The following is a 48,324-nucleotide window of genomic DNA, read 5'->3' as shown; positions in this document are numbered from 1 at the left end:
ATGCTGAACAGCTATTCCGGCTGGGCGGCAGCGGCCATCGGCTTCACGCTCGGCAACGATCTCCTGATCGTGACAGGTGCGCTGGTCGGCTCCTCGGGTGCGATCCTGTCCTACATCATGTGCAAGGCGATGAACCGCTCCTTCATCTCGGTCATCCTCGGCGGCTTCGGCGGCACGACGGGCCCAGTGATGGAAATCGATGGCGAACAGGTAGCAATCGACGCCGAAGGCGTTGCTTCGGCGCTGAACGATGCCGACAGCGTTATCATCGTGCCCGGTTACGGCATGGCGGTGGCACAGGCACAAAGCGCGGTGTCCGAACTGACCCGCAAGCTGCGTGCTGACGGCAAGACCGTGCGTTTCGCCATCCACCCGGTGGCAGGCCGCCTTCCCGGCCACATGAACGTGCTGCTGGCCGAAGCCAAGGTGCCTTACGACATCGTGCTGGAAATGGACGAGATCAACGACGACTTCCCCAATACCGACGTCGTCATCGTCATCGGCTCCAACGACATCGTCAACCCGGCGGCACAGGACGATCCGAACTCACCCATCGCCGGCATGCCGGTTCTGGAAGTGTGGAAATCCAAGCTGGTCATCGTCTCCAAGCGCGGTCAGGGAACGGGTTATTCCGGCATCGAGAACCCGCTGTTCTACAAGGACAATACCCGCATGTTCTACGGCGACGCAAAGCACTCGGTAAGCGGATTGCTACCCAAGTTTGGCGTGATGTGAGGACGCAATATGTCGAAGAACTGGCGTGACGAACTCAAAGACGTATTCCTCGATGGCTTGTCAGCCGTGACGGGAAAGTCTTCGGTCGCAAGAGCTTTGTCGGAGCATACCGAGTTTGCTCCCACCATGATTGTCGCCGTCGGAAAGGCAGCCTTGGATATGTACCAAGGTTGCCGTCCCCAACATCAGGATGTGCCAGCCTATATCGTCACCAAATATGGTCATGGCAGACTAGATGAACCAAACGTTACGGTCACTCAGTCCTCTCACCCTGTTCCCGACGCGGCGTCCCTGAAGGCAGGTGAGGGGCTCGTAGCATGGCTTGACGGTGCGACGCACGACGACAAATTGCTCATGCTGGTATCCGGCGGCGCGTCATCACTTGTTGAAAAGTTAAATGAGGGGAAAAGCCTCAACGACTTGAGGCGGATGACGGCTGCTGCTTTGTCTGATGGCAGCACGATCGAAGAGATCAATGCAAGGCGCATTGAGCTATCGGAGGTGAAGGGCGGAAAATTGCTGAGCCGCTTCAAGGGATCCGAGATTCTGGTACTAGCGATTTCGGACGTATCGTCGGACGACGTTGAGATTATCGGTTCAGGAATTGGAGCTCGTGGCTCGTTTCGAGGACACTACGTATCTGAAATCGTCGCCTCTAACCGTGTCTTTCGTAGCGTTCTCGAAGAACGTTTCCGGACCCGCGGTGTCGATGTCGTAGCAAATGCAGAGACCTTAAACGCGCCAGTCGAAAAGGTCGTTTTAGCAAGCCTCAAATCTGTTCGATCGTCGGGCCCTGGCGTGTACATTTATGGTGGAGAACCGACGATTAACTTGCCCGATGATCCGGGGATCGGTGGGCGAGCGCAGGGCTTGGCATTGCTCTTTGCCAAGGCAATTGTTGGGCGAGGTGACTTGCACATTCTGGTTTCCGGATCGGACGGTAGCGATGGTGTTTCTGACGCTACCGGGGCGATCGTCGATGGTGACACCTTTGCTCGCATTCCTGATGCCGAAGGCTATCTCGAACGGGCGGACTCTGGAACCTTCTTTAAAAAAAGCGGTGAGGCGATTGTTACCGGCCCTACCGGTACCAACGTGGCGGATGTTGTCGTGTTGATGCGCGAGTAGAACGGTCACTGGCTGGAGTTTGGGCTGCTTTTTTCGCCCATCACATAAGGTTGATATCCCGGAGGTCATTGACTTTTGAATGAAAAGTTCTCATTAATTCCCTATTTGGTGAATTAATGAGGCGATTGCCCGGATAGGCTGGTGAAAGAGTCCGTCAGATATTTGCCGAACCGGAGGACATGTTTGGCAAAACGACATCAAAAACCCGAAGCTGGCTGCACTTTAAACCAGCCGTAGAATTCTCAGAGGAGGAAATCTCGTATGCCCGTCGCCAAAAAAAAATGCTTATGGAGATATGCCTGATGTTATCTCTCAACTCTCCAATAATACGCCCGATCCTGCTGGTGGTATTCCTGGTCGTTCTGTGGGATCTTTCTATTCGCCTGTTCGCTATTCCGGCCTATCTGATTCCAACGCCGCTGGACGTAGCTGTGCAAACCTATGCACAATGGCCCATGCTCCTCGCCGAAAGCGTTCCGACGTTGCAGGCTACAGTTGGAGGATTTATTCTTTCTGTCGTCGTTGGCGTACCACTCGCAATGATGATCGCATATTCCAAGATGATCGAGAGCTACGTCTATCCGCTTCTGGTCTTTTCGCAGAGCATCCCAAAAGTGGCAATCGCGCCACTTTTTGTAGTCTGGTTCGGGTTCGGTCTGATGCCGAAGGTGATCGTCGCCTTCCTGCTGGGCTTCTTTCCGATCGTGGTTTCGACGGTGCTCGGCTTCAAATCGCTCGAAGCGGACATGATCGACCTGGCGAAGTCGATGGGCAGCACCCGGCTGAAGATGTTCTTCAAGATCAGTCTTCCAAATGCACTACCCGCTATTTTTGCAAGCATGAAGGTGTCGATCACCTTGGCGGTTGTCGGCGCTGTGGTTGGAGAGTTTGTGGGTTCCAATTCGGGCATCGGTTACGTGCTTCAACGGGCGAATGGCAATTTCGATTTGCCGCTCATGTTCTCGGCCCTGATCGTCCTATCGCTCATGGGAGTGGTGTTGTTCATGGTTATCGACATCGCCGAAAAACTCATGCTGCCCTGGCATATTTCAAACCGGATCGCGACTGCTGGCGCCCACTGAACGGCGCATAATAAGAGGAGGAAAAACACATGAAATTTTCTAGTTTGTTTGTCGGCGCAGTTTTCGCTGCCACGAGCGTGTTGTCGGTACCTGCTGCCGCGTTTGCACAGAATGCCGAAAAAGTCTCGCTCATGCTGAACTGGTACGTTACCGGTCTGCACTCGCCCATCATCCTTGGGAAACAGAAGGGCTTCTTCACAGACGAAGGCGTTGATCTCGAAATTCAGGAGGGGCGTGGTTCTGGCCCAACAGTGCAGGCTGTCGCTGCGGGTAACGTGACAGTTGGATTCGCTGACTTGACAACGATGATGGCACTTGCTGTCAAGGGAGCACCCGTCATCTCTATTGGGTCAGCGCTTCAACGCAGCCCCTTTGCCGTCATTAGCCTGAAAGAAAAAGGCATCGACACGCCAGAGAAAGTGAAAGGCCTTACAATCGCGATGACAGCTGGAGATTCGCCGTCGCAGTCTTGGCCCTTGTTTTTGGAGAAGAACAACCTGAAAGGCTCTGACTTCAAGACCGTAAACGGCGACGCAAAGACGAAGGTGAACGCGGTAATCACAGGCCAGGCCGACGCACTTCTGGGCTTTGCAACGGACCAGGGAACTCAGATCGAAGCAGCCACTGGGAAGCCGGTCACCAACATGCTGTTTGCTGACTTTGGCGTGAACAGCATCGGATCCTCATTCATTGTCAACACCAAGACCGTCAAAGGAAATCCAGAGCTTCTCAAAAAATTCCTGCGCGCCGCAACGCGGTCGTTCGAGTACGCTACGGAACATCCGCAGGAAGCAGTTGATGCAGTTCGGTCCGCATACCCGAATTCCGGCAACGCCGAGAGCCTGAAACGCGGTCTCGAAACTGCGATTCCGCTTTTCAAGACACAGGAAACGAATGGCCTTCGTCCTTTGCGCGTCACGGCGGGGCAGGTGGAAGAAACCATTGCGACCATGATTGCGGTTGGAACACTCAAGTCGTCGGATACCGATGTGGCGAAGTTCTACACCGACGCACTTCTTCCGTGAGGTTACGCTGATGACTGTTGTACGCATCTCCGAGACAAGTATGAAAGAGAATGTTCCGATGACTGGCAGGCCGACCCTCATTGAATTGAAGGGGGTCACGAAAAAATTCGGCAGTTTCGAAGCTCTCAGGCCAATAGACCTCCAGATCAAAGAGGGCGAATTCGTATCCGTCGTCGGTCCTTCAGGCTGTGGCAAAAGTACTCTTCTGAAACTGGTGGCGGGATTGGCACCGATTTCGGACGGCGAGCTTCTCCTTGCAGGAAAGAAAATCTCTGGGCCCCAGACTGACGTTGGTATCGTCTTCCAGAGTGCAGTGCTGCTCGCTTGGAGAACGATTATCGACAACATCCTTCTTCAAGCGGAGATGCGCAACATGAACAAGGTGGAGGCGCGGAAGCGCGCCGAAGCCCTGATCACGATGGCGGGACTTCAGGGATTCGAAAAGAAGTATCCGTGGCAGCTATCTGGGGGCATGCAGCAGCGGGCATCGATTTGCCGTGCACTCTTGCATGATCCGCAAGTGCTCCTGATGGATGAACCTTTCGGAGCTCTCGACGCAATGACGCGCGAGAAGATGAACGTTGAGTTGCAGAGGATATGGCTCGAGTCGCGGAAGACCGTACTTCTCATCACACACAGTATCCCGGAAGCGGTGTTCCTCTCCGATAGGGTCGTCGTTATGAGCGAAAGACCGGGATCGATAGCGGCGATCTACGACATCGATCTGCCCCGGCCGCGAGATCTCAGCGTAATGGCATCACCAAAATTCGCTGAGTACACCAAGACGATCCGTCAGCACTTCTTCGCGCAAGGGTCTTTGGACGATCATTAAACCAAAATGGGAGGCGACACGCATGTCTTTGAGTCGCCTCCGGCCGGAACGTCGGGTCAGGAAGGATAGGATCCAAATGATTGGCGTTGAAATACCATGAACAAGAGAATTGTCACCATAAAGAACACCTATTCCGAGGCACTACAGCAGGCGAAGTCCGCGTTCCTGATATCGGGCACATCTTTATCTTCGACGAACATGAACACGAATTTATCTTTGATGACATTCGCACTGAAGAGAGAGTCGTCTCGGATTTGAATGTCCGTTGCATTCCTTATGAACTCAAGCGGAAACCTAATACCATTATACCGCTAATCGGTCTATTCGGGCTGTTCGCTATTCTGATTGTACTCTTGGAAAGCACTTAAGAACTTCAGGTGCACAAAAGAGAGGAAATGGGGCTCCGCGGGCATTCGTACAATAATACCCGCTAAGGGAAATCGAAGTTGTTTGGAGTGAAGCGGTTAGCGCGTACTAGCCTGTATCGTTCGAGGGGGCGGTCAATTTCATTCCAGAGATAGTCGCCGGTGAGGCAATATGAGCCCACGGAAGCGGTGCGGCCTGGGCGAGCAGGTTATCGGGGATGACGCGATGACTCGGCTGCGGAAATAATCTACGGCCTGGCTGAGATAGACGGTGTTCCACAGGGCGATGGCATTGACGATGAGGTTGAGGTCGGACGCGCTCTTGATCCGTCTTTAGCCGCCAAACTCGCCGGGCATGCGCCACTTAATCGCAACGGGACGCCGGACGATGTGGCCGGACAGTGGCGTGGCTACTATCTGATGACGCGAAATTCGTCACGGGTCAGGATATTCCAATTGATGGCGGCTTCACGATTGGCGGACTACGGTTCTAGCGGCTGGGTCTATAAACGCCGCAGTTTCTATGGGGCGATGCCGGTAGTCTGCTCTGCACGTATGCGCTTCGCGATCTCGGCAACAGTGTTCTTGCTGATGCCGAGATCCCGTGCGATCCAGCGATAGCTGCGGCCTTCAGCAATCAGCGCCATGACTTTCGGTGCTAGTCGATCTGATTTTAGGCCGTTCTCCTGTTTGGCGACCTAACCTTTTGCCGCGCGCCTTCGCAGCGGCAAGACCGGATTTCACCCGCTCACTGATGAGGTCACGTTCGAATTCGGCAATGCTGGACAGGAATGTCGCGAGCATGCGGCCATGTGGCGAAGACAAGTCGAATGCCATCCCGTTCATGGCGATGATGGAAACCTTCCAGCTTTCCAGTTCACGAAGGGTGTGGAGAAGGTCCACCGTGAGCGTCTCCACCGGTGGGTTATGCCATGCGAGCGTCCTAGCATGCACATCCATTCAATGGCCGCCGGTCGCAGGGAGCCGTTCCTCGATGTGTGCCCGATCGATGGCGTTCTCGATCTCGACATTATGCGTCATTTCATCGAGGTGTTCTGCGAGGAGGCTTCGTTACGGAGAGTACGCCAGTGGCTTAAGTCTACACACCGATCGGCATCCAGCGGCAAGGCGATCTGGTTGAGCGGGCCATCAGGCCCAGTGAGGGCGGTGGCCGGGAAAGGGGTGTTCGTGGCGGGTTGAGATTGCTGGAGTATCAATAATTCTGTGGCTTCCCACGTTACCGGCTCGAATTCCGGAGATCCGGATGGTAGATTTTGAAGCATAGGAAGCGAGTAAACTAACTTCCATGTGTGAGGTTATTGACTTCCGATTATTGCCCAGCCATACTTCGGCTTGGAGAATCATATGAACAGCGATTTCATAACATTTGCGGCTATCAGGGGCGTGCAGGCTGGATCAGCTTATTACGTCGTGATGGTGCCCATTAAATCACTGCCACTGCTTTTCAAGTTCGATGACGAGGCTGTGCCTGCAGGCTTGCGCGCTCAACGTGTGTTGAACAAGGGACGCGTTCCGCAGATCGCTGAATACATAATCACGAACCCGGAAGAGTATATTCTCTCCTCGCTGTGCGGCTCAGTTGACGGCGAGATGACGTTCGAGTCTGCCTCTTCCGAGGGATCGATGCGTTCCGTCGGACAGCTGCGCATCTCGTTGGACGCCACTATCCTGATCAACGACGGACAGCACCGTCGTGCGGCATTGGTTCAGGCTCTCAGGGAGCGTCCCACTCTCGCCTCGGAGACGATCTCCGTGGTGCTGTTTGCAGACCGAGGACTTCGGCGGGCCCAGCAGATGTTTGCCGATCTCAACATCCATGCCGTCAGGCCGAACAGCTCTATCAAGCTGCTTTACGACCATCGCGATGACCTCGCGGGACTGACGCGCGAGGTGGTCCAGAAGATTCCGTTGTTTCGCGATTTCACCTGTTTCGACAGCGCGAGCATCTCAAACCGGTCGATAAAATTCTTCACGTTCAGTTCACTTCACCAGGCGAACGCAGCCCTCCTTGGAAAAGGACGCAATGCCCAGGTCTCCGAAGCGGACCTGTCACTGGCTGTGAGGTTCTGGGAAGGGGTCATCAGGGAAATGCCCGACTGGCAGCGCGTCGGTACGCGCGCTGTGGCCGCAGCGGAGTTGCGCCAGGACTACATCCACGCGCACGGTGTTGGCATACAGGCAATCGCTATCGCGGGCGCTCAGCTGGTGGCTGAGCATCCCGAGCAATGGGAGATGAAGCTTTCCGGTCTGCGCACCATCGACTGGTCGCGCTCAAACCACCTGCTCTGGGATGGACGAGCGATCGTCACCGGAAAGGTAAACCGATCCAAGAACAGTATCGTCTTGGTCAGCAACGTTGTCGTGCGGGGGCTTGGCATGGATCTCGGCGGGGCAGCTCAGAAGATCGAGGAGCTCTACGCGCCCGAAAATGCTGTGAAATATAAGGCGGCTGGATGATGACAGACAGTGTATTTGCCAATGCCGGGCTCGCCGCCCGGCTCGCCGAAATCCAGCAGGTTTACCTCTCCGACAACCGCCCATGGGTCGTGGGATATTCCGGCGGGAAAGACTCCACTTGCACGCTGCAGCTGGTCTGGGCTGCATTGTCAGCCCTGCCCTCCGAACAGCGTCAAAAACCCGTGTTCGTCATTAGTTCGGACACTCTAGTAGAGACGCCGGTCATCGTCCGGTATATCGACGTGACGCTTGAGAGAATCGAGCAGGCCGCGAAGGCGCAGGGCCTGCTGATCCAAACTCAGAAGGTGATGCCGAAGGTCGATCGAAGCTTCTGGGTGAACATGATCGGGCGCGGCTATCCCGCGCCGTCGAGAAGGTTTCGGTGGTGCACCGAGCGACTGAAGATCGAGCCCGCTGACGAGTTCATCCGCGAGCGCGTGGCCGAATACGGAGAAGTTGTGATGGTTCTCGGCGTCCGGACCTCTGAAAGCGCTACGCGGGCGCAGTCGATGTCTTTTCATAGGATCAAGGGCTCTGCACTTTCCCGGCACTCGTCTCTTCTGAACGCCTTCGTGTACGCTCCGATCGAAGCGTTTTCAACTGACGACGTGTGGACCTATCTCCTGCAGAATGAATCACCGTGGGGGAACGACAATCGTGACCTCGTCGCCATGTATCGCAACGCCTCGTCTGGCGAATGCCCGCTGGTCGTCGATACGACGACGCCTAGTTGCGGAAACTCCCGGTTCGGCTGCTGGGTCTGCACCGTCGTCACGAAAGACAAATCGATGGAGGCGATGATCGACTCTGGAGAAGACTGGCTCGAACCACTCCTAGACTACCGGGACATGCTTGCCGAGACCCAAGCCCCCGAAAAGAAGAGACTCTATCGAGACTTCCGACGCAGAAGCGGCCAGGTTTCGTTCATAGGCGATAGCGATACGCCGGTGCCCGGACCTTACACGCTCGACTTCTGCCGCGAACTCCTCACGAAGCTCCTCAAGACGCAGGTCGAAGTCCATCGCAATGCGCCTCCCGGCGAGAATAGTCCGCTGATCCACGAGGCCGAGCTGCACGAGATCAGGCGTATCTGGCGCTCCGAACGGGGTGATTGGGCCGATAGCGTACCCGCGATCGTTCGGGATGTGCTTGGACGGAACCTGGATTGGGTGATCGAGGACAATGTCAGCTTTACACGGGAGGATGCGGACTTGCTCGGCGAACTCTGCGCGGAACACGGCGTCCCGACCGAGCTCGTTACACGGTTGCTCGACGTGGAGCGGGCCGCTCACGGGCTGAAGCGGAGACACGCCGTCCACACGCGGATCGAAGACCTGTTCAAGCAGGAATGGAGAGGCGTGGATGAGATAGTGGCCGAGCGCCGCCAGAAGCTCGTTGCAGAAGGTCATGTCCCTGCGATGGGCGGTGGCGAGCAGGAGCGGGCAGAGTTCGAGCTCGATGATGAGGTCGTGGAATGATCCTGCGTTCGCTGAAGCTTGAGAACTTCGGCCTCTATCAAGGGGTGACCGCGTTCGACCTAGTGCCTCGAAAGAACGCCGGAGGCGATACCCCGATCATTCTCATCGGGGGCAGGAACGGAGCGGGGAAGACGACGTTTCTCGAAGCGCTGCGGCTAGCGCTGTATGGCAAGCGAGCGCTTGGAACGCGCGTAGGGCAGTCCGAATACGAACAGCACCTGCGCTCGCGTCTTCACCGCGGCTCGGGAATTTCCACGGCCGCAGTCTCGCTGGAATTCGACTACGCCGAAAGCGGCGTCGTGCATCGATATGTCGTGCGACGGGAGTGGTCGGTCCGCGGGGAGGTCGTCGCGGAAGCCATCGAGCTCGAAAAGGACGGGAAGACGATCACCTCGGTGCCGCGGGAAGAATGGCATCATTTTCTCCAGGAACTAATCCCGCCGGGTCTTTCGCAGCTGTTTTTCTTTGACGGCGAAAAGATCCAGGAAATCGCCGACGGCAGTGGAGAGGAAGAGTACCTGGCCGACGCCGTCAGGGGACTCCTGGGAATCGAGCTTGTAAACCGCCTGAGGACCGATCTAGCCCTGTATCTCGCTCGTCACAGGACGGCCGACCAGACGGCGGAAAGCCTCGGCAACAGGATTGAGGCCAATATAAGGGACATCGTGGTCGCGCAACGGCGTGCCGACGAGCTTTTCGAGGAGACGGCGGAACTCGCGTCGAGAAGGGATTCGCTTGCAAGGACTGCGGAGCAAGCCCGTCGGAGGTTCGTCGCAGAAGGCGGAGACATCGCCTTGGGCAGAGCCCGGCTTGAGGCGGATATCGAAGAGAACACGAGGGTACTGCATAAAGCCGAGGGAGAGTTCCGTGAGCTTTCGAACAAGCTCTTGCCATTCGTCTACGCTCCCAAACTGCTCGCCAAATTTACCTCTGCGCTCAACACCTCGACCGCGAACGATGTTGACCTCGGGGCCCTTGGACAGATGCTTGCAGGTCTTGAGGATTGGTCGGGAGCTTCTGCGAAATGGACGCTCGAACATCGGCGGGACATAATCGATTTCATCGAAGTAAAGCAAAATGACAGCAGCTCGTCGTTTGTGGATTTGCCCGACCGCCGGGGAGCGCTCGCAACGCTTGCTGTCGCGACCCGAGAGACCGTTTCACAAGCAGCGGCACTGCATGAGGAGCTGAGGCGTCTCGTTGCTAGGGTTGACGATCTCGCAAGAAGCCTCGCCAGGGCCGACAGCGCGGCTTCCGGCGTGATGCTCGACGATTTGAGAGAAGCAGACAAGAAGGTTGGCTCGACCGAGGCTTCCCTGCTCACGAAGCAGGAGGAGCTCAAGGCCGCCCGCTACCAGATCGCGATGCTCGAGCGGGAACAGGGTCGGTTGCTCGAAGAACAGTCGAAGGAAAGAAGCACGGCGCGCCAGCATGATCTTGGCTCACGGACCGCCAAGGTTCTCCTGGAATACGAGTATAAGCTGCTGACGCTCAAGTTGAGGCAGCTGCAGACGGAGTTTCTCCGCTGCTTTGCTCATCTCGCCAGAAAGCCGGACCTAGTTGGAGACGTGAAGATCGATCCGTCGACTTTCGCCGTCACGCTTTTTGATGCCCACGGCAGCGTACTTCCGAAATCGCGATTGTCCGCTGGCGAGAAGCAAATCTATGCGACCGCAATGCTGTGGGCGCTCGCGCGGACCAGCGGACGTCATCTGCCCATGATTATCGACACGCCGCTCGCACGTCTCGATACAGAACATCGCGCGCGCCTTGTGGAGCGGTATTTTCCGGCGGCCTCGCACCAGGTGATTCTCCTGTCGACCGATACCGAAATTGATGGCTACACGATGGAGCTTTTGAGCCCTTACGTGTCGCATAGCTTCCACCTGGAGTATGATCCCACGGAGCGACGTTCGATTGCTTCCCCCGGTTATTTCCAAAGCAGTGATGAGGAGGTTGGTCGTGCACTACAGCAAGCTTAGGATTTCCGCCGACGCTACGAGCAAATTGCGTTTCCTCCGGCAACGCACCGGCCTGACCCCGAACCTTCTCTGCCGCATCGCATTGATGATATCGCTGGAGGATGGTCCGATAGGTAACGTACCGCCTCCTGACGAAGAGGGCTCCGAATTCAACTCGTACACCCTGACCGGCGAACACGGCGCTCTCTACATCGCGCTGACGAGATGGGTCGAGGAGCGAGAAGGCACGGAACCTCACCTATCCGACGACGAACTGCTGGCTCGCCTCAAGGGACATATCCATAGAGGGGTCGGCACTCTTTCCGTACGAGCCAAGTCAGCTGTCGACGTGCTGGCTCTCGCAAGGGTGGCCGCATGACGCGTCCCGTCTATCTCGACCACAACGCTACAACGCCGATCGATCCTCTTGTGATCGAGGCAATGGAACCCTACCTCCGGGAAGTGTTCGGAAACCCGTCGAGCGTCGAGCACCAGCATGGTCATGATGCGGGGCGTGCGGTCGAGGACGCCAGGATTTCGGTAGCTAAGGCTATCGGGGCGAGGGAGAACGAGATCGTTTTTACTGCCAGCGCGACCGAAGCGAACAACATAGCGATTTTCGGGGCAGCCAGAGCAAGTTCCGGTAAACGACATCTCGTCACGAGCGTAATCGAGCACCCAGCAGTTCTCGAACCGATACGCGCGCTGGAACGCGAAGGCTTCACCATAACGTATCTCGGTGTCGACGAGAGCGGAAGGATCAGTCTGGATGAGCTAGAGCGTTCTATTACTCCGGAAACCGCGCTCGTTAGCATTATGGCTGCCAACAACGAGGTAGGCGTCATTCAGCCGTATCGCCGGATCGGAGAGATCTGCACCCGCAAGGACACTCTTTTCCATTCTGACCTCGCACAGCTGATCGCTTACCACCCTGTAGACGTGGAGGCGGACAACATTCATCTGGCGAGCTTGTCGGGGCACAAAGCCTACGGCCCTAAGGGAATCGGGGCACTATACGTACGGTCTCGCAGGCCGCGTGTGAAACTGGTGCCGATGATGTTCGGAGGCGGCCAGGAAAAGGGGCTTCGTCCTGGAACTCTGAATACGGCTTCGATCGTCGGAATGGGGCGGGCGTTTTCAATTTGCACGAACAGGGCCGCATCGGACGCGAAGCATGTCGCGCAACTCTGCGCGCAGTTCTGGGAAATTCTGACCGCAGTTGTACCGGACGCGAGACTGAACGGACCCACCGATAGCAGGCTGGCAAACAACCTTTCGATATCGGTCGACGGGATCGAACCTCTTGCCCTCATGCGGCGCCTCCGAACGCAAATAAGCTTCTCGTCTTCCAGCGCTTGCGCCACTGACAAAATGCAGACCTCGCACGTGCTTCTTGCGATGTTCGGCAATACCGCGCGCGCGCGGCAAGCGTTCCGCATTGCACCGGGTCGTTTTTCGACGGCGGAAGAGGTGAGGGAGATGGCCGGGATTTTGGCCGACGATATCGTGAAGCTGAGAGAGAGCACTCAGGTAGCGTAATGGTCGGCAGACTATCAGGTCTGCGTTGCCATGGCTTCAACATCATTTCTGAAAATCCGCAAGCCTTCGTCCTTTCGCTTCTGCGACCTTTTCTCGTTTGTTCCCATCAAAGCCGGCGCGCCTGAGTGGAGAACGGGCTTCCAATCACGGCCCTAGCCGTTCAGATTGTGAATGTCCTCACTGCCATCGCGACAAGAGCTTCCGTTCGGGATTCGACAATTTCGGGGGTCCACAAGACGTTCTCGCTAATCTGCCGATTCAAAAGGGATGAGGAATTCGCGAAATACGGCCGCTTCTCGCTGAACGGTTTAGCCCCGGCGGCAATGTTTTCCGGGCTGCTGAGGTAGGTTAGGTTTCCAAGCGTATCCATCAAAGGCAGAAGGGAGCTATCGGCAGGCTCCGTATTTTCAGCATAGACGTGCTCGATGGTTCCTGTCTCGAAATCAAGTATCCGAGTCTCGTCACGGCACGTCGGAGAACCCTGCCCCCCGTCCGCATGCCATCTGGCGTAGTCTTCCAGTGTCATCAAAAGATATTTGAGCGGCTTGTTCGTGGCCTCGGTGCGGGAGTAGCGCATATTAGCCAGCGCCTGCCTGAAGGTCTCTTCGGAGACATATGTCTCGCTCAGCGCAGCAAGATCATGGCGGAGATCTGCGATGCGGAATTCACCTGCCTCTCGCCTGATTGCCACCGCGTGGCGGTTCAATACCTCGATCGCACGTCCCCGGTTTCCGTCACCCAAGACTGCGTAACGGAATGCGAACCGCTCCACCAAACGGACGACGTCTGCGAAAACGGTATCCCTCAGCTGACACGCGGAGACAAGCAACGGGATCGCATCAGTGTATCGAAGATGGAGGATAAGAAGCCTCAGGCGGTTGCGCTTCCACTGATTTACCCTCTGCGATGGGGCGAAAGGCCAGTCGCCGGCGCTTATGGACTTCACGCGGTCGAAATCGTCCTTGAGGTTTCGGACCTGCTGAAGCAGTTCCGCCGCTGTCCGCCGATCCAGCGTTATGCCAACCGTGGCGGGGAAAAAGGCGATCATATAGTCGTCCAGGAGCGTTGACTTGCTAGGCCATTGACCGACCTGGGAGGCGTACAGTCCGCCGAGCGCATTTCTGACGATGAGCGTGTCCCCGCTGAGCATCTCGTTCCAACATTCTTCCGCCTCGTTCAGTTCGGGAAGACCGACAACCGGTTCGAGCAGTTCGAGCGTCGCAGAACGCAGCAGCTCGCCCTCGGTGAGGCTCAACCCCCGGTCATTCAGGACCTGAAACAGCATGTAGGCGTCGGCTTTGTCCCCGGCTGCCATGTGGATTATAGTCCAGTCGGATTTCAAGACCTCATGGACATCGTGCAGCCGCTCGGCGGCGGCCGCCAGGTTCCCGTCGGTTTCCTCCACGAGCTCGTCGAGATATTGGCCTATCTGGTGATAGGCGGCGCTCAGGAGCTCATGAGATTTCCGATCCGCCTTAGGGTTAGAACCTGCAAGAAGCGCAGCAAAGAATGTCTGATCAGGCTCCGAAAGTTGGATCCTTGGCACGTCGACGTTCTGTAGCCTGATCTCGTCCGCGAAAATCTCATACTGATCCTGCAACAGCTGTGCCCTCTTGCTGAGGGTTTGTTGAAGAGGGTCTTCACCAGGCAGTTTCCCGGCTAGCTGAAGAAGGATGCGTTTCAGCTGGCCTACAAGCATGGCGAACGTGGCGAGACGCTGCTGACCGTCAACGACCTGGAGATTCGTCCGGCTTGATCCGGCAACCTTTGCCTCGACTGTTACCAGTCCGCCGAAGAAATGATGTCGAGAGCTTTCTTTCGCGATCCGGAGCCGGACACAGCGATTGAGGTCGTGAAGAAAGGCCGTTATCTCCGTCCATCCCCACGCGTAGTTTCGCTGGTAGCGAGGGGCCTGAAAGGTGTGCTGGCTCCCAAGGAGCTTCGCCACGCTCTGGTGTACCGGCTCGATGGTGCGGTTCACTTTGTTCTCAGCCATTGAGGTTCCACACGCTATGATACGCGACCATGAAGTCTTCGACGTTGTCAGGCGGCGAAATGCGCTCCTCGAGCTTTTCGAATCCTGCGGCAGCATAGAGGTTCAGATATTTGTCTCCTTCGTCGCTGAGGCGAGTGACAGAGCGCAGATCAAGCAGCCGAACCATTTCCTGCTCGATGCTCTGCCTGTCGTCTTCACGGATATCTTGACGAGCCAATTCCGCGTCCACGAGCAGCCCTGCGATAAGCTCCGCTTGTGAACGGTAGTCTTCCGGGTAGCCCTTTATAAACTCGTTCGCTTCGAGCTGCTCTCCTTTGCCATGCCTGCGCATGTCCAGCCCGACGAGCAGACAGCAGTAAAAGGCATCGAACATTAGGAAGCGGGTCGCATCCTTGCTAGGTGTCGTGGTGCGCGCGAAAGCCCTGGCGTCTTGTATGCCGAACCAGCTGCGCGCCCGGTTGTGGAGGAAAAAGCTCATTGGACTGCGTCCCTCCCTTGGAACGACTGGAAAGCCGTGATGCCCTCTTCGATCCGAACCTGGCCTTCCAACCGTGAGATCGTCAGATAGCGGACGTCGTTACCGCGCCGGTAGAAGCTCTCCGCGAACCCATCCCGCTCGCTCGAGATCACGAACATGATCATCTGGTCGAAAAGACCGGGGATCAGATCGCCGACCTCCCGTCGATTGCTGTTGTCGAGCGAAACCACGGGGCTATCGACCACGAAGGGCAGGCTGTAAGGCGCGTCCGACAGGAGCGATGTCAAGAACGCATATGCTACCGAAAGACTTTGACCTTCGCTGAGCTCCTTCTTTTCATGCAAACCTGGCGACGCCATCGCCAATCCGCCTGCGATCCGGGTTACTTCGAGCAGTTCCGTACGGGCGATCTGCAGTAGCTTCTCGTTCGTCAGACGGCGCACCCGTTCCCGCAGACGGGTAAGGGAGCGGGTTTCGAAATCCGTGATAAGGGCCTTCATCACGTCCGCCTTCTGATTGAACCGGCGCGTGTTGAGAGCGGTGTTGTACTTGTTGTCGCGGTCTTTCAGTTCCGCCTTGCAGAGCGAAAGGTTTGTTTCCCACGTAAGACGCAATTCACGCTGACGGCCGGAATCCTTCGTCGTTAGGCGTTCGTATTGGTGGTCCAGGCGGGAAAGACGCTCGATGACGTCGTCTCGTTGTTTGTGGAGATCGGCCAATATGGCGTCTCCGTTTTCGATACTTTCCATCTCCAGCCTGTCACGGTTCGCTTTCAGCCGCTGCCGGGAAAGTAACTTGGTACGCAGTTCCTCGATAGTCGACGCGAACCTGTTGGTGTCCGCGTCGGTTTCGCGAAGGGCGAGCTTCATCTGATTGATGATCGAAATCTGGTCCTGGGCCAGATATCTGGAGGACTCCGTGCGGATGTGTTCCTTCTCGTCGTGGCCGAGGGGCCTGCCGCAAACGCACCGCTCTTGCTTCGCGAGGTCCTGGAAAAATTCCGAGCTGATCGTTTCGGGCAGTTTCAGCTCGAACAACCGCCCGCCCAGATTGGTGAGACGAGCTAGAAGGCGAGGGTGCACATGCGGAGGGCGGCGCAACAGCGCGAGGGCCTGGCCGCTTAAGAAATGCGTGTCCTGCGTCAGCGCCTCCTGCTGTGCGGTCAGGGCGGTGAGGCGGTCGCGGTAGTCATCATTTTCCGCGAGATGTTCTTTGATGGCCGCCTCGAGCTCCTCTGCCCGCTTGCGAGCAGCGCTGCGCTGTGTCGCCAGCGTCCGCTCCTCGCTCGTCAGCCTGGTATTCGCGCGCAAGGCTTCATCGCGGGAGTTCTTCAGCCGATTAACGCCGCGATCTTCTTTGGCGGTCGTCATTGCGGCAGCGCGCAGTTGTTCGACTTCTACGATCTGTGTGACCGAAGCCTTCAAACTTGCGATCTGTCCCAGACGGTAGAGCGACTTGATGGCGTTGTCCGCGGTTTGCCCGTTCATGTCGCGAATTTGTTTCGCAAGCTCGCCGTTGAATATGAACATCTCTGCGAGCTGCGTCGTGAGAAGGTCGCTGAGTTCCGTCGGCAAAGCTCGGCCAGGCACTCTTCCACCGTCCCTGCTTTCTGCCCGCACGGTATAGCGCGACGTATTTCCCGTTCGGAAGTCGAAATCTATGCCCAGCCTGAAGGGCCGGTCGTCGACAATCAGCTGTAACTCGAAGCTACCCTCTTCCACCTGGTCGTCTGCCCGCAGGTCGAGGACCTCGGCGGGGCCGATCGCATCGTTGGACAGCAGTTTTCGAAGCAGGGACATAGTCGTGGTCTTGCCCATTCCGTTCGGCATCTGGATCAGCGACCAGCGGTTGGGCGCTTCGCCGAGATCGATATCGAGGTGGCGCAGTCCCCCGCGCAAGTTTCGGGTCTTCCAGCCACGGATAAGGACCTTCATTCGTCGTCTCCTTCGTCCACCTGGACGAGTTCGAGGACGCGCCGCACTTCGCTATCAGCGTGGTTCGATACCAGCGCGTTTTCAACGAGTTTCCGGAATCGTCTTTTGAATTCCTCGGTCTGCTCCTCCGCTGTTGCGGCGAAGGCTTCCTCGAGCGCGGCTTCTAAATCCGGATCCATGCTCACTCCTCTCCGCCATTCTCGGGCGATTTCCTAACCGCCGCGAGTTTGCGAAACCAATTTCGTCTTTCGACGTCGGCGGTGCTTTCCTCGTCTGTCTCGTCTTCGTCGAGGTCGTCGACTCGGATGAAGTCGATCACCAGGGCGCGCTTGTCCGGATTTGAGGGATCGGTACGAAGGCAGCGTCCGAGGCGTTGAACGGTTTCAAGACGAGCCCTCGAAGACGCAAACAGAACGATCGTGTTCACGGAACGGATATCGATCCCCTCGGAAATGCGCTTACAGGTCACGAGGCAGTCGAGCTGGCCAGACGCGAAGCGTTTGAGGTTGGCCCTATCATCGTCACCGTAGTAGGTGTGATAGTCCACCCCCTGCCGCATCAGGATTTCCTGAACAAGAACCCCGTATTCGGCCGTTTCGACGAATATCAGGCATCGTCCCAACACTGCAGGGTTTGCTTTTACATAGTCCGCAAACGGTGGAAGTTTTTCGGTCGACAGCTTCCTGATCCGCGCGAGCTCCTGGTACAGCTGTTCGACGGGAGACGGTTCGGGGGAACGTGCCTTGGCGTGATGGCGCTTGATGGCCTGCCTGACGGCCGCCTTGTCCTCGTCAGAGAAGCGGTACTCAAGACCAACGTAGTCGAACTCGCAGAGAATGCCGCGCTTTATGGCGGCCTCCAGCGTGAAGCGGAAGAGCACCGGGCCGATTTCTTTGTCGATGAACTCGTTTCCCTCCCGGTCATAGGCGCGTTCCGGTGTCGCGCTCAAGCCGAGGCGGAATTCGAAATCCTCAAGCCGCCCTGTCAATGCTGATACGATCGATGCCGATCCCATCCCATGGACCTCGTCGCATATCAGCAGAGTCTTTCTTTTTGTAAGCGCCGGGATCAGGGGAACAGCCTTGGCAAGGTTTTGCCGCGACATCAGAAGCACAGCGTCTTTGGGTGCGTTCATGAAAGACAGACTTTCGCGCAAGCCGCCGTAGTCGCGATAGACTGGGAGGTCTGTCCTCCTGAGGAGTTCGTTGTACCACTGATCAAGAAGATCAGTACCGTGAGCGCTGACGATGGCGGACTCCGCCAGTCCGCGTTCGCACAATTCCTCCAGAATTCTGATCGCTGTCCTGGTTTTACCTGTGCCGGTGGCCATTTCGAGGACACCGCGTCGAGCGGCGAGAAAGGCGCTGATGGCGTCTTTCTGGTGCTTCCATCGCGAGTTCTCAGAAGAGACCTGGCCCTGCTGAATGTAGGGTCGCGGAAAGTTTTTTGTGAACTCGATAAGGTTCTTCCGAATTGCCCTCGGCAGATCGTAGAGCCGGAGATTCGGGTCTTTGTTTTCCCAGAGGTTGTCGAACCTCTCCTGCTCGTTCTGCACGCGTTCGGCTTCACGCTCGTCGAGCCACGAATAATACACGCTGATGGATTCGTAGTTCCTGAACGCCTGCGCGCTGTCGTTGGGCGAGCCCCTGAAGGCGACCGCATCCTTGCCGTCGCCAAACGTACCGAACTTGTCGTGGAAGTCGCCGTCCAGGTCAGAGACGGGTACTGCCAGCTGGAAATCAAGAAGTCCGTCGGCGATCATCCAGGAGAGCGCCGCTAACGTATTTTTTTCAAGTTCCCCGGCGAGTTCGTCCAGGGTGACCTGAAGAGTCGCCCGCAGAGCCTCGTCAACTTTCGCCTTGCTACCCTCAGCCAACGCGGCGCAGTCTTCGGGCGAGAGCTTGGGACTCGCTATGATGCGGGCTCTCCCGCCATTCCTCGCCAGCTCCGCGAGGCCGGACGCGGCCAGCTTTAGCCAACGAGACGTGAAGAACCCCACGCCTCTATCGTACGTCGACGCCTGGGACAGGGCGGGCACGATAAATTCGGCCAATAGCCTGTCGGTCGATGTATTAAAGCTGGTTCTGGTACTTAGATCCCGTAATGGCATCTGTCACCCGTTCGTATAGAGAGGATTCGGTTGCTTCGAATCTTTGGTAGCCTCGTTTCTCTGAAAAAAACAGGTCACTAAGAAGCACCTCGCGTTTTTACGAACTTGGCGGGGAAGTTTCATATCTACAGGGTGCCTGATGAGCGACCGACCGGAGCCTGACCGGTTTTGAGACCGCTCATCGCTGAAGTTGACATGGCCCGCGTTCCAAGGCCGATTTTTGAAATAGGGGGGTGTCAGATCGCTTTCAGGTTTGCCTTCCCTGAAAAGTTTACGCATGACTTCAAACAGCGCCTGTCCTCCGACAGTCATCCCGCCGAGCCCGACCACGCCGACAATCAGGTTTATCCAGATTGCGGTGTGTGGAAGCGGAGGAGTAACTCTAATCTCTTCACCAGCGGCCTTGAAGCCGTTGTAAGACTGCTCGCGTTCGTTACCTGGACTCGTCACCGGTTCCCCTAACTCTTGTGGCCAGCATTTTGAACCAATATCACTGCTAAGTTGTAATTTCACTAGCGATTGCAAGTGCGAAATCATCGCGAATGAACCACTGAGAGATAGAAATTGCTATTGGCTCAAATGGTCTGTTGTGCCAAAGCAAGAAGCTTGTTGTAGTGCGTTACCCTTATGCAGCGAAGCACTGAACTGCGTTCGGTACCGAGAACAGCAAGAAGTTTCTGCATTCCAATTGCGGTACAAGCGCTGTTCCCGGCAGATGCCTGCAAAGTCAATCTACCAAAGCTGTCGCCGAATGCCGACTAAATCCATGACTTCTTCTCCTGTTGCTGCTGGCCTGATTAAGCAAGGCGGTAGCAACGGTAAAGGAAGACCGGGATGATTAATCCTTGGTCGCTTTGCGAATCTTTGCTTCCGTTGGCGGCAACAATAGCGGGGTCGTGGGTTCGTGTCCCAGCAAGGCGAACGATGGCAGGGGCCGGGCCTCAGCTATGCACGAATTCCAGCAGCGGCTTGATATCATGTTTGTCGGCGGCGCGCAGGGTTGCGACATAGCGAGTGCGCAGTTCACCGACATCGGTCAGAGTTCCGCCTCCCCAACTGAAACGCTCGCCGCCAAGACGTCCGATCAGAAGATCGGCCGCCAGGCGAGCGTGACGGCCATTTCCGTTTGGAAATGGGTGGATCGCGACCAGGCGATGGTGGAACCTGACCGTAATCTCATCCGGCGGAAATGTCTCATGCTCAACCCAATAGCGGGTGTCGCTTAACAGGCTCGCGAGCTCCATTCCGATGCGGTAGGCTTGGACGCCGATGTTGCGCTCCGTCGTTCGGAAGGTGCCTGCCCATTCCCAGACGTCGCCAAACATCCGCTTGTGCAATGTTCGCATGAAATCCTCGCTGAGCATTCGCTCAAGCGATACGCGCCGGCGACCCCGCGCCCAGGCCGCACCCTCGACGATGTTTTCCTGCTCCGCCTCGTTGAGATCACGGCGATGCGTGATCCATGTCTGAAGCAGACCCTCTCGCTCCTGCGGTTCAAGGGGCGTTGCGTCCTCAGGCTCCTGAAACAGGTCCGTCATGTCTCGCTCCAGAGGTCGCGCTCGGAGAGCTTGTCGCGAATGTATGCTTGGACGCGGGATTCAAAGTCCACCTCATCTGTGCCCTGAGCTTCGAGCCGCATTGTATGTGCGACGCGGTGGAGCTCGCGCGCTGCGATTTTTCTCGCGCGTGCCTCGATGACAGTCTCAAGTGAAGTGTTTGGAACGAGGGCGTAGACGAGTGTGCAATCCAGCGCCTCCGCTGCGCGACGTAAGGTGTTAAGTTGGATCGTACCTGCGGCTTCCGACTTCTCGATGGCTTCGACAGTTTGGGGTCGCACGCCAATGCGCGTGCCCAGCTGCATGCCCGTCATTCCGAGCGCGTCGCGTAGAGCACGCACCCATCCTTTCGGTGGCACCTTGAACCGTTCAATTGGTTGGAGCGCCCGAAGCCTTTCATCAAGGCGCAGGCGCCCCCTTTTTCGACTATCGCTTCTCATCCACTTATCTCAGGCTGTAAGCTGATCTCATGACAATATGTATCAGTATAAGGGCTGATAATCAATGTTAATAATTCAGACTTTAATATGATATATGGACTTATTATATCAGCTTACAGTCTGTGCATGCGATGGCCTCTGCCGAAAACCCAGCGGTGCATCATACCATCCAATGAGCATCCCGGCATGCACATCCATTTCAATGATCGCCGGTCGCGGGAGCTGTTCCTCGATGTGTGCCTGGTCGGCGGCGCTCTCTATCTCGACGTCATGCGTCATTCATCGACGTGTTCTGCGAGGATGGTTTCGTGACGGGCGCGCGCCCGTGGAGGAAATCACCGCACCGATCAGCATCATCCTGCGGCAACTGGCGAGCTGGCTCAAAGAGCCCTGATACGTCGCCCGCAGCGGAGTATATGCAGGCGGCAGGCGGGTGAGGGCGGCGGCCAGGAGAAAGGAGTAAGAGGGGGGAAGGGGCATTCTTGGCGGGTTGAGGTTGCTGGAGAGAAGCTCTGGCCGGCCCGCCAAGGAGCAACGACATGGCACAAGCCATTCAGAAAATCGCGCTCAACGCCGGACGCGATATCCCCTTCAACAAGCTCGTTCTCAGCCAGCAAAACGTACGCAAGACCAAGGCAGGCGTCTCGATCGAAGAGCTTGCCGACGACATTGCCCGGCGTGGCCTGCTGACCAGCCTCAATGTCCGCCCGGAATTCGACGCTGAGGGCAAGGAGACCGGTATCTATCGCATTCCGGCCGGCGGCCGCCGCTATCGCGCACTGAAACTGCTGGTCGACCGCAAGCAACTGACCAAGACCACGGGCATTCCCTGCATCGTCAGCGCGGGGGAGACCCTGGAAGCTGAAGACTCGCTTGCTGAAAACGTCAAGCGCGTCGACCTGCATCCGCTGGACGAGTTCCGTGCCATGATGGCCCTGCGTGAGCAGGGACTCGATGAGGAAGAAATCGCCGCCCGCTTCCATATCGCGGTTGCGACGGTGAAGCAGCGTTTGCGTCTGGCGTCGGTCTCGCCGCGCCTTCGCGATCTCTATGCAAACGACGAGATGAAACTCGGTCAGGTCATGGCGTTTTCAATCACCAATGACCATGCCCGGCAGGAGCAGGTCTGGGAGACTATCTCGCGGTCGCACAATCAAGATGCCTATTACATCCGCCGGATGCTGACCGAAACCTCGATCCGGGCGGCTGATCGCCGCGCGGTCTATGTCGGTATCGAGGCCTACGAGGCCGCCGGCGGTGTCGTCCTGCGCGACCTGTTCGAGCAAGACAACGGCGGATGGCTTCAGGATCCGGCGCTCATCGAGCAGCTCGTGTTCGAAAAGCTGGCGGACGACGCGGAAGTGCTGAAGACCGACGAGGGTTGGAAATGGGTCGACGCCGCGATCGACTTTCATTTCGGATATGCCTCTGGCCTTCGCCGCTTCTATGGGAAAAGGGCGGAATTCACGGAGGAAGAGCTTGTACGCCATGGCGAATTGACCGCGGAATTCGACAGGCTCAGCGATGAATATGCCGCCGCGGACGATTACTCGGAGGCAACCGAGGCTCGGCTCGAAGAGCTCGACAACGAACTGAAGACGCTGAACGATCGGCCATTTGTTTTTGATCCCGACGAAGTCGCCCGCAGCGGCGTGTTCGTTTCGCTGGCCGCCGATGGTCAGTTGAAGATTGAACGTGGTTACGTCCGGCCAGAAGACGAACCTCTTGTGGAGCCGGATACTGATGATGGTGATGGCTCCGGCGATGAAGTCGGCGGAGATAATGATGCTGCCGTGGCTACCGCGTCTGCCGGCGGTGTCAGCATCAACGGCAACCCCGTCGGTGTCGAGGAGCCGGAGGAGGAGGACGGCAAGATCAGGCCACTTTCCGATCGTCTCATCGAGGATCTGACTGCGGCCCGGACCATTGCGCTCCTGAACGCGCTGGCCAACGATCCGGTAACGGCGTTCATCGCAGCCTTGCACGCTCTCGTGCTGAAGACCTTCTACAGTTACGGTGCAGCTTCGTGCCTCGAAATCACCGTGCAGAACTCTGTATCCAACCAGGCGCACGGGCTCGGCGATACCGTCTGGGCAAAGGAGATAGAGCAGCGCCAGGAGAACTGGGGACACGATCTCCCCGGCGAGGCCGATGCGCTCTGGGGCTATCTGATCGCGCTTGATCAGGAAAGCCGCATGGCGTTGTTTGCCCATTGCACCTCGCTGACGCTCAACGCCACGATCCAGCAATGGAACAAGCGGGCGAAGGAAAACCACCACGCCCGGCAGCTTGCCCAGTCGATCGGGTTCGGCATGGTCGAGGCGGGCTGGACGCCGACGGTCGACAGTTATCTCGGCCGTGTCACCAAGGCGCACATCCTGCAGGCGGTTCGGGAAGCCAAAGGCGAGCAGTCGGCGCAGCTCATCGACCATCTCAAGAAGCCCGACATGGCGCGCGAGGCCGCCCGGCTCCTGGAAGGCAGCGGATGGCTCCCGGAAGTGCTGCGGTATCCGGCCGATGAGCTCCCGATCGAGGTCGCGGCCGCAACCGATGGTACCGACGCGCTCGTCGATGACGACGCCACCGGCACCTCCGACGCGATGACATCGATCTGCCGGCGTTCCTGACCGAGGACGCGGAGGTTGATGAAACACCGGCCAATCCTGCCGAGGATGAGGGCGGGCACCTCCAGGCAGCCGAATAGTCGGCCAACTCATCATCACTCACTCAAAGGCCCGGCCATCGTGCCGGGTCCTTTCTATTTTCTAGTCATTGGAGACAAGACGATGTCGATGTCCGTTACCGCGCCTCAACGCGCCACCATAGTCCCCGACGAACGCCGTCTGCTGTTCCTGCCTGCCTTGTTCGGCAGCTCACTCCTGATGGTCGCCGAAAACGCCGTTTATGGTTTCATGGAGCGCCTCAGCCCCCTCGATTACGGTGGCGGCTTCTGGGATTTTTACGAGTGCGAAGGCAAGCCGCTCTTTCTTGCACCGAGGTCCAAGTCCCGCTTCCGGATCACCGGCGATATCACCTGCTTCCAGGGTGAGGTTTCTGCCGAGGCGGCGGGGATCATCGCAACGATGTTCGCTCATTCGCACCTGTCGTTCCAGTTTCAGTCCGATCTGCTCTCCGAAGGATACGGGCGCCTCTACGCCTATTCGGCCGATCATCCCGAGGCTGCCGAGATCTACCAGGCGATCGACTAAGGCCCTCAGGGTGTCGCCGCCGCGCAAGAACTGTTCGGTGACGAGATCACCAACAGCGACGGGCACTGAGGTTGCGACCGAAACGCTTGGCCACCAGCATCTGACGGAGGATTGCAGGATACTGCCGACCGCCGGCGAGTGGGTGAAGGACTTCGATCCGCCCGCCTGGTTGCCGAACATGGTGCCGACGGTCGAGGAACTGGTCGAAGACGATGTTCTGCGTTTCGGCGGCGGGGCGGCGGCTTACCGCGATCTGCACCTTTGGTTCTATGACCCAAAACGTTGGGTCGATGGTCCGGCCTGGTTCCTGTTTCGCCATCATGCCTATGGTATGTTTGAAGCTGAAGAGCGTTTCGGCCCAGTTCTCGGACACGCCGCTGACCCATCCGTGCCGACCCGCGTCGTCGCCGAACGGCATGTTCAGCGGGTGCTTGGTCGCGTGCCGCCGGCGACGGACTTTCTGCGGCGGATCAGGGGCGAACGCTGGATGCTCCAGGCGACCTCGCCGCGCAAGCTCGGTCTCGATTGACGTCGATCCTGCTCCCCTTTGCCTTCAAGACGGCTCGGTCCGGATGGTCTTCCTTCCGGTCGAACCGTCGCGCCAATCGAAAAGGAGAAACCCCATGGCGCAGTTGGAAACCCTGACTGTTGTGACCATCTCGACCGGGCATGTGTCGGCTGAGACAGCGGCAATGCTCGATGCGAAACCATGCGTGGACTGGCCGTGCGCAGGAGGACCTTATGCCGGCTACGGCTGGTTCCTCTACGCCCATGACGAAAATTGTGGCGAAGGCGACCAGCTTATTCCCGACGATCTGTTTGCGGTCATGACATGGGCGCGCAACAAAGGTTTCAGCCATGTTCTGCTCGATCGTGATGCCGATCAGGTAGATGAGCTGACGTTCCACGACTGGTAACGCCGCTCGGCCGCCTTATCCCGATCCGGGGTTCAAAGACCGCGAGAGGGAGAGGAGGGCGGCTGCGGGGAGGAGTGCGGGCGTTCAAAGAGAGGGCTTTCCGCGTCTGCCCCCCATTCCGTGCCGGATCGTCGGTGCGGCCACTATCTATTTTTCCCCCACCAGCCCGGTTGGCGCGACAGCGCCAGCCGGGCTCCTTCGTTTCAGGAGCAGCCAACATGAACACCATGATTTCCCACCCATCTGCCATATCATCCGGCTTCAAGGTCGATATCTCGCGCGGCGAACGCATCGGCCGTGTGTCGTCCGAATGGTTCTCGCGCCCCGATGACGAGCGCTACCTCTCGCTTTCGGATCTCCATCGCGCAGTCAGTGAGCGGACCGAGCACGCCCGCGTTCGCACCGTTGAGAGCGCCGACATCCGCGTGGAAGCGACACGCGACAATGCTGAACGCCTTTCCCTCGTCGTTCCCGGCAGCCGCGTGCCGCTCGCGCCGACCCACTGGAGCTACGGGCAGCTTTGCAGTCTGGTGGGCGCACCAGCGAGCTACATGCGCCAGCTCCCCGCGCCGCTCGCCGCCATCAATCTTCAGCATGGGCTCCTCAATCACAGCGCCGAGATGGTCAAGACCCTGGAGATGGAGGACGGGCGTGTCGAATTGCGAGCCGTGACCGGTCCCGAATACGGGCGCATCTGGGACAAGGACCTCGTTGCAGCCGTGATGAGCATCGCGGGCAACGGCACCGGCGACACGATCTGGAAAGTGCCCGGTGTGCTCGACTGGTCGACCATGACCCATAATCCCTTCGTCGACATTACCAAGGACACGACGACGCTCTATGCGAGCGACAGGGACGTCTTCCTGTTTCTCGTCGACGACACGCACCCCATCGAGGCTGGCCGTCTTCCGAATGGTGAACCGGATCTCTACTTCCGTGGCTTCTATGCCTGGAACTCCGAGGTCGGCTCGAAAACTCTCGGCATTGCGAGCTTCTATCTGCGGGCGGTGTGTGCCAATCGCAATTTGTGGGGCACCGAAAATTTCGAGGAAATCACCATTCGGCACTCGAAATTCGCCGCGCAACGCTTCGCCCATGAGGCCGCTCCCGCCCTGACGAGCTTTGCCAATTCTTCGCCTGCGCCATTTATTGCCGGCATCCGCGCCGCCCGCGAGCGCGTCGTTGCCCGCAGCGAGGAGGATCGGTCCGATTTCCTGCGCAAACGGGGTTTCACCAAGGCCGAAACCGGCAAGATCATCGAGACGGTGCTTTCTGAAGAGGGGAGGCCGCCGGAGTCCATCTTTGACTTTGTCCAGGGCATTACAGCACTCGCGCGTGGCAAGGCCCATCAGGATACGCGGCTGGAACTGGAGGGCAAGGCGCGCAAGCTGCTCGAAAGCGCGGTCTGACCACGCCACGTCCTCGTTCATCAGAACTCTCCATCGCCCGGCCATCGCGCCGGGTTCTTCATATTCGCGAAAAGGCAATCGTCATGATCAATCTCGAAACCCGGATTTACACGGACCCGCCAATCCCTCTCTCTGACATCACGCCGCTCGAAAAGCTCGTATTGACCCACGTGCTCGAATGCAGCGAAACCGAAGCAGGACTTGTCTTGTTCACCGACTTTGGCTCGACAAATCCGATCAGCGTGAAGCGGAAGCCGCTGCTCGAAGCCTACCGAACTTCGGCACTGCAGGCGAACAGCGCGCTCAACGACTTCATTGCCAGCCGCGTCGTTGCGCTCTTGCCCGCACCTGCCGAGGTCGATGCGGAGGTGATGATCGATATCGACCTAAGCGAATTCCCGTGGCAGTTCGTCGTGCAGGACATCGTCGCGCGGTCGCCGAACATCTCGGAGGTGACGGTGATCCAGTGGATGAACCATCCCTCACAGCGTCCTGACACCTACGGCGCCAGCGTATCACTGATTACCGCCAGTGCCATCCATCATGCGACCAGCGAGGATCTATTGGCCCGTTTCCGGTTACAGGACCGGGCTTGTCGCGCTCAAGCACATCGCTTGCCCCGATAGATGGTGCTTCGGCTGGAGACGGGCATCGCGCGTTCACGGTCAGCGAGGTCGAGGCCGCTCTGTGCACCTGGGAAGCGATGCTGTATTTCCGGGGTCTGCACGAAGACGGGCGCGCGGTCCCGGATAGCATCGCCCGAATGTCGAAGCTGTGGGACGCGGGCGGCTGGCAGGCGATGCGATTGTGTGCCCTGGAGATCGTTCCTCTCGCGCAGGATGCCTATGCCGCCCTTTCCAATGCTCTGGAGAAGGACGGTTTCACCTTCGATTTCGACTTCATTCCAGCAGTTGTGGGAACGTTGCTTTGGTCGGAGGAAGGACCCTATCGCGACGGCGAACCCGAGGATTTTTTCGAAAGTGTGATGGCGGCGGTCAAACGCCAACGGCAGGATATTGCCGCTGCTGCGCTGTCCGGTTCCAAAGTTGGTCTATGACACGATCAGGCGCGGATCACGGCTGGCGGCGTGGCCGTCGTTTCCGATAGTGACACCCCCATGGGCGTCTCTGTGTCCCCGACCTTCTGTTCTGCTGCAATCGCGTCGCCGGCGGTCTTCAGATCGATGGGTCCCCAGATCGACGTCTCTTTCCGGGTGAGGCGACGCCGGTTCTTAAACTCGACGACGAACGGCTTTTGCTCAGGCTTCATGATGCTCCGGTTGGACGTGGTGGATGGATATCTCCACAGCAGGTGTCCTTATTCGCTGCGCCCTGTCAATCGCCGTCGGCCCGGTATCCCGGATCATGGGAGCCGGGGGAGTTCGCCATCCGCCACACGCCAGACCCATGGGGTGATCTCCGGCCGTGTCTCGATCATGTCGGCGAGGGCGTGTTCGTAATCATCTCCGGCGCTTGGCGGGACGATGAACATCGCGACAGGGGCCGGTTTCTGCTCAGGGAGTGTCACGGACACGATCGGCGCTTCGCGGGGCAGGTTGAAACGCAGTCCCTTGACACTCTTCCGCTTCAGGTGGCCGAGCTTCTCCAGCAGCCGCAATTCATGAATGTCCTCGAATGGCAGCCAGTGGTCGTTGACCACCATGAGTGCAACCTCTTCGACCGATGCGATGCCGGCGGCGGAGATGCCGAAGGTGGCAATGACGATCAGATGGAAGGCCTCGCTCGCGCGCCACAGTTCGAGTTCGGTCTCATAGCGGGCCGCAAGCCGCCGCCATGCGCCGTCCTCGATCATCAGCGGGAAGGGCGTGTGCCGCACGACGATCATCTGGCCTTCGCGCGCCGGGGAAAACTCCTTCACCTCGGCCACGATCATCATCAACTTGCGTGGTCCCGACCCGGTAGCCTGCACGCCCTTGAGTGCCGCCGTACGCCGGGCAGCAATGCCATCCTTGTCCTCTGGCTGGAAGACTTCCGGCACGAAAAGCACGTCGCTTAGAGGACCGCCCCGTGCTGACATCTGCGACGCGGCATTGATGAGACTGGCGCGGACCCGACCCCAGCCGCGCCGGCCTGCCCAGGTCGAGCGCCACTCTGTCAATTCGCCAGCTTCCCAGAGATAGTGGAGCATCGCCTTCAGCGACAGTTTTCGGGGCTCGCTGCGAATACCCGGCTCTGACGATTCCGTCGGCGCCGAGGATGCCGCCCGTGGTCCGCGTTTCGTCAGCGAGAAATCCAGCTTCAGTTCGGCATTGCCGCTGGCGTCGATCTGGATTGCGCTCCCGATCAACGGACCGAGGCCGGAAAGCTCGTAGGGTGGTTCGTAGGCCGGGCAGGCGGGATCATGCTCGCGCCCGGATAGTGGCATGCGCTTGACGAGATACTGATCGTCCAGCCGCGCGATGTACATCGGCACGCCCGCCTCTTTGCAAAGACACATTGGACGAAGCCGCTGCTCGTAGGCGTGCGGAAGAAGTGCCCGAAACTGCGGCGAGGATTCGTCAAGGGTTTGATCTCCGATCGTGAATTTCCGCACCCTCGTACTCCCCATTGCTTTGGTCGACGCTACATGATCGCCCACGTTTTTACTATCTAAAAATAATCAGTAAAGCGGCGAGGCAACCCCGATCGCGCCTCGTTTCTGGCCCGCGCCGACGCGCTTCGTACATTGTTCGTTGCGGGTAATCAGGCGGCGGCCGGGAGAGGATGGCCGTGGACCAGGCGGCCCTGCTGAAGTTAGAGAGCGCATTTCAGTTTGGGCTGCTTCATCCGCGCTCGGAGAAACCCCGATGAATGACATTGCCTATCAGCGTCTGTGCATCCGGGCGAATGTCGGCTGGCGTCACGTTGTCCGCGTTGCCGCCTGCCAACTCGATCGCAGGATTCGATCCGACCCCAAACATCGCTTTGCACGAAAGCGCTTCTACCTTTCGATGCTGACTGAGTACCGCGCCGACCAGCGCTATCTCGTCAACGCCTTCCGGCTTTGAAGTCGCGCTTGAAAACTTCCCCAACCCAACCGCCCGGCGCCAGCCGGGCTTTTCGTTTCCAGGAGGAGACCATGGCGATACCAGACTATGCCCGCACCAACTTTGAAACCCTGCTTCGTGCCGCCAGGGATGGCAATCTCGCGCTCATGGAGTGCCTCGACGCCAGGACCGAAGAACCTCGCTTCGTTCTTTGTGCAGTCGGCGGTGATGGCGGAGATCGCGTGTTCACACCATTCGGACACCTGGCGGCCGGTAACCCCTATGACGCCTATTTCCCGCCGGATCCCAACGATGCCAGCGGATTTTTGACCGGCGGCACTGCCGGTTCGAGCGAGCCCTTGTCGGCCACTGGGAGCAAGGGAGGCGACGATGAAAATCTGGCGTAAGCCGCGACCGGGCGATCCGCCACCGCATTTCGCCCATTCCCTCGCTTCGGTTGAACTTGGCTGGCACGATCCCGGCCGCTATCGGTTGACGCCGTCAGGTGCGCCCGATGTCCCGGCGCTGGTGCGTCCGGGCATGGCGGTGCGGACGTCCTACGGCACGAGCGGCATCGTCATTGCGGTTGAAGGTCCTGTCATCCATGTCGCGCCTGATGGCAGGGAGTTTCCGCATTTCACGATCGTCTATGTCCCGGCCGACCGCATCGGCCGGTATTCGAAGCTCGACCGCAACTGGATCAACGATTGTGTCGCCGTCGACGGCCGCATTCTGGAGCTGCTCGAAGCCAATAGCGACGAGGTCTTCATCGAGGCCACTTCCGCCGGCCCACCCTGACCATTCGCGGGCGAACGCCCGCCCTCCACCTCCATCTTTCCCAACTAGGCCCGGTGCTCTGAGGAGTGCCTGGGCCTTTCCGCGTTTCAGGAGAGCCTTATGACCCTGTCAGCCATTGCCCGTCCGCGCGCCGTCGCGCCGGTCTTCCTCAACTTCCGTTCCGAGATCGTCGAACCCGTCCGTTTTGCCATCGTCTATTGGGACGGCCCGGGAGACACCCTCTACGCCTTCGAGGATCGTGAGGCTTTCGACCGCCAGCGCGCCTGCGCCGAGCGCCATTTCGTCCATGTCCAGCAACTGTCCGCTGATGAAGCCGCAGCATGGATCGCGGGCGGCGGCAAGGCCGTCCTACACGTGGTTTCCGTCGCTGGCGTCGCGGCCTTTGGCAATCTCAAGCTCGCGCCCGGCTGAAGGCCGGGCGCTGGCCACCTCGATGGCAAAGAGGAAGAGAGGGGCCGGAAATGGGTGGCTTGGCGGGGTTTGGAGAGCGCCCGGTATGGCCAGCTCTTTCCCGCTCTCGATGAGGTCTTTCATGAACGCCATCTCCTCCCGTGCTGCCAACACGGTCGCCGTCTCGCGCGGCTCACCCAATGACCGTGGCCGTGGCAGCAAAATTCTCGCCGCCGGCGAGACGCTCCTGCCTTTCCTCGAACGTGGCCAATCTATCGGCGCAGCCGATTTGCGCACGATCCTCATCAACGCCTTCGAGGGCTCGGACGCCGAGGGCTTCTGGGCATGGAAGGATGCCTACGAGGCCTGCGAGATCGCGCAGGTGCTCTTCCTGCGCAAGTTCGGAGCAGCGATTTCCGCCCGCGCGAATGCGCCGCAGGCGGCGCTGGCGATGCTGACCAAGGTTGCGGCACTGCTTCCGACCCACACGCGTCGCTCGGAAGAAAGCCAGAAACTCCAGCAGTTTTCCACACCGATGCCGTTTGCCTACGTTGCGGCCCGCGCCGCCGGCATCCTGGCGGACGACGTTGTGCTCGAACCGTCTGCCGGCACGGGCCTCATGGCGATCTTCGCGGAACTTGCCCATGCGCGACGCCTCGCCCTCAACGAATATGCGCCGGTTCGCCGCTCCCTCCTCCAGCATCTCTTTTCCGGATCGACAGTGACGCAGCACGATGCGGCGCATATCGACGATCATCTCGATCGTTCGATCCGTCCGACGGTTGTGCTGATGAACCCGCCCTTCTCGGCGGGCGTCCATGTCGAGGGTCGCATGATTGAGGCCGCATGGCGTCATCTCGCCTCCGCCTTCGCGCGCCTTGCGCCCGGCGGCCGCCTGGTCGCGATCACCGGCTCCAGCCTTTCCCCCGACAATCCCAAATGGCGCAACGCCTTCATTCGCCTGCAGGAGCGTGGCACACTTCTGTTCAGCGCTGCGATCGACGGCTCGGTCTATGCCCGGCACGGCACGACGATGGAGACGCGGTTGACGGTGATCGACAAGATCGCTGCGAACAATCCCGCGAAGCTCGTCTCCTCCACGGGCACAGCTCCTGACCTCACGACATTGATGTCGTGGATCTCCGGCCTCGCACCGCGCTCGCCCTCGACCGCGCAAAACTCTATCGGTGCACTTTCCAACGGGATCCTGCGCGCCTGCGCCGCGAAAATGGCTGCACGCAAAGCGAGCGATACGATGCGTCCGGCGGCGGTTGGAATACCCGGTCCCGTGGCTTGCGCGCAGCGCCTGATGGTTTCACGATCTGAGGCCGCCCAGGACGAGATTGTCGAGCTGGCCTACGAGATACATGATACAGTGCCGGTCGCGCGCGCGGACGTCGCCGATGGCATCTACGAGCCCTATGAATTGCGGGCCATCCGGATTCCCGACGCCAAACCACACCCGGACAAGCTTGTCGAATCCGTCGCCATGGCGTCCGTCGCGCCGCCGAAGCCGCGTTATCGGCCGCATCTTCCCAAGCGCCTCGTCACCAACGGCGACCTCTCCGATGCCCAGCTCGAAAGCATCATCTATGCCGGCGAGGCCCATTCCGGCCATCTCGCCGGCCACTGGAAGGTCGATGCTTCCTTCGACAACCTCACGGCCGTCACGCCGGAAACCGAAGATGCCGTTCGATATCGTCGCGGCTGGTTCCTTGGCGATGGAACCGGTGCGGGCAAGGGGCGGCAAGCTGCCGGCATCATCCTGGACAACTGGTTGAAGGGCCGCCGCCGGCATGTGTGGATTTCCAAATCCGAGACCCTGATCGAAGACGCCCAGCGCGACTGGAGCGCGCTCGGTCAGGAGAAACTGCTGGTGACACCACTCTCGCGCTTCCGGCAGGGCAAGCCGATCAAGCTGGAGGAGGAGATCCTGTTTTGCACCTTCGCGACGCTGCGCACCGATGAGCGCGAAGGAAAGCGGTCGCGCGTCCAGCAGATCGTCGATTGGTTGGGTCAAGAGGCGGGGAGCGTCGAAGCCGCGACGGGGAAGGCAAAGAGTTTCGATGGCGTCATCATCTTTGATGAAGGCCACGCCATGGCGAACGCCGCCGGCGGCAAATCCGACCGCGGCGAAAAATCTGCCTCGCAGCAGGGCCGCGCTGGTCTTCGCCTGCAGCGCGCTTTGCCCAACGCCCGTGTTGTCTATGTCTCGGCAACCGGTGCATCCGAAGTCGAATCTCTTGGCTATGCCGAACGTCTGGGACTCTGGGGCAGCGCCGATTTTCCGTTCCCAACTCGATCCGAATTCATCGCGGCGATCGAGGACGGCGGCGTCGCGACGATGGAGGTGCTCGCCCGCGACCTTAAGGCAATGGGACTCTATGCCTCCCGCTCGCTGTCCTTCGAGGGTGTCGAATACGAGATCCTGGAACACGCCCTGACTGAGGAGCAGGTTCGCATCTACGATTCCTATGCCGAGGCCTATCAGGCCATCCATCATCGTCTCGACCAGGCGCTGGAAGCTTCCGGCATCACCTCCGCAGGCGGCACGCTCAATAAAAACGCGAAGGCCGCCGCCCGCTCCGCCTTCGAAAGCACTAAGCAGCGCTTCTTCAACCATCTCCTGACATCGATGAAGACACCGGCGTTGATCGGCGCGATCGGTAAAGATGTCGAGGATGGTCATGCCGCCATCGTCCAGCTCATCTCCACCGCGCAGGCGATGACGGAGCGGCGGCTGGCGGAAATCCCGACCGAGGAATGGAACGACATCCAGGTTGATGTGACGCCCCGTGAGATCGTCGCGGAGTATCTGATGAACTCGTTCCCGACGCAGCTCTTCGAGGAATTTACCGACGCGGAGGGTAATCTTCTGTCGCGGCCCGCCTACGACACCGATGGCAATCCGGTCTTGTGCCGCGAAGCGGTTACCCGCCGCGATGAACTGCTGGAGAAGCTCGGTAGCCTGCCGGCGATCCCGACAGCACTTGACCAGATCGTGCAACATTTCGGGACGGAGAAGGTCGCCGAGATCACCGGCCGATCCCGGCGCATCGTCCGCCGTGATGGCGGCGGCGCGTTTGCCCGCTTTGCCGTGGAAAGCCGGCCGGGCAGCGCCAATCTCGACGAGACACGCGCCTTCATGGATGACGAGAAACCGATCCTCGTCTTCAGCGAGGCTGGTGGCACGGGCCGCTCCTACCATGCAGACCTGGGCTGCAAGAACCAACGCCAGCGCCTGCACAATCTGCTCGAAGCCGGCTGGCGTGCGGACGTGGCGATCCAGGGCCTTGGTCGCAGTCACCGCACCAACCAGGCGCAGCCGCCGCGTTTCCGCATGATCGCCACCGACGTCAAGGCCGAGCGCCGCTTCCTGTCGACGATCGCCCGGCGCCTTGATAATATGGGCGCGCTCACGCGCGGTCAGCGCCAGACCGGCGGGCAGGGCATGTTTCGCTCGAATGACAATCTCGAATCACAATATGCCCGCGACGCCCTCCGGCAATTCTACAAGCTCATCCACCGCGGTGAGATCGCTGGCTGCTCGCTGGAAACATTCGTGGCGATCACCGGTCTTTCTCTCACGGACGAGGAAGGCGGCCTAAAGGACGAGTTGCCGCCGATCCATACCTTCCTCAATCGGATGCTGGCGCTGACCATCGCCATGCAGAACCTGCTGTTCGAATCTTTCGAACAGTTGCTGGCAGCCCGGATCGAAGGGGCAATCGCCGCCGGCGTCTATGACAAGGGACTGGAGACGCTGACCGCCGACCGTATGACGCTTAGGGATCGCAAGCTCGTCTATACCCACCCGGTCACCGGCGCGCAGTCGCACCTGCTCACCATCGAACGCATGGACCGCAACAAGCCGATGATGCTCGCGGAGGCCTTACAGATGGCGGCACGCGACCCACGCGCAATGCTGATGGTCAACGGCAAGTCCGGCCGCCCGGCGGTGATGATCCCGACGCGCTCGATCATGCTCGACGATGGCACTGTCCAGCCGCGCGTCGCGCTGATCCGGCCGATGGACGAACTGCGTTTCGAGGTGCGTCAGATCGAAGAGACGAACTGGGAGGAAGCGGACAACCAAGTGTTCTCTGCAGCCTGGGATGCCGAGGTAGCGAGTGCCCCCGAGTTCTCGACGTCGACGCTGCATGTCGTCTCCGGGCTGTTGCTGCCGATCTGGAAACTGCTGCCGCAGGACTATTGCCGGGTCTATCGCCTCCAGACCGATGATGGCGAGCGTATCATCGGTCGCGTGATCGCGCCCGCCGGTCTTGCCCGGCTGTGTAGCAACTTCGGTATCGACGGGACGCAGGTTCTGAGCCCCGGGCATGCCTGGAAGTCGGTGGCCGACGGATCCTCAATCATCAGCCTTGCCGGCGATATGACGCTGCGCCGAGTGCGCGTCATGAGTGATAATCGCGTCGAGTTGACCGGTTTCACCGACGGCATGCGCGATTGGCTCCGCTCCATCGGTCTCTTCTCCGAGATGATCGCCTGGAAGCTACGCTTTTTCGTGCCGGTGACGGAGGAGGGCTCTGCGATCCTCGCGAAGCTGACGCAGCGCCATCAGCTGCTCGATGTCGTCGGCCGGCGTTGATGGAGGCAGACCATGCTTTCTGCGGCCGAACTTGCAGACCGTCTCGCGCGCGATGCCGAGGCGGTCTGCCGTCATTACCTCTCCGCCGGCCGCAGGGCCGGCAATTACTGGATCGTCGGCGATATCGCCAACACCAAAGGCAAGTCGCTCTATGTCCATCTCGCTGGCCCGCGTGCGGGGCGGTGGGCTGACGCCGCGACGGCCGAATATGGCGATCTGCTGGATCTTGTGCGGGAGACCTGCGGGCTTGTCGATTTCCGCGACGTTGCCGACGAGGCACGGCGTTTCCTCAGCCTGCCTCAACCCTCAGCGGTGGCGCCCCATAGGGGCGACGCCCACAGCGATCCGCCGGTCGTCAGGCCGGCGGACGAACGCGCCAAGCGGCTGTTCCGGATGACGCAGCCGCTCGCCGGCACGCTGGCCGACAGCTATCTGCGCCAACGCGGCATTTTACGGGCGGCTTTGCTCCCAGCGCTCCGCTTCCATCCGTCGTGCTATTATCGGGAGCTCGTGACGGGCAGGACGAGCAGCTTCCCGGCGCTGATCGCGGCCGTGACCGACCCCGCTGGGACGATCACCGGCGTGCATCGCACCTGGCTAGACCCTCACGGCGATGGCAAGGCGAAGATCGACGATCCCCGCCGCGCGCTCGGCGGTCTGCTCGGCAATGCGGTGCGGTTCGGCTTCCCGGTCCAGCGCCCGATCCCGGTCATGGCTGTCGGCGAAGGTCTCGAAAGCATCTTGTCGCTCATCGCTGTGATGCCAGCCATACCGATGGTCGCGGCGCTGACCGCCAATCACCTGGCGGCCTTCCGGCTGCCGCCCGGATGCGAGCGCCTCTACATTGCCGCGGACGCTGACGCCGCTGGCCGGCACGGTATCGAAGGATTGAGTCGCCGCGCGCAGGAATGCGGGATACTGCCACTCGTCCTTGCTCCGGAACTCGGCGACTTCAACGAGGATCTGCGGCAACTCGGACCGGACCGGCTGATCGCCAATCTCAGGGCGCAACTCGCCCCGGAGGACATCCATGCCTTCCTGCCGGCGTGATGAGATCGTGACGGGGAGGCGGGGAGGGGTGCGGCGGCGCGGGTGGAAAGCCGGCTGGTCTATGCCCGGTCACTGCCCGGAATGGCGCACCTGCGGGCCTGCCGAGAGGCGACCCTTACCATCTGGCCATCAGGCCTCCAACCACCGGGACCCAAGTTTTTTCCCCGCGCCGGCAAAGCCGGCGCTCCTCGCGGGACAAAAAACTTGGATCCCGGCGGCCCGGCGCTGCGCTGGGCCGCGGCGTGGACGCCGCGGTTCCGGCCCGCCTGCCGGATGGACAGGGATCGCCGTCAGGCCGCGAAAGGCGCGGCCCAAACCGACGGAGACCATCATGAACGTCCTGCTTCCCATCGACACCGCCGCTGAACCGCACCACGCATCATCTCCAACTGACAGGTTTATCTACGAGATGCAGGTGTTCGGATATCGCCCTTTCCAGGACGAACCGGATCCGCGCCCGCTACCGGAAGAGCCGGTGGTCCAGTCGGCGCTGACCGCGATGTTCGATGCCTTTGCCGAGATGCTCGGCGATACCCGGCTGGAGACCGACCTTGAAGACCTGCTCTGGTCGACGGTCAATCTCTTTCACCGTGCCGGCGAGCGCATCCAGCGAGAGCTTCAGCGTAATGAGGACGCACAGCGCAACGGCCAGCGCGAACAGGACGGTTCGGAGGTGAAGAGCGTCGAGCTTGAGCGCTATATCGTCGAAGGCATCACGCTCCTCGAGCGCCGCAATGCCTTCGAGTTCATGCGCGATTATGCCGCTGACCTCTTCGAAGCACAGACCGGATCGGCATGGCGGCCACGCACGGGCTCAAAGGTCAGCCACGCCAACATGACTGCTGCGATGATCGATAGCAGAGATTTCCTCTCCGCTCGCCGACACGCCGAGACAGAGGTGCTGATCCCGGCGGGGACAAAGATCGCTTTCGCTGGCGGCATGGACTACAACGATCACGAGGCGATCTGGGATGCGCTCGATCGCGCCCATACGAAATTTCCCGACATGGTCCTGTTACACGGCGGTTCGGTGAAAGGTGCCGAACGCATCGCTGCGTGCTGGGCGGAGAACCGCAAGGTCACGCAGATCGCGTTCAAGCCAAACTGGACGAAGCACGCCAAGGCTGCTCCCTTCCGCCGAAACGACGACTTACTGTCGGTGATGCCCGCTGGCCTCATCGTCTTCCCGGGCTCCGGCATCACCGGCAATCTTGCCGACAAGGCCCGACGCTTCGGAATCCCCGTCTGGCGCTTCGGTGGAGACGGCGTGTAAACGATCCGATCCCTTCAGAGGCCGTGCAGGCATCCGCAGCATGGCCTTTGAAGTTACACAGTCCATCATGAGCCAAGCGTGTTACCTCTAAAGATCGCAGGCACGGTTGATGGAAAACACGCGGATGCTATAGTTCGATAAGAATAACGTGCGAATGGTAACTATGTGATGCCAAACTCTGTTTCATCGTCTGATCAGCGACGTTCACCTCTTCGTCTCGCGGAGATATTTGTCGTATTTCCATTCCGCACAGCCGTTGTTCTAAGCGCTCTCGGTCTTGTTTATCTTGTGGTTTCACTCAGACAGGATGAAAGCCCGGCTTGGCTCGCAACCGCCGCAGCAGCAGGTGTATGGGTTCTGGTCCTCGCAAGTGTTGTCCGCTCTGTGATTGCACTGACAGCAGCGTCTGACAGCCACTATAATCATGGTGCGAGGATAACGGTGACAATGCTCGGAAAATTTCTCCTGGAACTGCCCGAACTCAAGCGCAGGTATCTTGAGATGAGGTTCGAGGATCCGGAATCATCGATACGGTTCCGTTTCCCGTGGCAGATGGCTCGTGGCGCTGTTTCTCCGTCGCTTCGGTGTATCGAGGTCCTGCTTCTGCTGGTGGGCGCAATTCCTTCCGTGCTGATCTTTCTCGCCTTTGGCTTGATTGTCGGCAACGCCGATGCATGGGGACCGGCGCTCGGACAGCCTTCTTTTGCGATCGCAATCGCTTTCGGATGGGTTATCGTCCTTCTGAGTGCTGTCGCTGTCTTGCTTGCTTTGATCGACGCAGTGTTGCTGCTCTTCGCTGAGAGTATCAGGCCGAGTTTCGCGAACAGGGCACATCGGGTAGGGAATTGGTTAACGTCTCTCCGTTGACGGCGTTATTCAGTCGACCAGTCTTCAACACGCAGTTCGTCTACGCGGTTGAACTCGCCGAGATTGTTGGTGACGAGTATCAGGCCGCGGGCTTTGGCCTGACCTGCTATCAAGACGTCATAGGGACCGATAGGCGTTCCCTTTGCGGCGAGAGCCGCCCGGATCTCCCCCGCGACAAAAGCATCCCGTTGATCGAAGTCGAGGATTGGAAAATCAGCAAATAACAGGCGCAATGTTTCCAGGTTGTGCTGGACCTTTGCGCTCTTCTGGGCTCCAAAATACAATTCATGTGCGACGATCGATGGCAGACCGATCGTTCCTTCGGCGCTTTGAAACACCCGATGGGCCAACACGTCCGATCGACGGCCGATCAACGCAATGACTGCATTCGTGTCGAGAAGATGCGAAATCACGGAAACACCGTGTTAAGCTCCGGCCGGTCCTGTGGTTTTGGCTGCTCGCGCCCGCCTTCCATGAAATCGTCGCTCACGCCGCGCGCCATTGCTGCTTTCAGGGACGACCATGCTTCACCACGCTCGACGTGCGGGCGCAGAATGAGTGCATCGCCCTCCTGTGTTATGTCCACACGATCGACGTCGAAACGAAATTCTTTCGGCAGGCGAACCGCCTGAGAATTACCGGATTGAAATACGCGTGCAATATGGGGCATGGCGCGCTCCTCTTTGTATATACCGTAATGTATATACGTCGTTTTTGCCCAGATTTCAAGTAATAACACATCCAAGATCAACATGCGGGTTAACGACCAGGGCAGATGTCGAGTAAGCGCCATGCCCTGCACAATAATGAATCCCAAGCCTTGCATTTCCGGCGATTTGTGTACACATTTCCTACTCAAAAAGGAGACTCGCCATGCCTCAATCCCGGCAACAGACATCGTCTCCTCGCCGTGTCGGCGTGCGGGAGTTTCGCGGCAACCTGACGTCCTTCCTCAAACAGGTCGAGGATGGTCAGCGGTTTGTTCTTACCTCCCATCATAAGGTCGTCGCGGAAATCGGACCGCCATCAAAGGATATTGTCGTCCGCAAGCCCGGCGCGTTGCGCGGGAAGATCAAAGTTGCCGAAGACTTCGACAACCTGCCGGCGGATGTTCTGGCCTCGATGGAAGACGAGGCGTGAGGCTACTCCTTGATACGCATGCCTTGTTGTGGTGGCTGAACGACGACGAGAAGTTGGGGAACCATGCGCGTCGCCTTATCGGCGATCCCGAGAACGATGTCCTCGTCAGTACCGTTTCCCTTTGGGAAATTACCGTGAAGCTGCGGATCGGCAAGCTTGATGCCGATATAGAAGAGATTCTTGCGATCTTGCCGGATCAGGGTTTCGATCGGCTGGACATCACAGAAGCGCATCTTATCGCTCTTGCTGCTCTCCCGCTTCATCATCGCGATCCCTTCGATCATCTCCTCATGGCGCAGGCCGTGGCGGAGGAGGCGCACTTCGTTTCGCAGGATCAGAATGTTGCGCTCTACGGCATTCCGTTCGTGACCTGCTCGGACCCTGCCGCCTTCTGATCTTCGACGGGCCTGGCTCCATCGACGAAGCCGGCCCCGATCGCTTGGGTGCCGCGCTTGCCGGTGGTGGTGTGCCCGGCGGATACCAATGGCTCAGGCGGCCGGCCGCTGACACGCGAGTTGACAAAAGTCCGTATCCGATGCCTCCGCGACGCTTTATCCGATATTGCCGTGTGGTCTGCGGGTGGCGTGCGGTCACGGTGCCGACCTCGTGGGCTGAGGAAAGTGTGATGTCGGCACGGGTATGCTCATCCGCATGCAGCAGTCGCAACTAGACCGGGACGTGGACCCGGATGGCGGCGAAGCGCTCAGGAGGCAGGTGGCCAATCTCCCGCAGCGCTGGACCGGGCCGCCAATGGGTTTCGCGCCCTTCCATTGCTCCGAACCATTCCCGTTTTATGTCGCTCGTATAGACGACCGCCTGCTTTTGCGGCCAACCCCTGAAGGGGTAAGACTCGGCCGAAATTTTTGCGAAATTCGATTTCAGTTGTTTGCTTCTGGCGGAAAATAGAATTTCGCAAAAATTTCGGGCGAGCTGACCGCAGCAGGTCAGCCGTCTCTTCGTGCGCCATCGGGAATGGTCCCGAGCAACCGAAGGAGACAGAACCATGGCCACCACGATCGCAACCCTGACGCAGAAGACCGACGGCATCCTCGAAGGCGTCTTCGCCACCATCCGGGTCAACGCCCCGATCGCCATCGTCCCGAACGCCAACAAGGCAAGCGAGGAAGCCCCCGACTACCGCGTCATCCACCGCAAGACCGGTTTCGAGATCGGCGCAGGCTGGAACCGCATCGCCCGCCAAACCGGCGAGGAATACCTCTCCGTCAAGCTGGAGGCTCCCGAGATCGGCGTCATCTTCGGCAACCTCGCCCAGGCACCCGGCGGCGACCCGAGCAAGAAGGTGATCCTTTGGAACAATCCGAACTGAACGGCGAGCATCGGCCCCGAGCGATCGGGGCCGGCTTCCGCGAGTGAGGCCCGCCGGCCGAGAGGACTTGAGGAATGATCGCGGGCATCGAGCCCGCGATCATTCTTCTGGTGCCACACGAGACCAAACCCTGTCTGCTCAGAACACCAAGTCTGCCGTGAGGATCGCGCCGCCTCAAGGACATCGCGGCCCCTCCAATTTTCAGCCGACGCCCTCTGGGGCGCCGTCAGAAAATCGGTTCCTCCGCTCGCCGCCTCCGGCGGTCGCTACGCGATCCTTGACCCGACCCGATCCTCACGACCCTCGGCGTCATCTTTCACAAACGTCAAGGAGACGAAGATGACCCTGGAACAGCACATCGAAGAACTGCGGATGGAGCTCAGGAACTGCTGGGACCGCGAGGAACGCCGCGAGATAGAGGCGGAGCTGGAAGCCGCGCATGGCAAACTTGACGCCTGGCTCAACGAAATGGTGCAGGATCTGCGGGATATGAAGCCTCCCTTCTGAGGGAGGCATTTGCCGTGTCACCAAGCCCGGTCCGCCGGATCGACCGGCGGACCGGGCTCAGCTGCGCTGCGCGCTTACAATGATCATCGATGAACAGGTCTGCCCCTCCTCGTAACCAGTCTGCAGGTGGCGCTGACCGTCGCATTCGTCAGGCGATACGCTCATGCCGGATAGTCTTCGGTCGATAACCACGAGCCCGTTTCCGGCGGACGAGATCGAGGAACAGATGCACCGCGTCTTCCTCTCGCTCGAAATGATGCATCGTCATCTGCCCGTCGAAGCCGATGCGGCCCCATCGGCGGGTCAGACAGAGAGTACCGAACAACGTCGGTTCGATCGTGAGTGCGTAGTAGCGCGCCATGTTTTTGGCGGGGTCCGTGCGTTCTATATAGAGCTGGTACGGTTGAATGAGCATGGCCCAAGAATCGCCGATCGGGGAAACCCCGTCCAACGACAGTTTTGAATCTATTGCCATGCAACGATTCATTTTGCTGATGGAATGATGCTGCGGCAAAAAGCGGTAGCCGGGCAAATCGGCTATCGCCGACCGGGCTCTAGTCGCGCCGTTCCGTCGCTCCCTGAGCCGGCTTCGCCGGCTCGGCCTTCGGTGACGATCCCTTTTGCAGGCGGCAACGATATCGGCCAGTCGCTGAACCGCAGGAGACATCGTCGCTGGATGCGGTTGGCTGATCGACGCTGGACAGATGGAAGTTCGCGCCCAAACAGTCCGTTCTTGCTTTGATCTCCATAGTGACCTAGTCTTCCTTTGGCCGACGGTATCAGATGTTGGCCGCGTGGGAGCGTGTGTGCAATTGATCAGACAAGACGGTGCGATGAGCGAAACCCAGCCTCGAGCCAGAATCCTTTCACAGGCCGCTCGACGGAACCCTGTTCTGCGACTGGCGTCGTTTTTTTTCGCCCGGCTGATCACCGTGATCGTCGTCGGAAGTGCCATGGCCGTGTTCTATTGTGCCTGGCATCTCGCGTTTTTTCTGCTTTGCATGTTTCGACCCGTCGTCAATGTTCTTGTTCTAGGCGGTGTCGTCATGCTGCCGCTCTCGTTCGCAGCCATGGTAAAGCCGGAAGCGGCGAACGGAATGCCATTCTGGGCGATCTTCCTGATGGCGGTCGGCTCCATCAGCTTCGCGATGGCTTATTCGAAGTTCGTCGACTGGTTCACGCCGCCGGGCGAGGCCGATCCGTTCAAGCGTTATCGCCGTTCCGATTGGGTGATGCGTTAGCGACCACACTGATCACTCGCTTTCACCGCTCACGGTTGTTAATGTGCGCGCGAGAACTGGCGGAATCCATCGAACGAACTTTGAAGAGGATATACTATGTCGTCAATTCAGAAAGCCGCCGCCGCAACTGCCGAAATTGATGGGCATGTCTTCACGGCCCTCGAAGCGCTCCGTGGATTCGATGGACGCATCGCGAACGGCTACGGTGTCTACAGCGATCCTTCGAACCTCCGGCGCGATCTAGTCGAAGCCCGCAAGGCAATCGAGTCTGCGCTCAGCGTCATGCAGGCAACGACATGGCCGACCGCCGCCGAATACGATCGCGAGGAACACGCCTGAATTCTTCACGGCTTGGATTTGACGAACCGATTGGTTTTGGCAGCCTCATTCATGGTCTTACGCCGGAAATAGATCGCCCGCCCGCAGCGGATCGGGCTATGCCCTTGCACGATGATGATCTGCTCGTCTTTCCGCATCGACTGCGTAATCTCGTGCGGCATGATCAGCGGCCGGCGTTGAAAGTTGAGGCTCTCCGATTTGCGCGATGCGCTGTTCTTCGTGTCCCAGCCGATGTTTCGGGAACTGCCCTTCACTTCAACGGTCATCTCCCCACATTGTGCCGAGACGTTGCGCGCCGTCTCCAACGCTTTGATCGCGGCATAGCTCGCGAACGCGCAGCCATCGATCCATGAGACCGCGCCGTCTTTTCCAAAATGCCGTTCCAGCTGACCGACGGACTGGTAGAGGAGCATCATGCTGATGCCGTACTTACGGCCGCGATCGCGCGCTTCTTCCAGCACGCGCATGTAGCCGAGCAGGTCCACTTCGTCCAACATGAACAGGGCGCGGCGCTCGAACGCGCCGTCGGCCTCGATCATCGCGTTGATCAGAGAGCCGACGATCACACGTCCGATCCCCGGATAGGATCGCAGGATCGATGCGGGGATATTGAGGAACACGTCTTTTTTGCCTCTGATGAGATCGCTGGGCTTGAATGTGTTGCCGCAGACGAGCGCCGCGTAATTGTCGAGCGAGAGCCACTGCGTATCTTTCGACGCGGTCGAATAGACGCCAGAGAACGTCTGCTCTGTCATGTTGACGAACACGCCCAGCGTTTCGCTGATGAACTTGGATGCTGAATGCTGCTGAACGTCACGGAGCATGGCGAGCACGGACGTCTCCGGCTCGGAGACGATCTGGCGAAGGCTGCGCAGATTGCGCCGGCCTTCATATTCCGGCGACAGCATGACGTGCGCGAGCAGGCCGGTCAGCAGGTTATGCGCCTGAGACTGGAAGTAGGAGCCGGTGGAGGATTCGAAGCGCACGCTTTCCGAAAGCAGCATGTGGGCGATACCGACGATGTCCTGTTCCTTCTGCCTCGACGTCTCGATGCCATCAAGTACGTTGAAGCCCATGATCGGGTTCGTCGGGTCGAGCACCATTACCTGACGCCCAAGTCTCTCCCGCCGATGCTCGACGACCATCGGTGCCACCTCTGTCGACGGATCGAGGCAGATCAGCGGTCCCGAATACCGAAGAGCCGTCGGAATGACGTTGCTCGTGGTTTTGTACCCACCGGATCCGGCGAAGAACAGCATATGGGTGGAATCGAAATCCTGCTTGTAGGTGAGCAGCGGCGCTTTGCCACCCTGTCCCCAAGTTGCCGGATCGTTCGGATCGAAGGGCAGCGCATGGACGATTTCCCTGTCGACGCGGTAACGCTCCCCGACGACAATCTCGCCGTCGTCGGGGAAGAGCCGGCCCGCCGCGGACATCGACAGCCAGTCCGCGTCTCCGAAGGTGCCGCGCCTGGCGCGCTTTACAGGTTCGGATACCACCGTCGAAATGCGTGCGGACACGGCGGTCGCCATGAAGCCGACAACACCGCCGACGACGGCCACCATGTCGAGGAACGACAGCGCCTGGTTCCATGTCACAGCGCCGCTCTCGACGGAACGTGAAAGCCGGCTGAATTCCCGCAGCACATAGAAGCCAGCGACCGATAGGAAGCACATGAGCGTCGCCATCGCGATCGGTCTTCGCCGATGCAACGGCAACGCCCAGACTGTCAAAAGCCCAGCCAGCGGTCCAAGCAAGAGAACCGGAACAGGAGCGGCTCGAAGGAACCAGTATTGCGTTTTCCCCGTCATGCCCACGGCAAGCTCTGGCCAGTGCCAGCCGATGACATAGGCGGCAAACGCGGTAACTGTGATCGGCACAAAAGTGAGCAACAGGCTGGGATGCGGCTTTGCCCTTATTGTCATTCTGCCGCCTCGATCATAGGCGGGATGTTGCCATCCAGAATAGGGGCCTTGAAAGCTTCCTCGCCGATGCCCCGAAGCCGCCGATGTTCGAACGAGCTCGGCGCGATCCTCGCAAGCTCTAGCAATCCGCCAAGCAGGAAAGCGCGGTCGGTCTTCGACAGTCCCGCTCGGACGACGATGCCGCCGAGCAGGAATTTTTCGCGGGCCTCCTTTTTCCGGTCACCTGTCATGAGGAACCTCCGTCGCCGCTCCAGCGCCACCACCTGCCGATCCACGCGGCGCAGCGAATGCGCCAGCAGGCTTTCTCTTCTCCCCTCTGCGAAATCGCGCTGCGATCTCTTCGAAGATGCGATCGACCTCCTCGTCGGCGATCTCCATCTCCGCTAGTCCCGATTTCGTTGCTGCGCGGGCAAATCGATCAGCTGATTTGACTATTAAAGTTCTTCTGCGTTCGCGCAGTTTTTCGATTTGCGCATCGATATCGAGAATTGACGGTTTAGCAGCCATATTCTGGTCCTTTCCAATTGCAGTAAACTTTCTGCTTTTCGATTTAACTAACTAGAAAATAGTAGTCAAATAAGCTACGTTGCACAAGTCCCCAAAACGTCGATGCCGGAATTCCGGCTTGGGCCGTCTTCCGGAAAAGCGGCATGGCCTTGGCAGGCCATCGGTTTGAGGGCGCAATATACGTCGCTTGCGCGACGTGCTTGGAAGGTCAGGAGACGGCATTGGCGATCATGTTCGTCAGAGCGCAGGTGATCAGCAGGGGAGCGGGACGCAGCATCGTCTCGGCTGCCGCCTATCGTCATCGCGCCCGGATGATGGACGAGCAGGCCGGCACGTCCTTCAGCTATCAGGGCGGGGCATCCGAGCTCGTGCATGAGGAGCTGGCGCTGCCGGATCAAATCCCCGCCTGGCTGAACACGGCCGTCAACGGCAAAACCGTGGCTGCGGCCAGCGAGGCTCTCTGGAACGCGGTCGATGCCTTCGAGACGCGGGCGGATGCGCAGCTTGCCCGTGAGCTGATCATCGCCCTGCCGGAAGAGCTGACGCGGGCGGAGAATATCGCCCTGGTCCGTGAGTTCGTCACGGACAGTCTTACGTCGAAAGGTATGGTCGCCGATTGGGTATTCCACGACAAAGACGGCAATCCGCACATCCATCTGATGACGACGCTCAGGCCGCTGACGGAGGAGGGGTTCGGGCCGAAGAAGGTGGCGGTATTGGGCGAGGACGGAGAACCGCTGCGTGTCGTCACGCCCGACCGGCCGAACGGTAAGATCGTCTACAAGATCTGGGCCGGCGACAAGGAAACGATGAAGGCATGGAAGATCGCCTGGGCGGGAACGGCCAATCGACATCTAGCCCTTGCGGGACATGATATCCGCCTCGACGGTCGCTCCTATGCCGAACAGGGCCTCGACGGCATCGCGCAGAAACACCTCGGGCCGGAAAAGGCAGCACTCGCCCGGAAGGGCATTGAGATGTATTTCGCGCCGGCCGATCTCGCCCGTCGGCAGGAAATGGCCGACCGGCTGCTGGCCGAACCGGAGCTTCTGCTGAAGCAGCTCGCCAACGAACGATCCACTTTCGACGAGCGCGATATCGCCAAGGCGCTGCATCGCTATGTCGACGATCCCACCGATTTCGCCAATATACGCGCGCGGCTGATGACTTCCGACGATCTCGTGCTGCTGAAGCCGCAGCGGATTGACGATCAGAGCGGAAAGGTCGCAGAGCCCGCTGTCTTCACCACGCGCGAAATCCTGCGCATCGAATTTGACATGGCGCAGTCGGCAGAGGTCTTGTCGAAGCGAACCGGCTTCGGCGTTGCCGATGCCAAGATTGCCGCCGCCGTGCGACAGGTGGAAACGGCCGATCCAGAAAAGCCTTTCAAGCTCGATGCGGAACAGGTCGATGCCGTCAGGCATGTCACCGGTGAGAACGCCGTCGCCGCAGTCGTCGGTCTTGCTGGTGCGGGGAAGTCGACGCTGCTGGCCGCGGCCCGCGTTGCCTGGGAAAGGGACGATCGCCGGGTTTTCGGCGCAGCGCTTGCCGGTAAGGCAGCAGAAGGACTTGAAGACAGTTCCGGCATCAAGTCACGCACGCTCGCCTCCTGGGAACTGGCGTGGGCGAACGGAAGGGATCTTGTCGGAAGGGGCAACGTCTTCGTCATCGACGAGGCCGGTATGGTGTCATCACAGCAGATGGCGCGGGTGCTCAAGGTCCTGGAGGAGGCCGGCGCGAAAGCCGTTTTGGTCGGCGACGCCATGCAGCTTCAGCCGATCCAGGCGGGCGCAGCGTTCCGCGCGATCAGCGACCGGATCGGCTTTACCGAACTTGCGGGCGTGCGCCGCCAGCGCGAGGAGTGGGCGCGCGAAGCTTCGCGCCTGTTCGCGCGTGGCGAGGTGGAAAAGGGTCTTGATGCCTATGCCGCACATGGCCGCCTTGTCGAAAGCGAAACGCGCGACGAGATCATCGGCCGCATGGTTTCCGATTGGGCGGATGCGCGGCGTGCCCTCGTTCAGGCATCCCGGAATGAGGAATACGGAACTCGCCTTCGCGGGGACGAGTTGCTCGTCCTCGCCCACACCAACGATGACGTTCGCAAGCTGAACGAAGCCCTGCGCAAGGTGATGATCGATGACGGCGCGCTGACCGGCGCGCGCGAGTTCCATACGGCGCGTGGGGCGCGTGCGTTCGCCGCGGGCGACCGCATCATCTTCCTTGAGAATGCCCGGTTCCTTGAACCGCGGGCACGTCGTCTGGGCCCGCAATACGTCAAGAACGGCATGCTCGGGACGATCGTTGCGACCGGCGACAAACGTGCCGGTCCGCTTCTTTCGGTGCGTCTCGACAACGGCCGCGACGTCGTTATCAGCGAGGACAGTTATCGCAATGTCGATCACGGTTATGCGGCGACCATTCATAAATCTCAAGGGGTAACCGTCGAGCGGACTTTCGTGCTGGCCACCGGTATGATGGACCAGCATCTGACCTATGTGTCGATGACGCGTCATCGCGACCGGGCCGATCTCTATGCGGCCAAGGAAGATTTCCAGCCAAAGCTGGAATGGGGCAGGGCGGCACGCGCCGATCATGCCGCGGGTGTCACCGGCGAGCTCGTGGAAACCGGTCTTGCGAAATTCCGGCCTAGTGATGAAGACGCGGACGAAAGTCCTTATGCTGACATGAAGACC

General features: G+C 59.3%; 50 protein-coding genes and 1 pseudogene (1 of these 51 only partly in view). 33 read left to right on the top strand and 18 right to left on the bottom strand.

Annotation, left to right across the window (positions count from 1 at the left end; translation table 11 throughout):
• The 6 genes from L901_RS07500 to L901_RS27915 form a co-directional block, all read left to right on the top strand.
• The coding region (locus tag L901_RS07500; RefSeq protein ID WP_197419698.1) for an NAD(P)(+) transhydrogenase (Re/Si-specific) subunit beta at positions 1 to 735 on the top strand (735 nt) is incomplete at its 5' end.
• Positions 736 to 744: 9 nt separating this feature from the next.
• Positions 745 to 1,863, top strand: coding sequence for a DUF4147 domain-containing protein (locus L901_RS07495; RefSeq protein WP_059755031.1), 1,119 nt, complete (start codon positions 745 to 747; stop codon positions 1,861 to 1,863).
• 302 nt (positions 1,864 to 2,165) lie between these two features.
• Positions 2,166 to 2,945: an ABC transporter permease gene (locus L901_RS07490; protein WP_120356872.1), complete on the top strand. Its 780-nt coding sequence runs from the start codon at positions 2,166 to 2,168 to the stop codon at positions 2,943 to 2,945.
• A gap of 29 nt (positions 2,946 to 2,974) precedes the next feature.
• Positions 2,975 to 3,970, top strand: coding sequence for an ABC transporter substrate-binding protein (locus L901_RS07485; protein ID WP_059755029.1), 996 nt, complete (start codon positions 2,975 to 2,977; stop codon positions 3,968 to 3,970).
• A 40-nt stretch (positions 3,971 to 4,010) separates the two neighbouring features.
• Positions 4,011 to 4,802 carry an ABC transporter ATP-binding protein gene (locus tag L901_RS07480; protein ID WP_245289611.1) on the top strand — a complete coding sequence of 264 codons (792 nt, stop codon included), beginning with the start codon at positions 4,011 to 4,013 and terminating at the stop codon, positions 4,800 to 4,802.
• Positions 4,803 to 5,568: 766 nt separating this feature from the next.
• Positions 5,569 to 5,661, top strand: coding sequence for an SDR family oxidoreductase (locus tag L901_RS27915; protein ID WP_249936948.1), 93 nt, complete (start codon positions 5,569 to 5,571; stop codon positions 5,659 to 5,661).
• Between the two features lie 27 nt (positions 5,662 to 5,688).
• Here the strand turns inward: L901_RS27915 and L901_RS27650 are convergent, their stop codons facing one another.
• Entirely contained in the window at positions 5,689 to 5,814 is a 126-nt protein-coding gene (locus tag L901_RS27650; protein ID WP_245289607.1) for a hypothetical protein, read from the bottom strand.
• A complete protein-coding gene (locus L901_RS27645) occupies positions 5,798 to 6,070 on the bottom strand; it encodes a recombinase family protein (RefSeq protein ID WP_245289606.1) in 273 nt (90 codons plus the stop codon). Before L901_RS27645 ends, L901_RS27650 begins: the two co-directional genes overlap by 17 nt.
• A gap of 462 nt (positions 6,071 to 6,532) precedes the next feature.
• On the opposite strand from L901_RS27645, the gene dndB reads away from it, so the two are divergent.
• From dndB to L901_RS07445, 5 genes are read left to right on the top strand one after another with little or no spacing between them, the layout of a single operon-like run.
• Positions 6,533 to 7,645 (top strand): DNA sulfur modification protein DndB, encoded by a 1,113-nt coding sequence (gene dndB / locus L901_RS07465; protein WP_059755023.1) that lies wholly within the window; start codon positions 6,533 to 6,535, stop codon positions 7,643 to 7,645.
• Positions 7,642 to 9,123 (top strand): DNA phosphorothioation system sulfurtransferase DndC, encoded by a 1,482-nt coding sequence (gene dndC, locus L901_RS07460; protein ID WP_245289605.1) that lies wholly within the window; start codon positions 7,642 to 7,644, stop codon positions 9,121 to 9,123. The genes dndB and dndC overlap by 4 nt, the downstream gene beginning before the upstream one ends.
• The gene (gene dndD, locus L901_RS07455) at positions 9,120 to 11,105 is read left to right on the top strand and encodes a DNA sulfur modification protein DndD (protein ID WP_059755020.1); all 1,986 of its coding nucleotides are present in this window, start codon (positions 9,120 to 9,122) and stop codon (positions 11,103 to 11,105) included. Before dndC ends, dndD begins: the two co-directional genes overlap by 4 nt.
• On the top strand, positions 11,086 to 11,463 hold the full coding sequence (gene dndE, locus L901_RS07450) for a DNA sulfur modification protein DndE (RefSeq protein ID WP_059755073.1): 378 nt from the start codon (positions 11,086 to 11,088) through the stop codon (positions 11,461 to 11,463). Before dndD ends, dndE begins: the two co-directional genes overlap by 20 nt.
• On the top strand, positions 11,460 to 12,623 hold the full coding sequence (locus L901_RS07445) for a cysteine desulfurase family protein (protein WP_059755017.1): 1,164 nt from the start codon (positions 11,460 to 11,462) through the stop codon (positions 12,621 to 12,623). Before dndE ends, L901_RS07445 begins: the two co-directional genes overlap by 4 nt.
• A 160-nt stretch (positions 12,624 to 12,783) precedes the next feature.
• On the opposite strand, the gene L901_RS07440 is transcribed toward L901_RS07445, so the two are convergent.
• From L901_RS07440 to L901_RS07405, 8 genes are all read right to left on the bottom strand, one after another.
• The gene (locus L901_RS07440; protein WP_059755014.1) at positions 12,784 to 14,619 is read right to left on the bottom strand and encodes a DUF262 domain-containing protein; all 1,836 of its coding nucleotides are present in this window, start codon (positions 14,617 to 14,619) and stop codon (positions 12,784 to 12,786) included.
• Positions 14,612 to 15,097, bottom strand: a complete 486-nt coding sequence (locus L901_RS07435) for a hypothetical protein (protein ID WP_059755011.1) — start codon at positions 15,095 to 15,097, stop codon at positions 14,612 to 14,614. Before L901_RS07435 ends, L901_RS07440 begins: the two co-directional genes overlap by 8 nt.
• Positions 15,094 to 17,031 (bottom strand): hypothetical protein, encoded by a 1,938-nt coding sequence (locus tag L901_RS07430; RefSeq protein WP_059755008.1) that lies wholly within the window; start codon positions 17,029 to 17,031, stop codon positions 15,094 to 15,096. Before L901_RS07430 ends, L901_RS07435 begins: the two co-directional genes overlap by 4 nt.
• Positions 17,028 to 17,210 (bottom strand): hypothetical protein, encoded by a 183-nt coding sequence (locus L901_RS07425; RefSeq protein WP_059755006.1) that lies wholly within the window; start codon positions 17,208 to 17,210, stop codon positions 17,028 to 17,030. The genes L901_RS07430 and L901_RS07425 overlap by 4 nt, the downstream gene beginning before the upstream one ends.
• A gap of 2 nt (positions 17,211 to 17,212) precedes the next feature.
• A complete protein-coding gene (locus L901_RS07420) occupies positions 17,213 to 19,084 on the bottom strand; it encodes a DEAD/DEAH box helicase family protein (RefSeq protein ID WP_245289604.1) in 1,872 nt (623 codons plus the stop codon).
• 60 nt (positions 19,085 to 19,144) lie between these two features.
• Positions 19,145 to 19,678 (bottom strand): hypothetical protein, encoded by a 534-nt coding sequence (locus L901_RS26925; RefSeq protein ID WP_147401453.1) that lies wholly within the window; start codon positions 19,676 to 19,678, stop codon positions 19,145 to 19,147.
• 404 nt (positions 19,679 to 20,082) lie between these two features.
• The gene (locus tag L901_RS07410; protein ID WP_059755001.1) at positions 20,083 to 20,679 is read right to left on the bottom strand and encodes a mobile mystery protein B; all 597 of its coding nucleotides are present in this window, start codon (positions 20,677 to 20,679) and stop codon (positions 20,083 to 20,085) included.
• Complete coding sequence (locus L901_RS07405; protein ID WP_059754998.1) at positions 20,676 to 21,137, bottom strand: mobile mystery protein A; 462 nt, start codon at positions 21,135 to 21,137, stop codon at positions 20,676 to 20,678. Before L901_RS07405 ends, L901_RS07410 begins: the two co-directional genes overlap by 4 nt.
• 539 nt (positions 21,138 to 21,676) lie before the next feature.
• Here L901_RS07405 and L901_RS07400 point away from each other — a divergent pair.
• From L901_RS07400 to L901_RS27635, 7 genes and pseudogenes are all read left to right on the top strand, one after another.
• Positions 21,677 to 23,841 (top strand): annotated as a pseudogene (locus L901_RS07400) (ParB/RepB/Spo0J family partition protein).
• An 82-nt stretch (positions 23,842 to 23,923) separates the two neighbouring features.
• Positions 23,924 to 24,346 carry an antirestriction protein gene (locus L901_RS07395; protein WP_059754995.1) on the top strand — a complete coding sequence of 141 codons (423 nt, stop codon included), beginning with the start codon at positions 23,924 to 23,926 and terminating at the stop codon, positions 24,344 to 24,346.
• Between the two features lie 37 nt (positions 24,347 to 24,383).
• Complete coding sequence (locus L901_RS07390) at positions 24,384 to 24,875, top strand: hypothetical protein (RefSeq protein ID WP_147401455.1); 492 nt, start codon at positions 24,384 to 24,386, stop codon at positions 24,873 to 24,875.
• Positions 24,876 to 24,969: 94 nt separating this feature from the next.
• A complete protein-coding gene (locus L901_RS07385) occupies positions 24,970 to 25,263 on the top strand; it encodes a hypothetical protein (protein WP_059754989.1) in 294 nt (97 codons plus the stop codon).
• 218 nt (positions 25,264 to 25,481) lie between these two features.
• On the top strand, positions 25,482 to 26,672 hold the full coding sequence (locus tag L901_RS07380; protein WP_059754987.1) for a hypothetical protein: 1,191 nt from the start codon (positions 25,482 to 25,484) through the stop codon (positions 26,670 to 26,672).
• An 83-nt stretch (positions 26,673 to 26,755) separates the two neighbouring features.
• Positions 26,756 to 27,298, top strand: a complete 543-nt coding sequence (locus tag L901_RS27640) for a hypothetical protein (RefSeq protein ID WP_245289603.1) — start codon at positions 26,756 to 26,758, stop codon at positions 27,296 to 27,298.
• Positions 27,265 to 27,729, top strand: a complete 465-nt coding sequence (locus L901_RS27635; RefSeq protein WP_245289602.1) for a hypothetical protein — start codon at positions 27,265 to 27,267, stop codon at positions 27,727 to 27,729. Before L901_RS27640 ends, L901_RS27635 begins: the two co-directional genes overlap by 34 nt.
• Before the next feature lie 5 nt (positions 27,730 to 27,734).
• Here L901_RS27635 and L901_RS07365 read toward each other — a convergent pair whose 3' ends face one another.
• Both L901_RS07365 and L901_RS07360 read right to left on the bottom strand, forming a co-directional pair.
• Complete coding sequence (locus L901_RS07365; RefSeq protein ID WP_059754981.1) at positions 27,735 to 27,941, bottom strand: hypothetical protein; 207 nt, start codon at positions 27,939 to 27,941, stop codon at positions 27,735 to 27,737.
• A gap of 93 nt (positions 27,942 to 28,034) precedes the next feature.
• Complete coding sequence (locus L901_RS07360) at positions 28,035 to 29,225, bottom strand: DUF1173 domain-containing protein (RefSeq protein ID WP_059754978.1); 1,191 nt, start codon at positions 29,223 to 29,225, stop codon at positions 28,035 to 28,037.
• 253 nt (positions 29,226 to 29,478) lie between these two features.
• Here L901_RS07360 and L901_RS07355 point away from each other — a divergent pair, with 253 nt between their 5' ends.
• The 8 genes from L901_RS07355 (at position 29,479) to L901_RS26920 (ending at position 38,645) form a co-directional block, all read left to right on the top strand.
• Positions 29,479 to 29,679 (top strand): hypothetical protein, encoded by a 201-nt coding sequence (locus L901_RS07355; protein WP_059754975.1) that lies wholly within the window; start codon positions 29,479 to 29,481, stop codon positions 29,677 to 29,679.
• Positions 29,680 to 29,750: 71 nt separating this feature from the next.
• Entirely contained in the window at positions 29,751 to 30,065 is a 315-nt protein-coding gene (locus tag L901_RS07350; protein WP_059754972.1) for a DUF6117 family protein, read from the top strand.
• Entirely contained in the window at positions 30,049 to 30,456 is a 408-nt protein-coding gene (locus tag L901_RS07345) for a hypothetical protein (protein WP_059754969.1), read from the top strand. The genes L901_RS07350 and L901_RS07345 overlap by 17 nt, the downstream gene beginning before the upstream one ends.
• 99 nt (positions 30,457 to 30,555) lie before the next feature.
• On the top strand, positions 30,556 to 30,867 hold the full coding sequence (locus L901_RS07340; protein ID WP_059754967.1) for a hypothetical protein: 312 nt from the start codon (positions 30,556 to 30,558) through the stop codon (positions 30,865 to 30,867).
• A 121-nt stretch (positions 30,868 to 30,988) separates the two neighbouring features.
• Positions 30,989 to 35,455 carry a bifunctional class I SAM-dependent methyltransferase/DEAD/DEAH box helicase gene (locus L901_RS07335; RefSeq protein ID WP_059755070.1) on the top strand — a complete coding sequence of 1,489 codons (4,467 nt, stop codon included), beginning with the start codon at positions 30,989 to 30,991 and terminating at the stop codon, positions 35,453 to 35,455.
• 12 nt (positions 35,456 to 35,467) lie between these two features.
• Positions 35,468 to 36,505 carry a toprim domain-containing protein gene (locus L901_RS07330; protein WP_059754964.1) on the top strand — a complete coding sequence of 346 codons (1,038 nt, stop codon included), beginning with the start codon at positions 35,468 to 35,470 and terminating at the stop codon, positions 36,503 to 36,505.
• Between the two features lie 331 nt (positions 36,506 to 36,836).
• On the top strand, positions 36,837 to 37,778 hold the full coding sequence (locus L901_RS07325; protein WP_059754962.1) for a DUF2493 domain-containing protein: 942 nt from the start codon (positions 36,837 to 36,839) through the stop codon (positions 37,776 to 37,778).
• A gap of 168 nt (positions 37,779 to 37,946) precedes the next feature.
• Entirely contained in the window at positions 37,947 to 38,645 is a 699-nt protein-coding gene (locus L901_RS26920; protein WP_147401457.1) for a hypothetical protein, read from the top strand.
• A 5-nt stretch (positions 38,646 to 38,650) separates the two neighbouring features.
• Here L901_RS26920 and L901_RS07315 read toward each other — a convergent pair whose 3' ends face one another.
• Both L901_RS07315 and L901_RS07310 read right to left on the bottom strand, forming a co-directional pair.
• A complete protein-coding gene (locus L901_RS07315; RefSeq protein ID WP_059754957.1) occupies positions 38,651 to 39,058 on the bottom strand; it encodes a type II toxin-antitoxin system VapC family toxin in 408 nt (135 codons plus the stop codon).
• Complete coding sequence (locus L901_RS07310) at positions 39,055 to 39,315, bottom strand: AbrB/MazE/SpoVT family DNA-binding domain-containing protein (RefSeq protein WP_059755067.1); 261 nt, start codon at positions 39,313 to 39,315, stop codon at positions 39,055 to 39,057. Before L901_RS07310 ends, L901_RS07315 begins: the two co-directional genes overlap by 4 nt.
• A 203-nt stretch (positions 39,316 to 39,518) precedes the next feature.
• On the opposite strand from L901_RS07310, the gene L901_RS07305 reads away from it, so the two are divergent.
• The 4 genes from L901_RS07305 (at position 39,519) to L901_RS27360 (ending at position 41,619) form a co-directional block, all read left to right on the top strand.
• Positions 39,519 to 39,785 (top strand): type II toxin-antitoxin system Phd/YefM family antitoxin, encoded by a 267-nt coding sequence (locus L901_RS07305; RefSeq protein WP_059754955.1) that lies wholly within the window; start codon positions 39,519 to 39,521, stop codon positions 39,783 to 39,785.
• Positions 39,782 to 40,180, top strand: coding sequence for a type II toxin-antitoxin system VapC family toxin (locus L901_RS07300; protein ID WP_059754953.1), 399 nt, complete (start codon positions 39,782 to 39,784; stop codon positions 40,178 to 40,180). Before L901_RS07305 ends, L901_RS07300 begins: the two co-directional genes overlap by 4 nt.
• Before the next feature lie 608 nt (positions 40,181 to 40,788).
• Entirely contained in the window at positions 40,789 to 41,112 is a 324-nt protein-coding gene (locus L901_RS07290) for a DUF736 family protein (RefSeq protein WP_059754946.1), read from the top strand.
• A gap of 339 nt (positions 41,113 to 41,451) precedes the next feature.
• Positions 41,452 to 41,619, top strand: coding sequence for a hypothetical protein (locus L901_RS27360; protein WP_183044069.1), 168 nt, complete (start codon positions 41,452 to 41,454; stop codon positions 41,617 to 41,619).
• A gap of 148 nt (positions 41,620 to 41,767) precedes the next feature.
• Here L901_RS27360 and L901_RS07285 read toward each other — a convergent pair whose 3' ends face one another.
• A complete protein-coding gene (locus tag L901_RS07285; protein ID WP_245289609.1) occupies positions 41,768 to 42,106 on the bottom strand; it encodes a WGR domain-containing protein in 339 nt (112 codons plus the stop codon).
• Positions 42,107 to 42,452: 346 nt separating this feature from the next.
• Between L901_RS07285 and L901_RS27630 the strand changes: the two genes are divergently transcribed.
• Complete coding sequence (locus L901_RS27630) at positions 42,453 to 42,860, top strand: hypothetical protein (protein ID WP_245289601.1); 408 nt, start codon at positions 42,453 to 42,455, stop codon at positions 42,858 to 42,860.
• Between the two features lie 96 nt (positions 42,861 to 42,956).
• Positions 42,957 to 43,199 carry a hypothetical protein gene (locus L901_RS07275; protein WP_059754940.1) on the top strand — a complete coding sequence of 81 codons (243 nt, stop codon included), beginning with the start codon at positions 42,957 to 42,959 and terminating at the stop codon, positions 43,197 to 43,199.
• A 5-nt stretch (positions 43,200 to 43,204) separates the two neighbouring features.
• On the opposite strand, the gene traG is transcribed toward L901_RS07275, so the two are convergent.
• Genes traG through L901_RS07260 form a run of 3 tightly spaced genes read right to left on the bottom strand, consistent with a single transcriptional unit; the run spans position 43,205 to position 45,631 of the window.
• Complete coding sequence (gene traG / locus L901_RS07270) at positions 43,205 to 45,124, bottom strand: Ti-type conjugative transfer system protein TraG (RefSeq protein WP_059754937.1); 1,920 nt, start codon at positions 45,122 to 45,124, stop codon at positions 43,205 to 43,207.
• Positions 45,121 to 45,354 (bottom strand): conjugal transfer protein TraD, encoded by a 234-nt coding sequence (locus tag L901_RS07265; protein WP_020810000.1) that lies wholly within the window; start codon positions 45,352 to 45,354, stop codon positions 45,121 to 45,123. Before L901_RS07265 ends, traG begins: the two co-directional genes overlap by 4 nt.
• Complete coding sequence (locus tag L901_RS07260; RefSeq protein WP_059754934.1) at positions 45,344 to 45,631, bottom strand: TraC family protein; 288 nt, start codon at positions 45,629 to 45,631, stop codon at positions 45,344 to 45,346. Before L901_RS07260 ends, L901_RS07265 begins: the two co-directional genes overlap by 11 nt.
• Positions 45,632 to 45,852: 221 nt before the next feature.
• On the opposite strand from L901_RS07260, the gene traA reads away from it, so the two are divergent.
• Positions 45,853 to 48,324, top strand: partial view of a Ti-type conjugative transfer relaxase TraA gene (gene traA / locus L901_RS07255; protein WP_059754932.1) — the 5' portion only. 2,166 nt of this gene lie beyond the right edge of the window; 2,472 of the gene's 4,638 nt are visible here — the first part of the coding sequence; the start codon lies at positions 45,853 to 45,855; the stop codon falls past the right edge of the window.

Source organism: Agrobacterium sp. D14, from assembly GCF_001526505.1.
GTDB classification, from domain to species: Bacteria; Pseudomonadota; Alphaproteobacteria; order Rhizobiales; family Rhizobiaceae; genus Agrobacterium; species Agrobacterium leguminum.
Note: the sequence above shows the minus strand (reverse complement) of the source record. Positions and strands in the feature narration are given on the sequence as shown.

Coding starts and splice junctions, on each gene's coding strand:
- L901_RS07495 (WP_059755031.1), top strand. CDS start 745: ATGTCGAAGAACTGGCGTGACGAACTCAAAGACGTATTCCTCGATGGC.
- L901_RS07490 (WP_120356872.1), top strand. CDS start 2,166: ATGTTATCTCTCAACTCTCCAATAATACGCCCGATCCTGCTGGTGGTA.
- L901_RS07485 (WP_059755029.1), top strand. CDS start 2,975: ATGAAATTTTCTAGTTTGTTTGTCGGCGCAGTTTTCGCTGCCACGAGC.
- L901_RS07480 (WP_245289611.1), top strand. CDS start 4,011: ATGAAAGAGAATGTTCCGATGACTGGCAGGCCGACCCTCATTGAATTG.
- L901_RS27650 (WP_245289607.1), bottom strand. CDS start 5,814: ATGGCGCTGATTGCTGAAGGCCGCAGCTATCGCTGGATCGCACGGGAT.
- dndB (WP_059755023.1), top strand. CDS start 6,533: ATGAACAGCGATTTCATAACATTTGCGGCTATCAGGGGCGTGCAGGCT.
- dndC (WP_245289605.1), top strand. CDS start 7,642: ATGATGACAGACAGTGTATTTGCCAATGCCGGGCTCGCCGCCCGGCTC.
- dndD (WP_059755020.1), top strand. CDS start 9,120: ATGATCCTGCGTTCGCTGAAGCTTGAGAACTTCGGCCTCTATCAAGGG.
- L901_RS07445 (WP_059755017.1), top strand. CDS start 11,460: ATGACGCGTCCCGTCTATCTCGACCACAACGCTACAACGCCGATCGAT.
- L901_RS07440 (WP_059755014.1), bottom strand. CDS start 14,619: ATGGCTGAGAACAAAGTGAACCGCACCATCGAGCCGGTACACCAGAGC.
- L901_RS07435 (WP_059755011.1), bottom strand. CDS start 15,097: ATGAGCTTTTTCCTCCACAACCGGGCGCGCAGCTGGTTCGGCATACAA.
- L901_RS07430 (WP_059755008.1), bottom strand. CDS start 17,031: ATGAAGGTCCTTATCCGTGGCTGGAAGACCCGAAACTTGCGCGGGGGA.
- L901_RS07425 (WP_059755006.1), bottom strand. CDS start 17,210: ATGGATCCGGATTTAGAAGCCGCGCTCGAGGAAGCCTTCGCCGCAACA.
- L901_RS26925 (WP_147401453.1), bottom strand. CDS start 19,678: ATGATTTCGCACTTGCAATCGCTAGTGAAATTACAACTTAGCAGTGAT.
- L901_RS07410 (WP_059755001.1), bottom strand. CDS start 20,679: ATGACGGACCTGTTTCAGGAGCCTGAGGACGCAACGCCCCTTGAACCG.
- L901_RS07405 (WP_059754998.1), bottom strand. CDS start 21,137: ATGAGAAGCGATAGTCGAAAAAGGGGGCGCCTGCGCCTTGATGAAAGG.
- L901_RS07395 (WP_059754995.1), top strand. CDS start 23,924: ATGTCGATGTCCGTTACCGCGCCTCAACGCGCCACCATAGTCCCCGAC.
- L901_RS07385 (WP_059754989.1), top strand. CDS start 24,970: ATGGCGCAGTTGGAAACCCTGACTGTTGTGACCATCTCGACCGGGCAT.
- L901_RS07380 (WP_059754987.1), top strand. CDS start 25,482: ATGAACACCATGATTTCCCACCCATCTGCCATATCATCCGGCTTCAAG.
- L901_RS27640 (WP_245289603.1), top strand. CDS start 26,756: ATGATCAATCTCGAAACCCGGATTTACACGGACCCGCCAATCCCTCTC.
- L901_RS07365 (WP_059754981.1), bottom strand. CDS start 27,941: ATGAAGCCTGAGCAAAAGCCGTTCGTCGTCGAGTTTAAGAACCGGCGT.
- L901_RS07355 (WP_059754975.1), top strand. CDS start 29,479: ATGAATGACATTGCCTATCAGCGTCTGTGCATCCGGGCGAATGTCGGC.
- L901_RS07350 (WP_059754972.1), top strand. CDS start 29,751: ATGGCGATACCAGACTATGCCCGCACCAACTTTGAAACCCTGCTTCGT.
- L901_RS07345 (WP_059754969.1), top strand. CDS start 30,049: ATGAAAATCTGGCGTAAGCCGCGACCGGGCGATCCGCCACCGCATTTC.
- L901_RS07340 (WP_059754967.1), top strand. CDS start 30,556: ATGACCCTGTCAGCCATTGCCCGTCCGCGCGCCGTCGCGCCGGTCTTC.
- L901_RS07335 (WP_059755070.1), top strand. CDS start 30,989: ATGAACGCCATCTCCTCCCGTGCTGCCAACACGGTCGCCGTCTCGCGC.
- L901_RS07330 (WP_059754964.1), top strand. CDS start 35,468: ATGCTTTCTGCGGCCGAACTTGCAGACCGTCTCGCGCGCGATGCCGAG.
- L901_RS07325 (WP_059754962.1), top strand. CDS start 36,837: ATGAACGTCCTGCTTCCCATCGACACCGCCGCTGAACCGCACCACGCA.
- L901_RS26920 (WP_147401457.1), top strand. CDS start 37,947: ATGCCAAACTCTGTTTCATCGTCTGATCAGCGACGTTCACCTCTTCGT.
- L901_RS07310 (WP_059755067.1), bottom strand. CDS start 39,315: ATGCCCCATATTGCACGCGTATTTCAATCCGGTAATTCTCAGGCGGTT.
- L901_RS07305 (WP_059754955.1), top strand. CDS start 39,519: ATGCCTCAATCCCGGCAACAGACATCGTCTCCTCGCCGTGTCGGCGTG.
- L901_RS07290 (WP_059754946.1), top strand. CDS start 40,789: ATGGCCACCACGATCGCAACCCTGACGCAGAAGACCGACGGCATCCTC.
- L901_RS27360 (WP_183044069.1), top strand. CDS start 41,452: ATGACCCTGGAACAGCACATCGAAGAACTGCGGATGGAGCTCAGGAAC.
- L901_RS07285 (WP_245289609.1), bottom strand. CDS start 42,106: ATGAATCGTTGCATGGCAATAGATTCAAAACTGTCGTTGGACGGGGTT.
- L901_RS27630 (WP_245289601.1), top strand. CDS start 42,453: ATGAGCGAAACCCAGCCTCGAGCCAGAATCCTTTCACAGGCCGCTCGA.
- L901_RS07275 (WP_059754940.1), top strand. CDS start 42,957: ATGTCGTCAATTCAGAAAGCCGCCGCCGCAACTGCCGAAATTGATGGG.
- traG (WP_059754937.1), bottom strand. CDS start 45,124: ATGACAATAAGGGCAAAGCCGCATCCCAGCCTGTTGCTCACTTTTGTG.
- L901_RS07265 (WP_020810000.1), bottom strand. CDS start 45,354: ATGACAGGTGACCGGAAAAAGGAGGCCCGCGAAAAATTCCTGCTCGGC.
- L901_RS07260 (WP_059754934.1), bottom strand. CDS start 45,631: ATGGCTGCTAAACCGTCAATTCTCGATATCGATGCGCAAATCGAAAAA.